Genomic DNA, 47,729 nt, shown 5'->3' with positions numbered 1-47,729 from the left:
GGAAACTAGCACGTACGGTGTGAGGTGGGGGAAAAGGTGGAGATTGCATCAAAGCCTTACCTATCATCATAAGTATTCCACTTTAGGAATCATGCTTTTAGGCATTCAAAAGGTGTAGAATTAATCAATTTAGGTATGAATTTAACACACATAATGAAATGGTTTGCACATGCCTCTCCAGAAATGACGTTGACATATGCAAAGTTAGCTGATGATACTTTAAGAAAAGAATGGGAAAAAACGCTTGAAAAAAAAGGACCACTTTTAAAAGTAAATATTAGCCAAGGAACTGTACAAGAGATTAAATTAGATGATGACCTAATTCATTGGGAGTATATTAAGAGTAATATAGAGGCAGCAAAAGTTCCATTAGGTTACTGTATGGCTTCAAAAAAAGAGGGATGTCCATTTGTAATCACTCCCTGTCTTGATAATTGCCCAAACTTTTGTACTACTCCAGAACATATTCCAGAATTTGAGAAAGAAATACAAAACGTAAAAGAAGTCATAGAAAGAACTAAAGACATGCCAATATTTAATAAAAAAAATCAAAAACAACTTAAAAATCTTAACAGAATTAGAGACCTATTAAGTAATGGAGCTTCTTTTAATGGTGTAAATGCAAAAAAGGTACTTTTAGATGCTAAGATTTCAAAGGAGAATTTCATTCATGAATCATAAGCGTAATACTGATGGTGTTTTAAAACATGCGATGAAAAAAAGTAAAGAGACATCAACAAGAGTTGAAAATGCCATTAAAAAAGCAATAAAGGAACGAGCAAGAATTAATTTTAATAGCATAGCTACCTCTGCAAATGTTTCAAAATCTTATCTTTATAATAATAAAGATTTTAGAGTGAGAATTGAAACTTTACGCAGGCAACAAAATGAGGTTAAAAATGTAAAATCAATTAAACATAACACAAGTGAAAAAAGTAAGGACACAATTATTGAAGCCTTAAGACATAAAGTTAAAGAGTTAGAAAAAGAAAATAAGAAACTTACTGGTGAAAATAAACTTCTTCTTGGAAAGTTATACGATAAACTTTAAAAAAGAAAAGAACATATTCTCACTAGAAAGATTCGACCCCAACTTCCTGTTGCTTTTAAATAAATTCGCGATAAAATCATAAAAGGAAATTGATTTTTGTTAAAATATTCAAATTCCTTTTATGATTAAATATTTTTATGTAACTTGTTAATTTCCGGAATTAATCGTTCAACATTTCCAACCATAGGAATTCCTTCTTGATTTATTCAACCCCATTTATTGTAGTCTCATTTTGAGAAAACATAACTTTTAAATGCTCTGTTATGACCTTCATGTTACCAATAGCATATCTAATTAGACTCAATATGTCTTTTTCTATATTAAGTCCTTTTTGAAACGTTTCGCCCAAGTTATCAATATGTTCAATATCACTATTTTCAAAATCAAAATTAATTCTTGTAAACGTCATAACATAATCAGCCGTTTCAATATTTTCTATCATTTCTTTCATTAAAGTTTTATGAAATTTTTTTGTCTTTTGAATATCCTCAAATACTATATTTCCACCAAATCCAAATCTTGAAAATTCTTTATGTGTTGTTTCTAGAGGATGAGCAATTATATATGATCTAATCGCTTTGAAATAATCATATTTATCCCTATTTATACTTTTAACACCATAAAACTCGTTTTTGTCGTTCTTTTTTTCATAGACTTTTAATTTTTTCAACAAATATTCTATTGATGTTAATATTTTGTCTGAAACTGATATTAATTCATACACATTAATATCATCATTTTTATTGTTTATATCTTGCAAAGCATAATTTATAACTGCTCTAGCTGACATAATTTTAGTATTCATTTCAAAATGTTTATTTGCGTCTTTTTCAAAGTAATCATTACATACTTGATTAAATTCATCAAATGCTTCTCTATTAATTTTCACTAATAATAAACTCCTTTCATTAATATATCTCTATAATATATATTTGAAATATACAATATTTACTTTTTTAACAAAAATATTTTTGTTAATGTATTGCGCTTACCAAACTTTTACTGAAATTTTGAGTTACGATGGTTTACCCTTTTAATTAAAGAATACTAATTGAATATTAATCAAACATTTTTATAAACAAATGTTTATTTGAATAGAAAAGAATCCATTTTGATTAATCTCCTTTTAAAATGGATTCTTTTTAGTGCTCATTTAATAAGGGGTTTCAAATCATTTCTAATAAAACTTTATTTCAACTCAACACTGGATGCAATATTAAAATTTCATTTACAAATCCATCTATGATAAATCGCTTTCCTTAAAAAATGTTACATCAGCTCTATATACTTTATTACCGAATTTTTCCTTAGTAAGGCGAAGGTCTACTTTTTTATATTTATAGCTGTGTACAATATCACCATCATCATACTTCATACCCTCTTGTTTTATATGTTCAAGAAATACCTTATAATCTGAAAATGTCATATGTATTTCTGAAAAAGAATCTCCCTGTCCGGTCTCAAAAAGAGTGACTTGCAATAATTCACGATCCATTTTCTTACCTCCAATCTGACAATAATTGATTTTTAAATTATAATTAACTTATCCAATTCATTTTTTTCATTATCTTTAAATTTTATACTTGAATTCTAATATGAAAGGTGTAATTACAATGGACTTAACCGATATACAAGAAATGCATACTCTCTCTCAATACATTAAGAACCAGAAAACGTTAAAAAATAGATACTATATTGTCACTTTCATAAAGGAATATCCTCATAAAAATGAATATCGTCATTTAAAATTTGGAAATGAAGAATGTGATATGAATGATCGTATAAACATTTCTATTCATCAGGACAAAATTGAAACACAAGTGAATACTCATAGTGGTATACCAATTCTTACACCGCGAAAACTCTATAAGAATGAGACCGATGAATCGCTTATACTAACTGGCATTCGTAGTTTTATGGATCGCTATGATGGATATGAATAAACTGTCAATTAACAGTAATTTCATTAAATTTAAGACAAATAAAAAGAATCCATTTTGAAAGACAGTTTGTTCAAAATGGATTCTTCTTTTGTTATTTAAGTGTCTAGTTTATAAAAAAGGTTGCTCATTTTTTAACTGTGTTGCTCAACAATCGCGCCTTTCAAATGAACAATTCACCTTTTCGTTTTTGGAACAATTAAAAACATCTGCCTTATTCTTCAATATATACTATCCATCCTCAATGTTTTTATAAGTTGAAAAAGTGGTGGCTGATGAACGGTTATACTGGTTCACTTAACAGGGATATACCTTATAATTTTGAGTTCAACAGAATATCTCCATTAAAAAAACGTATAGATTTGACATCATCTAGATTAAGATAAACCATGTTTTCTTGACAAACCTGCCAATTCACATCTTCTTTTTTTCGATATCTAGGCTTAGCCAAAATGATCTCTTTTGTATTACTTTTATCTAATTCAAAGGAAGAACGATGTAAATAACCTGCATAACTCTCTTCTTCAAAATGAACAATTATTACGGGCGCTTGCTTTTCTAAACTATAAATAAAGACTATTTCATCCCATAAGTTATCAAATGGTGAAGCCGTAAATTTAAAAAATTTAGTAACTTTATATAGTCTTCCTTTGTCACGTATAAAAGCAAGTACTATCGAGACTACAATGGTAAAAATAATTAAACCGCCACTATAAATACCAATCCATTGAATGGCTCCAATACTTATTTGCTTGTCAGTAATTTCATTAATTACTCTATTCATCTGATCAATAAAATAATAAGCAAATATTCCCGTATAGATTGTATGAATTATTAACGTTACTGTTATACTAAGTACTGTAAAATCAAAAGCTTCTCTTTTTTTAGTAGGAGTGAGCTTCGAATAAATTTTAATACACAAAAATCCCGGTACTAATAAAATAATTATTGCATATAATTGAGCAATTGTCGGAATCATCTACTCTCCATCCTTATCTGCTTGATCTTCCTTACCAGCTTCGTCCTCTACCTCTAAAAAAATATCAAACTTTTTTAGTATATCTTCACTCGGTTCATCAAAACGAATAGAGGAACCCCTAATTGCTCTTTTTTCATCTTTTTTTTCCGTCATTTTTCGCTCTCTCCCTCTAGTTTTCTATCTGTACTTCAAATTCAACTTCATTGGCTATTGCTATCTTCGAATATAATTCAATATCTTGATTGATTGCCTCAAAAGATACCGCTAAACTATACGGAACACCAGCCTCAGGATCAGTATTCCATCCTACATGGCCTATAATAGCTATACAGAAACCTTTACTCAATTTATTTGATTCTACAATTGCCCAATCTTTTTGAACAGTACCACTCTTACGATTTACACCTATAATTGCTCCCCAATCATCTCTTTCTCTTATATTCCAGTTAAATAATGGAGCATCATTTCCTGAAGAAGCCTCTTCATTTTCACTTTGCTCAATCATTCTTTTAGCAAATTCCTCGGGGGTTTCATTCTGTTTACTAGTTTGCCAGTCTAGCCATGTAGATAAATATCTTTTCCTATGCCTACGAGTACGCCTAGGTTCTGCTTTATAGGATAAAGTCACATCCAAACGAAATTTATATTCGTCAACTGGTTTACGAAGGTCTTCCGGTATTTTCACTTCGTAAATATGTACTTGTCGTCCTTTAATAATCATCTCTCCACTCGTAACTAAGGTAATCCTATATTCTGAGTTTTCAACAGCCCTTTCTAAATCAGGAATGCCATACCCTAAATGCCTAATAATTGGAGATTTATTAACTGCATTTTCTGCCCAACTTGGCCATCGCGCTGACTGTATAAGTAAAGCTCTGTGTAAGAGTGTTGACTCATTTGGAAATACTTCAGCAATTTTAGCCACAATATGTGTGACTTTTGATGTAGCAAAAGATGTACCTACCTCATCTTTTGCAAATAAACTTCCTCCATATAATGTAGAACGTACTAATTGTGGACATAGCTCTTCCTTCACAACAATGTTTTGCGGATTCCCCATATCCAAAGCAAAGTCCCCACCAAATTCTACCACATCTGGTTTTATCACTCCCCAAATCCCTGGACCTGCACACGAAAATGAGGACGGTTCTGTTGCCTTTGAAAAAGAATTATAAATTCCATTTAATTCTTTAATCCCAACAGATCCTACTGTTATCGCCTGCAAACTTTGGGCTGGATCAGCTATTCTTGAAGAGTCTTCTAGAAGAAACTCTGGATATTTCCTTCCTCTTACTAAGTGGTCTCGTATCCCCAATCTAATTTCAGAATTTGAAGGCCTAGATAAAGGAAGATTTCCAATAGAAACTGTAAATAGGACATCTTTTTCCCAGCATAGCTTATCAATTGTAGCTGCCCAATGGCTCATATGTATTGTTCTACAGGGATATAAACTATTTATTGAATGATTATAAATCCTTGTATGAGTAGAGCTATTATAAAAAGTTTCAACAATTTGCTCTAATACTTCTGATGGTGATATTTCCTTTGGCATAGAATTATCTTTGTCTAACACACGAGCATTTTGTATCCAACATGTTGGTTTTACTTCACCGGAAACAGGAATTCCATTGGGGTATAAAATTGCTCCCGCAACCTTTGTACCATGTCCCCCTGGCTTAACATAATCTGCAACATCTGTCGGGGAAGTTATCCAACTCTTAGATGTTGCAGAATCTATCGCATCTTTTAGTAATAAATGCTTTTCTTGAATTCCACTATCTATTACACATACATAAGGTGCTGATTCTGTAGGTGGCGTTATACTCACTGATATCGGCTCTTCCTTCACTTTATTATTACCATCTATAGGAAAGGAACCTATATCTTGTGCTTCTGTAATATCAAATACAAAAGGATAGTTCAAGACAATGTCTTTTACGCCTCTCCATGCTATTTTGATACGGACATTCACACAATCTGGAAGCTTGGATGACAAGCCAGGCTTCCCTCGATCCATAGTAAGCACCTGTCCTTCATATTGTTTTACTATATGTAAAAAATCTTCAATTCTTTCTCTGGCTATTTTATTCCATTCTTCATATGCTTCATCTCTTTTTCTTGTCCAATTTACTACAGCTTTTTGATATTTTTCTTCTGTATTCAACTGACTTTTTCTTTTTCGAGGATGTTCTGGAACATCTATCGTGCTTAAACAAGCTATTCCAATATCTACAATTAGTAGACTACTATCGCCTATAGAGAACCAATTTTCTTGCAAATAAGGTGATAAAATATTTTGTATTCGCCAATCATTTCCTTGAAAGAAATCCCATACACTTGCAGCTTTTTTTTCTTTTTCATTGATAAACTTGTTTATTTTGTTAGATAACTGATTAAAATGCACATCAGCTGATGCTCCTAAAACAAAGCCATCTTCTAATTCACTTATTACTTCAATACCAAACTTTCTAATATCTTCTATTGGGAGCGCATCAGGATCTACACGCAAATATAAAGGTATAGCTTCTGGCATCATAGGAAGCTCATCTTTATTTCTTCGAGCTTTTTTATCACACCAAGATTTTTGGATAGATCCTAAAGAGGTTAACAATTTCTCACCATGTGCTTTAGGGTTTACCTCATTAGCTATTGTTATTGGATCTTTTTTTGAAGAAAACCCTTTAGGCTTTATTGGTGGTGCATCTTTAATCAACTTCAATGGAATATGTAAAAATTCATTTGTAGCCAAATTATTCACCTCGAGTGTTATTTACTGCTTCTAACAATAGTTCATGAGTTACTATATATTTTCCTTCTAAAATTGAAGTTTTGGCAGCCTCTCGGCTCGCTCTAATAACTTGAGCTGCTGAAAATCCTTTTGTAGCTTTCAAAATAATATCCCAATCGATATACCCTATTTCCATATTGACTAGGCCTTTCATTATTAATTCTCTAATCTCATCTTCACCTGGTTTAGGAATTTCAATAACATCATCAAATCTTCTCCATACAGCCGGATCTAATTGTTGGTCTAAGTTAGTAGCTGCAACTAATAAACCATCTCCATTATACTCATCTAATAACTGTAAAAAACTATTTACAATTCTTTTTATCTCTCCTACTTCATTATTAGATGTACGCGAAATTGCAAAAGAATCAAACTCATCAATAAATAAAAGACAAGGGGATTTTTCAGCTATTTCAAACATAGTGCGCAAGTTTGCAGAAGTTTCTCCTAAATACGCAGATAGAACCGCATCAAAACGAACCTTTACAAAAGGAAGCCCCGTATTATGAGCCAACCTTTGAGCACCTAAAGTTTTACCACACCCTGGTGGACCATATAATAAAATTTTCTTTTTAGGTTGTAAGCCATATAAAGCTAATCTTCCCCTAGCGGCATACTCCTTCTCTATCCTATCCAATCTCTGTTCAACATTAAAAGGTAATACCATTTCATATTCCAGTTTATCTATCTCAATATAAGTTGCTAAAGGAATATCATACCTTCTACTTCGAGGTAAAGAACTCAAATTTTTCTCTTGATAAGGTGTATTTATTGGAGTGTCTTTAATGATTTCTCCCAATTCCTTTGATAACCTTTGATGTCCTCTTTTTTCCTCGTAATCAATAATTAACTTTGCCATTTTCACTATATCTTCTTGATCACCACTTGAAATAGTTCGAAACAACCTTTTTAATAAATCACCATTCATTTAATTCCCCTCCTCTCTACGATATATGAAATAAAACCTTCTCTCTATTTGATTTTCGACATTTAAATAGTTTTTCAATCAAATAAAATGTATTATTTAAATCTCTCTTTACTAAAATTATATATCAAAAAGTTCCCTAATGCAGATAAAAAGAACACATATTCTACAAACTTCTATAGGAACTCAAAATTTCCACTTCTTAAAACTGAAATTTTTATCTTTCCTTTATGAAACTACTCCTTATCACCGAGCACGTTGATTTGTTAAGGTTCAATATCTGTTTTTCAACGTCAGGTGTTTTTTATTTGTCTCATTTTTTATGACAGTGCGAAATTCTACATAGAATACATATAATAAAAGTAAAAAGACTTATGAAATATGTTTTTTTGAAATAAAAGTCTTGATATCACGCGGGTGTACAATTGACATGTTTAAACTTCCAATAAAGATCGTTTGCCTATGTATAACTTGATTTTTTGTATTTAAATATAAACAAAATGCTCTTGTTGTAAAAAACGCATTTCTTCCATCATGTATTTCGCACAATCTTCTGGACTTCGAATACTATATCTATTTTGATATTCTAAACGTACCATTCTTCTGCCTAGTTCAAAGGCTGCCATAAGTTGCGATGCCTTTGAAATCCCAATACCATGTATACTAATTAGCTCCTCTAATGTTGCATCTTTCAACATACGTAAGCCATCAAATTGGTGTAAAATTTTATCTGACAACTTTAAAACTGTTTCTTCTTTAGAACCTGTTCTGAGTAACACTGCGAGAAGCTCTCGATTTGATAAACTTCCAGCACCTTCTAACAATAAACGCTCCCGTGGCTGTTCTTCTCTTACAACATCACGAATACCGTTCATCTCTCCACCCCTTTATTTGTTCTCTCAAAGAAAACCCCATGCAATTTTACGCATGGGTTACATCAATATCAAATTGTTTTAATTCCCGAACGAGGCGTGCGATTGGTAAGCCAACTACACTATAGTAGTCCCCTTGAATATTTTGAACGAAAATAGATCCTTTACCTTGAATCCCATAACTACCGGCTTTATCAAGAGGTTCTTTCGACGCGACGTATGTATCAATTTCCTCTTCTGTTAACTCCCAAAATGTAACTTCTGTACGCTCATAAAAAGTAACCGTTTTTTCTTTTGCTATAATCGCAACACCTGTATACACTTCATGTGTTTTCCCTGATAGTAATTGTAACATCTCTTTCGCCTCATCCTCATTAGAAGGCTTACCAAGAATACGCGACTCATATGTAACAATTGTATCTGCACCTAACACAATGTGATCACTATTATTTTCTGCCACCGCTGATGCTTTTTGCAAGGCAAGCGACATTACAATATCAGAAGGCGATGAATATGCACCAATTGTTTCCTCTACTTCACTTACAACGATTTCAAATGGCACACTAGCTAACTCAAGCAATTCCTTCCTCCGAGGTGATCCTGAAGCTAAAATTATTTTTCTCATATTTTCTCCTTCCTTTCTCACATGAAGCAGAACAATTTATATTAATCGTATCAAAGGAATAGTTTGCCCACAAATGAAAGAAATATTAATTTCTCTAACTAAAATAACACTTCTTTATTGCATACGATTATATTCCCATCATAGAGAAAGCACTTTGCTCTAAATTCAAAAGAAAAGAAAGAAGTACATGTACTTCTTTCTTACTCATTTTATTATCCTATCATTTCACTTTCTACGAAACAATTTTTTCATACGAGAGTAAACCATCAATAATAACTTGATTTAATTTCGCCAAAGATTCCTTATCCATCTTCCCATCTTTTACTGTTTGTACAGCTACCGACGTATACATATACAGTTTCTTTGCTTCTTCTCGTTTCATACTTTCCCCTTCTTTTTCAACCTTTTTCCATTCTTTTTCAATTGCTTCTATATCTTTTGGGCTGCTTTTTCCACCAACTTGTACGCTAGAAGCATATTTTGCTAAATGAGTGTATAATGGCTGCACTTTTGTTAAAAATGTCCCTACTTCTTTATCATCTTTCAGCAATGCTTTATCTGTTATATCCCAGCTCTTTTTTAAAACGGAGACACCATCATTTTTATACTTAGTCATTAATTGATTTATAGACTGTTCATCGCTAGCAATACCAACAACTATTGCATACTTATCACCGCTCGGTCTCAAAGCACCAATGCCCCCATTGCCTTTCCATTCTTCAAGAGCTGCCTGTCCCTTTTCTTCAGAAGAATAAAGCCCCCCTTGAACAAAAAATAATTTCATCGGATCCAATGACGTTCCTGCCTGTGCTTTTTGTTTTTCTTCTTTCGGTGCTGGTGTTTGTTCTGCCGTTCCACCCACCCTTGATTCTCCATTTCCAGTCGGCCTTGAAGCTGTCACTTCACTTCCTCCTGTCGTTCCTTGTCCAGTAAGTAAATGAAGCATCCCCATTCCAAACGCCGTACCGATAATGATTGCAGTTGCAACGATTACAATTAATGTATTACTCCACTTCTTTCGGTATTTTTCCACAGACATTGATTTCGCTTTTTGAAACGGAACAACATTTTTCGGTCGTTCACTTTCTACTACCATCCATTCAAATTCATCTTTCTTTTTTTCCTCATACTTCGCTTCTGTTCCATTCACTTTCACTGAGATCGTTCGTGATTGCTTGTCCATACACTCACACCTCACCTCTTATCGTTGTCCGCATCATATCATATTCATTTCATAAAAAAACGAGATATTTGTCAGAGGAATTCGCCAAATAACCCTATATATTTATCTTATATGTATGCATTTGACTTCATTTGTAGAACAAAAAAACTAGATAGCAAAGACTATCTAGTTTTTCTCGCGAATATATTTTCGTACTTCAGAAATGAAATAAAGAGAACCCGTTATGATAAAAACATCATTTTCTGCTATCATTTCAACTTTTGTATCAATTGCCTCTTTCCAATTTTCAAAAACTAATTTTGATTCTTTCTGTGAATATGATGCAAGCTTATCAGCAGAAATAGCACGATCAAAGGCGAATGTTGTAAAAATAATTTCATCTGCAATGGTTTCTAATTGGCCTACCATGTTATGTAATTGTTTATCACCAAGGGCAGTAAATAACACTATTACATTTTTATCTTTGTAATGCGCTTCTACTGTTTTCACAAGGCTTTCGATACCTTCTGGATTATGAGCACCATCTATAATAATATCCGGGTTACTTTGCAACTTTTCAAAGCGCCCAATCCAATATGCTTCCAGTAATCCCGTTCTTATTTCCTCTTCTTCAATTAAAAATGATAAATATGTTTTTACATACATTACTGCCATAAGTGCTAACGCTGCATTTCCTACTTGATGAATGCCTTTCATTGAGATTTGCAAATCTTCAAATGCGGAAAAAGGACAAGTAAAATCAAACTGTTCCCCATCTTCATTAGACTGTTTATGTAACGCTGTAAAATGCTTGCTAAGTTCGTATAAGTTTGCATGGTTTTCCTTTGCAACATTTTGAATGACTTGCAAAGCTTCTTCATCTTGTACACCAGTAATTACCGGCACGCCAGACTTAATAATCCCCGCCTTTTCATATGCAATTTCCCCTAGTGTATTTCCTAAAATATGCATATGATCGTGACCGATATTCGTAATAATCGTGAGGACAGGGTGTATAACATTGGTAGAGTCAAAACGTCCACCAAGCCCTGTTTCAAATAAAACAACATCACAGAAATTGACTTTACCGAAATAGCAAATCGCCATAACAGTAATAATTTCAAACTCTGTCGCTTCCCCTAAATCCGTTTCATCTAGTTTTTCAACGACTGGTTTTACCATCTTTACAAGTTCAGTAATCTCTTCGTCTGCAATTGGTGTTCCATTCACACTAATGCGTTCATTAAATGATTCGATGTAAGGAGAGGTAAACGTTCCTACCTTATATTTCGCGCCTTCTAACATGTAACGCATATATGTTAACGTTGAACCTTTTCCATTTGTACCAGCAAGATGAACACATTTTATATGACGCTCTGGATTTCCAAGTTCTTCTAACATCCATCTCATTCTTTCTAATCCTGGTTTAATTCCAAATTTCAATCGGCTATGGATCCACCCTATCGCTTCTTCGTATGTATGTATCACGTATGTTTTTCCCCTTTCAATAGACAACTTTCATAGTTCTATTATACGCAAAGAAAAGAGACTCACCAATATAGTGAGTCTCTAAAAACATTTTTACTTTTCAAGATCTGCTAGACGTTGACGAACTGCTTCGCGTTTTTCTAGGTAATCTTGCTCTTTCGCACGCTCTCCTTCAATAACCGCTGCAGGAGCTTTCGCTACGAAACCTTGGTTAGAAAGTTTCTTCTGTACACGTTCTACTTCTTTATCGAACTTCTCAAGTTCTTTCTCAAGACGAGCTCTCTCTTCATCAAGATTGATAAGATCAGCTAACGGTAAGAATAACTCTGCACCTGATACGATTGCAGTCATTGCTTTTTCTGGCGCTTGTAAGTCCGTTTGAATTGTTAATTCGCTTGGGTTACAGAAACGCTCAATGTAAGAGCTGTTTTTCGTAAGTTGAGCAAGTACAGCCTCATCTTTTGCTTTAATTTGCATTTGAACTTTTTTGCTCATTGGCGTATTTACTTCTGCACGGATGTTACGAACAGAGCGAATGATATCAACTAGAAGGTGCATTTCTGCCGCAGCTTCCGTATCTTGTAAATCTTCGCGAACTGTTGGCCACGCAGCTACTGTAATAGACTCGCCTTCATGCGGTAAATGTTGCCAAATTTTCTCTGTTACGAATGGCATGAATGGGTGTAATAGACGCATTGTTTGATCTAATACGTAAGCTAAAATAGAACGAGTTGTTTTCTTAGCTGCTTCATCTTCACCGTATAGTGGAAGTTTCGCCATTTCAATATACCAATCACAGAAATCGTCCCAAATGAAGTTGTATAATGAACGACCAGCTTCACCAAACTCATATTTATCCATGTTACGTGTTACGCTTTCGATTGTTTCGTTTAAGCGCGTTAAAATCCACTTATCTGCTACTGATTTTTCACCAGTTAAATCGATTTCTTCATACTTCATATCATCCATGTTCATTAATACGAAACGTGATGCGTTCCAAATTTTATTAATGAAGTTCCAAGTAGATTCTACTTTTTCCATGCTGAAACGTAAATCTTGACCTGGTGCACTTCCTGTTGATAAGAAGAAACGCATTGCATCTGCACCGTACTTCTCGATAACATCCATTGGGTCAATACCGTTACCAAGAGATTTACTCATCTTACGACCTTGCTCGTCACGAACTAAACCGTGAATTAATACATCTTTAAATGGACGCTCTCCTGTAAACTCTAAACCTTGGAAAATCATACGAGATACCCAGAAGAAGATGATATCATAACCCGTTACTAGTGCATCTGTTGAATAGTAACGTTTGAAATCTGCTGAATCTTCATTTGGCCAACCAAGTGTTGAGAATGGCCATAACGCTGAACTGAACCATGTATCAAGTACGTCGTTATCTTGATTCCAGTTTTCAATATCTGCTGGTGCTTCTGTACCTACGTATACTTCACCAGTTTCTTTATGGTACCAAGCTGGAATACGGTGTCCCCACCATAATTGACGAGAAATACACCAGTCATGAATATTTTCCATCCAGCGTAAATATGTGTTTTCAAAACGCTCTGGTACGAACGTTACTTTTTCTTCTTCTTTTTGTTGAAGCGCTACTGCTTTTTCAGCAAGTGGAGCCATTTTTACGAACCACTGTGTTGATAAATAAGGCTCAACAACTGCACCGCTACGCTCACTATGACCTACTGAATGCATATGTGGCTCGATTTCTACTAATACGCCAGCTTCTTGTAAGTCTTTTACTAATTCTTTACGGCATTCGAAACGATCCATACCGTTATACTTACCAGCTTTTTCGTTCATTGTTCCATCTTCGTTCATTACTAATATGCGTGGTAAGTCATGACGGTTACCTACTTCAAAGTCATTCGGGTCATGAGCTGGTGTAATTTTTACAACGCCCGTTCCGAAATCTTTTTCTACGTACTCATCAGCAATAATCGGAATCTCACGGCCTACGATTGGAAGTGTAACTGTTTTTCCGATTAAATGTTTGTAACGATCGTCTTCTGGATGAACTGCTACTGCTGTATCACCAAGCATCGTTTCTGGGCGAGTTGTCGCAAGACGAATGTGACCAGAACCATCTGTTAACGGATAGTTCATATGGTAGAATGCACCTTGAACTTCTTTATGAATTACTTCAATATCAGAAAGAGCTGTACGTGTTGCTGGATCCCAGTTGATGATATATTCACCACGGTAAATTAAGCCTTTTTCGTATAATTGAACGAATACTTTATTAACCGCATCTGATAAACCTTTGTCTAATGTGAAGCGTTCACGAGAATAGTCTAGTCCTAAACCAACTTTCCCCCATTGTTGACGAATGTGAGAAGCGTACTCTTCTTTCCACTCCCAAGCTTTTTCAAGGAATTTTTCACGGCCAAGATCGTAACGTGAAATACCTTCTTCACGAAGTTTTCCTTCTACTTTCGCTTGTGTTGCAATACCAGCATGGTCCATTCCTGGAAGCCATAGTACATCGTATCCTTGCATACGCTTCGTACGAGTTAAAATATCTTGAAGAGTTGTATCCCAAGCATGACCTAGGTGTAACTTACCAGTTACGTTCGGAGGTGGAATTACAATTGTATACGGTTGTTTCTTCTCGTCTCCTGTTGCTTCAAAATATTTGCCTTCAAGCCACCATTGATAAAGGCCTTCTTCAACGGACATATGATCATATTTAGTTGGTAAATTCTTTTCCGTGTTTGACATTATTTTCCCTCCTTAAAATAAAAAATGTCCCTCATCCAAAAAGGACGAGGGACATCGCGGTACCACCTTTATTTACAAACAAATTCATAATTTGCTTATACTCTTAATTTGATAACGGACAAATCCGTCTTTTCCTAATAAGAACTATTCCGTTCAGAAAAGATGCTCCAGGGCTACCTTCTAACATAACTATCTAGAGAATCTCCCAGCTAATGATTCTCCTCTCTGAAGACGTTTCATGTTATACTCTTCCCCTTCAAGGCATTTATATGATTGTTAATTATTATATACAATAGTGTAAAAAACGAAACCTTATTCGTCAAGATAAATTTAAAACTAAAGCTTTTCGTACAAAAAAAGAAGATAAGTAGAATCCTCTACTTATCTTCTTTCCCTCGCTATTTGCGGGCAGTAAGACCTCCACCTTAAAACTCAGCTGAAGCAAAGAAGTTAGATGGGAGCCCTGGTGCCCGTAAACGCCCAATTGGTGAAGGCTAATCATCAGCGGAGAATGCCTTTACTTTATCCGTTCCCTTGCTGGGCAGCTTGTAATTGCGACAGGAAATATTCTATATTGCTAACGAGCCAATGCGATTGTTGCAAACTCTTTACTCCGCGCAGTTCATTTTCCTCGTTGCGATTATCTCTTCTTTTCTTATAAGACTGGATTTGCCGAATAAATTGCGATGGATACGTCATATACGCAAACATAAGTAGTTGCTCTTCTTTCGTAAAAGGGAAATTTTTTTGATACATTTGAAACCATTCAAACCGATCACTTCTTGCGATTGGATATGTGTTTAAAGACCGTGAATAAAAACCTACTATATCTTGCACAGGCGTTGCAAACTTCGATTTTTCTAAACTAATAAAATAGCCATTCCGCTCATAGTCAAATAAAAAATGATTAAGTGACACATTACCATGCACAAAAGTAATACGCGTTTTCTCTTTTTCTTTCATCGCATCGTTCCACTCATTTAATTGCTTCGTTGCAAATTCACGCGCTCTCATTACATGATGATAGTACGTACAATATTGCAATTCAAACGGGGACATATACCATTTTGATTCAGATTCTACGAGAAACTCTTCTAACATCTCACCATCATTTTCCCAACGATCGGATATACTTGTATAATGTTTTTCTAAATCTTCTTCCGTATACGTTTCTTCCTTCACAGTTTTTTGATGCAACGTTCCAAGTGTCTGAAACATTTTATGGTATTGATCATTGTCCTCACCGTTTCCTTCTGCACGTTCTAACCAAGGCATTAAATAATAATTATACGTCCCGTCACTTAAAATATAACTTCCATCCGTCGCATGATATATAGGTACATAATTTGAAAAACCTTTCTCCTTCAAATATTGAATATGATGCAGAAAGTTATTCCGCTCTAACTTTCTGCCTTCTATTTTCTTGAGTGCATATGGACCTTGATTCGTATAAATTTTCATTACATTTCCGTGCTCTTCCATATGCTGCGTATCCAATCTATATTGCCTCACAATAGGTTCATAGTGATTTCGCAACTCAATATCCATACGAATAACCCTTTCTATTCAAAACATAGCCTCTAAGAAAGGAAGTGAGTGAAAACACTCACTTCCTTATTTCGTCTTTACCCTTGAAACGGGAATATAAATAATTTGCCCCGTATTTAAAAATATATCTTCTGTTTGATTGACACGGTGTAAATTTTGTACAGACGTTTCATAACGGTCTGCAATAGATTCAATTGTATCCCCTTCTTGCACGAAATACATTCTTAACTTTGTAAATTCTTCTTCCGGTTCTTTCGTAAATAGTTTTGTTAAATAAAGCGCATTTTCATCTCGCTGTGAGTACTCTTCTTCTTGTTCTTCCTGCTTTTTCGCTTTTTCTTTCTTGAAATCTTTTCGTCCGAACAGTTCAAATTGTGGCGTTGTTTCTTGCTCCTCTTCACGTTCCACAAATTCATGTTCTTCTATTTTCTCTTCTTCTAATTCCTGCTCTTTTCTTTCCTCTAATTGGAACGGTTCAAATGCGTAATCTTCCCACTCATCTGATTCCTTATATGCTGGTTCTTCTACATGCGGCGCCGGTCTATTTTCATCCTCTTGCGCTGAATCTTCTTCTAACTCAGCATACACCGTTTCTTCCTCTTCAACTTCATCCTCGCTTCTCTCTTCATCACACAAACCGGTAATAGATATATCCGCTAATAATTGTAAGCAACCATTTTCCTTTAATTCATAATCAAATTCCTCGATTGATACATATAGCTCTTCAATTACTTTCACTCGATTTCTCGGAATTGATATTTCAAGTGGAAAGGAATGTACAAGTTCATTAACCCCATCTTCTCTTGTTTCTACATAATCAATTGACTTTGCTGGCGATAGTTCTCTTAATGAATACGCCGAATCATCTTTTCGTGCAACATACTCTCCCGTTAAATCTAATTGTCCTCTCACGATTACTTCATGATCAAGCTCTTCTATCTCAACGTCTGGATCTAACGAAATTGACAAAAGTTCTTCGACTTCCTGTCCTTTTTGGAACCACACAGATTCTTTTAATGAAAATCGTAATGAATGATCTGCAGCCACTTCTTTTCCCCCTCCCAAACTATATGTCATTACAGATTTATGTGCGGAAAGCTTACTTTATGAATAAAAAAAATCGCTCCCCTTATGGAGAGCGATTTTCTCTAATACATTACGCTTTTAATTTTGACATTGCAATTTCAGCTGCTGCAATCGTCGCTTCAATATCTGCATCACTATGTGCTGTCGATAAGAATAAACCTTCGAATTGAGATGGCGGTAAGAATACACCTTGTTCTACCATTTCACGATAGTAAGCCGCAAAGAATTCTAAGTTTGAAGATTTTGCTGCATCGTAATTAATAACGGGTTCATCTGTAAAGAAAATACCAATCATAGAGCCTGCACGGTTAATATAGTGAGGAATGCCATGTTTTTCAGCTGCTTTACGTAATCCAGCTTCTAACATTTCAGCTTTACGCTCAAATTCTACATATGATTCTGGCGTTAACTGTACTAACGTTTCATAACCTGCCGCCATTGCAAGTGGGTTACCTGATAAAGTACCAGCTTGGTAAATCGGTCCGCTTGGCGCAACTTGGCGCATAATTTCCGCTTTACCACCGTATGCTCCTACTGGTAAACCACCACCGATTACTTTACCTAAGCATGTTAAATCAGGCGTTACGCCATAATAACCTTGGCCACAATTATAAGCTACTCGGAACCCTGTCATTACTTCATCAAAAATAAGCAATGCACCGTTTTGTTCTGTTACTTCACGAAGACCTTCTAAAAATCCAGGCTGCGGAGGAACAACCCCCATATTTCCTGCTACTGGTTCTACAATTACACAAGCAATATCATCACCGAATTGTTCAAACGCGTATTTTACACTTTCTAAATCGTTATAAGCTACTGTAATCGTATTTTTCGCTACACCTTCTGGTACACCAGGACTATCTGGTAAACCTAAAGTCGCCACACCAGAACCAGCTTTAATTAATAACGAATCACCATGACCGTGGTAACAACCGATAAATTTCAAGATTTTATTACGACCTGTATAACCACGAGCTAAACGTAGTGCACTCATTGTTGCTTCCGTTCCAGAGTTAACCATACGCACAATCTCAATTGATGGCACGCGCTCAATAACAAGTTTTGCTAATTTATTTTCAATTTCTGTTGGTGCACCGAAGCTTGTACCTCTTTCAGCAACAGATTTTAACGCTTCTACAACACGATCATTTGCATGACCATGAATTAAAGGACCCCATGATAATACGTAGTCGATGTATTCATTCCCATCGATATCATATACTTTAGAGCCTTTTCCACGCTCCATAAACAACGGATTCATCCCAACAGACTTAAAGGCACGAACCGGGCTATTTACGCCACCAGGCATTAAGTCTTGCGCCTCTTCAAACGCTGCAATTGACTTATCAAACTTTTTCATTATTTAGCGCCTCCTTCTTGTAACCATCTTGCTGCATCTTTTGCATGATACGTAATAATTAAATCTGCTCCTGCACGTTTCATACTAATTAATTTTTCAAGAACAACTTCTTTTTCATTAATCCAACCATTTTGCGCTGCCGCTTTAATCATCGAATATTCACCACTTACATTATAAGCGACAACTGGTAAATTAAAGTTATTTTTCACATCACGAACGATATCTAAGTAAGAAAGCGCTGGTTTTACGATTAAGAAGTCTGCACCTTCCATTACATCTGATTCTGCTTCACGGAATGCTTCCATACGGTTTGCCGGATCCATTTGATATGTTTTACGGTCACCAAATTGCGGTGCACCGTGCGCAGCATCACGGAATGGCCCATAAAATGCTGATGAATATTTCACAGCGTACGACATAACTGGCACGTGTCCAAAACCATTTTCGTCTAATGCATGGCGAATTGCTGTTACGAAGCCGTCCATCATGTTTGATGGCGCAATAATGTCCGCTCCTGCTTTCGCTTGACTTACAGCTGTTTTCGCAAGAACTGCAAGAGACTCGTCATTTAAAATAATACCATCTTCAATTACACCGCAATGACCATGGCTTGTAAATTGACATAAACATGTGTCTGCAACTACTACTAGCTCAGGGAAATCACCTTTAATTTGCTGAATAGCACGTTGTACAATTCCATGATCACAATATGCTGATGATCCAACTTCATCTTTTTCAGCAGGTAAACCAAATACAATAACAGAACGAATACCTAAATCAACAACTTCTTGCATTTCAGCTTGCAATAAATCTAAAGACATTTGATATACGCCTGGCATAGAAGGAACTTCATTACGAACATTTTCACCTTCTAATACAAAAATAGGGTAAATAAAATCTTCCGTATGTAAAAACGTTTCACGCACAAGCGCACGCATGCCCCCGCTTTGTCTTAAACGACGATGACGATTAAATTGTAAAGAGTTCATAGATTTCTATCCCCATTCTTTCATTTTATAGATTCACAAACACATTGTAGTAATGCTTCTACAGTGTACTCTTTCGGCACAATAACAGACGGAAAATAAAGACTTGCCTCTTTTTCCGTAATAGGTCCTATACAAGCAATTGTACATTTTTTTGTCCATTCTCTCCAGTTTGTACCCTTAAGTAAACAAACAAAACTAGTAACAGTTGAAGGGCTCGTAAATGTAATAATGTCTACTTTCCCTAACTTCAATGCCGCTATAAGCTCTTGCTTTTTTTCTATATTCACTTTCGTACCGTATACGGTTAGCTCATCTAGAGAAACACCAATTTCCCGTAGGGCAACCGGAATTACCTCTCTTGCTAAATTCCCTTTCGGAAATAAAATACGTTCATTTCCACTTAATTCTTTTAGAAACTCTTCTGCAAATGCTTCTGCAACAAATGAAGTCGGAACAAAATGAACTTGATAGCCCCTTTTTTCTAACTCTAATTTTGTTTTCACACCTACCGCAGCGATTTTAATGGTTAGTGGTAGTTTCTTTTTTAAACTATCTAGAAAAAAAGCTACACCATTTCTGCTCGTAAAAATAACCCAGTCGTATGAATGTAGCTGCTCTTCAATATGTTGAATTTGCCTATGAGACATACCTTCCATACGCAAAAGCGGAATTTCCAATGGAATTCCGCTCTTTTCTTTCACTGCTACACTCATTTGTTTCGCTTGATGCTGGGCACGTGTAATCAATACCGTTTTTCCAGCGAGAGCGTTCATATTTATTGTTGCTCCTTATTTGCAGCAAGAATGAGTTCTTTGGCGCCTTGCTTAATTAAACGGTCCGCGGCCTCTAATCCTACTTCCTCAGGATTAGTACCCACTACTGTCTCTTTTAATAAAACAGAGCCATCCATAGAGCCGACAAGAGCTGTTAATTCGATTGCATCGTTTTCTGTAAGGGTTGCATATCCAGCAATTGGAACTTGGCATCCACCTTCAAGTTTATGAAGAAATACTCGCTCCGCTGCCACTGTTCTTTCTGTTATCGTATCATTAATATGCGCTAACAATTGCAATAAATCCTTATCATCCTCACGACACTCAATCGCTAATGCACCTTGTCCTACAGCAGGTACACATAACGCTTCATCTAAATGTTCTGTAATAACTTCATCATCCCAGCCCATTCTTTGTAATCCAGCTGTCGCTAAAATAATCGCATCGTAATCTTCTTCTTTTAATTTACGTAAACGTGTATCGATATTCCCGCGAATCCACTTAACTTGTAAATCTGGTCTCGCAGCGAGTAGCTGTGCACTACGTCTTAAACTACTCGTACCTAAAATAGCACCTTCCGCTAACTCTTTAAACGATGCTCCATTTTTTGAGATAAAAGCATCACGAGGGTCAACACGCTTTGGTGTACAGCCAATCATTAAACCTTCTGGAAGTACGGCTGGCATATCTTTCATACTATGTACAGCCATATCGATTTCTTTCGTAAGTAGCGCATGTTCAATCTCTTTTACAAACAAGCCTTTGCCGCCTACTTTTGAAAGAGTAACATCTAAAATAACATCACCTTTTGTGACAATTTCTTTCACTTCAAATTCATATGGTAGACCTAGGGCTTTTAACTGATCAATAAACCAGTTTGTTTGCGTTAATGCTAGTTTACTCTTTCGTGATCCTACAATAATTTTGCGCATAATTCTCTCTCCTCATTATAAATACCAAAAGTGGAAATTGGATAAACTGCTTAATAGAAAAATGTTTACTAGCATTACGAGAAACGATCCGATATTCCACTGTACAATTTTCTTACCTTGCAACACATCTGCCGCTCGTAAATATAAACCTGTGCAATACACAAATAGAACGACAAAAGATCCGATTACTTTCGTATCATACCAATGGAAATTATCCAATTTTGTATATCCCCATATACATCCTAATAAAATTGCTAGTAAGAAAAATGGAACAGAAAATAAATTTAATCCGTAAGACATAGATTCTAGCTTCGGTAAATTCCCTAACCTTCTTAATCTCGCATTCCATTTTTTCTTTTTTAATAGGCGATATTGTAATAAGTACATAATAGAAAAAATGAACGATACAGTAAACGTTGCGTAAGAAATAATTGCCATACCGACATGCACGTATACAAGTTCTGAAACTAATTGTTCCGCAAGTACTGGCGACATCTTTCCGAGCGGTGTAAAAATAGAAAAAGCGCTTACGCCAAATGCAACAACATTTGTAAAAAAGACTAAAAAGTCGATTCTCATAAATCGATTAATGACTAACGACATCGTAATCAATAACCAAACATAAAAATAAATCCCTGATAATAAAGTTAAAATAGGATTCGTTTCTGAATCTGTAGCCCTAAGCAACATAAAAATAGACTGCAGGACCCATACAATCGCAAGTAACCAAAAAGCAAATCGGTTCGCCTTTCGGTTACTTTGGAAATAATCTATAAAATATAAACTAATGCTACAAGCATATAAAATAATTGCAATATGATAAATAATACTGTTATTTAAAAAACTCATCCGATCATCCTTCCAAATTATAAAGATGGAACGGATGGTGTCCACACTTTTTTATGTTCTACTTCTTCCGCACAACTCTCTACGTCTTCCGTTTCTAAATCGAAAATCTTCGCAAATAACGCTAATTTTTCGCTCGCTCCCTCTTCAGCAGCTATTTCTTTCGCTACTAAAATTGGGTCTTTTAATAATTGATTAATAATACTTTTCGTATGCTTACTAATGACTTTTTTCTCACGATCACTAAGGTTTGGTATTTTTCGCTCTAGGCTTACCATCGTTTCACTTTGGATTGCAAGTGCCTTATCACGAAGAGCTGATATTAATGGAACAACACCAAGTGTACTTAACCACGTTTTAAATAGAACAATTTCCTCTTCAATCATAAATTGAATTTTCTCTGCTTCTTTCAAACGCTCAGCACGGTTTGCCTCCACTACTCCTTGTAAATCATCAATATCATACAAGAAAGAACCTTCTAGCTCATCAATCGCTGGATCAATATCACGTGGCACTGCAATGTCAACCATAAACAAAGGGCGACCAGAGCGCATTTTCTCTACCTTCGTCATCATCTCTTTCGTAATGACATACTCCGATGCACCAGTTGAACTAATTAAAATATCTGCTTCTAATAATGCACATTGTAATTCGCTTAACGATTTTGCATGTCCCATATATTTCTCAGCCATTACTTCTGCTTTCGAAAGCGTCCTATTCATAACTGTTACTTTACGAGCACCACTTCCATATAAGTTTTGCAGTGCAAGTTCGCCCATTTTACCAGCACCAAGAATAAGCACATGACAATCTGTTAACTCGCCAAATATTTTCTTTCCAAGCTCAACAGCAGCATAACTAACAGACATCGCACTTTCCCCGATTGTTGTTTCTGAGTGGGCACGTTTTGCTAATGTAATGACTTGCTTAAACAATTCATTAAAAATTGTGCCTGTTGCTTTAACTTGTTGCGCTTCTAAAAAGCTATCTTTTATTTGACCTAAAATCTGCGTTTCTCCGACTACCATAGAATCTAAACCGCACGTTACGCGGAATAAATGATCTATTGCACCATCTTGTTCAAAAATAGTTAAATATGGCGCGACTTCTTCTATTTCAAGCTGAAACCAATCAGCTAAAAACTTCTTAATATAATACCGTCCCGTGTGTAATTGATCGACAACAGCATAAATCTCAGTGCGATTACAAGTTGATACAATGACATTCTCTAACACGCTCTTTTGATTTTGTAATGTAGTCATCGCTCGCTCTAGTTCTGCTGCCTGAAATGTGAGTTTCTCACGAAATTCTACAGGGGCTGTTCGATAATTTACACTAACAACAAGAATATGCACGCAGCATGTCCCCCTTCACCCGTTTTATCACTTTATCTACTATCATAATACAACTTTCCTCTTATGAATCTGACAATCGTGTGAACAACCGATTATTTTTTAATTATTCTCCGTATGTAATAAAGGAGATTCAGTAACACTAATAAAAAAACTTCTACTTTATAATGATTATAAATTAATAACTCTATTTGTACGTTACCAAAAAAAGCCCTCATAATCAAGTGATGGAAACTATTCCATATAAATTATAACATCATCTTCCCTATCTTCTTTCATCATGAAGGAAAATATGTATGATTGTTCCAAAATGCAACAAAGACTTTCTCAATACAATGTATTTGACATTGTATTTCTTTTTCGTTATATTGGTTTTACAAAATTAAATTGTGCACAACTTAATTAGAAGGGAGTTATTTATGACAGAGGACTCTTTGCATCTAGATAACCAACTTTGTTTTTCTATTTACGCCTGCTCTAGAGAGGTTACTCGTTTTTATCGACCTTATTTAGAAGAAATGGGTATTACGTATCCCCAGTACATTACTTTACTCGTACTATGGGAGCAAGATGGACTAACAGTAAAAGAAATTGGAGCACGTCTATTTTTAGATTCTGGTACGTTAACACCTATGTTAAAACGCATGGAATCATTAAAACTTGTAAAACGTGTTCGTTCCAAAGAAGACGAGCGAAAAGTTTGTATTGAATTAACAGAACAAGGCAAAGATTTAAAGGAAAAGGCTTGTTCATTACCGACAACGATGGCTACAAACTTAGGAATTACAGAGCAAGAATATCGCTCTTTATTAATTCAACTAAATAAACTAATTGACACAATGAAAACAATTAATGATGGAAAAGGGGAATAAATATGGATAAATTATATACTGCTTCAGTAACAGCAACAGGTGGAAGAAATGGGAAAGTAGTTTCAGATGATGGCATATTAAATCTTGATGTAAAAATGCCGAAAGCACTAGGTGGTGCAGGCGGAGAAGCAACAAATCCAGAACAACTATTTGCAGCTGGTTATGCAGCTTGTTTCGATAGTGCATTACAACTTGTCATTCGTACAAAACGTGTGAAAGTAGAAAGTACAGAAGTAACTGCTCACGTTTCTATCGAAAAAGATACAGATGGTGGTTTCGGTCTATCTGCTGTACTTGATGTACATGTGGCTGGCGTTTCACATAGCGAAGCACAAGAACTTGTAGAAGCGGCTCACGGTGTATGTCCTTACTCGAAAGCAACACGAGGAAATATTGAAGTTACATTAAACGTACGCTAAAAAATTTAGCAAAACAAAAACGCGCGACATTCGTCACGCGTTTTTTGTTTTTGTAAATTTATGAATTGCTTTCCACGCTTCTTCTTTTCCAAGTCCTGTTTCAGAAGAGAATAGAACAATTTCATCGCCAATTTCAACAGCAAGCGTTTCTTTTACAACTTTTAAATGCTTTTGCCATTTCCCTTTCGGAATTTTATCGGCTTTCGTCGCAATAATAATTGTTGGGATTTCATAATGCTTTAAGAAATCATACATCATCACGTCATCACTTGTTGGTTGGTGACGTAAATCAACTACTAATACAGCTGCGTCTAATTGCTCACGGGTTGTAAAGTACGTTTCAATCATTTTCCCCCATGCAGCGCGCTCCGATTTAGATACTTTTGCATATCCATAACCTGGAACGTCAACAAAGTGCATCATCTCATTGATTAAGAAAAAGTTCAGCGTTTGCGTTTTTCCTGGTTTAGAAGAAATACGCACTAACTTTTTACGATTTAAAATTTTATTAATAAAGGAAGACTTCCCCACATTTGAACGACCTGCTAATGCAATTTCTGGTAAATCACTGTCTGGATATTGTTCTGGTTTAACAGCACTAATTACAATATCTGCTTTTGTTACTTTCATTGTTTCACTCCTACTAATGCGTGCTCCAATACTTCATCTAAATGAGATGCAAGCACAAACGTAAGGTTTTCTTTTACGCTCTCTGGAATATCATCTAAATCTTTCTCGTTTTCTGCTGGCAAAATAATTTTTGTTAAGCCTGCGCGGTGAGCACTTAATGTTTTTTCTTTTAAACCACCAATTGGTAATACACGACCACGAAGTGTAATTTCACCTGTCATACCCACCTCTTTACTTACAGGAATACCTGTTAGCGCAGAAATAAGTGCCGTTGCCATCGTAATACCTGCTGACGGTCCGTCTTTTGGAACTGCTCCTTCTGGAACGTGAATATGAATATCATTTTTCTCATGGAAATTCGGATCGATCTGAAGCTCTTCTGCACGAGAACGTATATAACTAAACGCAGCTTGTGCTGATTCTTTCATAACATCCCCAAGTTTCCCTGTTAAAATTAGTTTCCCTTTTCCTGGCGCTACAGAAACTTCAATGGCAAGTGTATCGCCGCCTGCTGCTGTGTAAGCTAGACCTGTTGCCATACCAACTTGGTCTGTTTTTTCAGCTTGCCCATAACGGAATATGTGTTTACCAAGTAAATCAACAATCTTTTTCTCTGTCACAACGATACGTTTACGTTCTGCTGTAACGATAATCTTCGCTACTTTACGGCAAACTTTTGCAATTTGGCGCTCTAGCGTACGAACACCAGCCTCACGTGTATAATAACGAATAATCTCAAGAAGCGCTTCATCACGCACTTGTAAATTACCTTTTCGTAAGCCATGTTCTTTTAATTGTTTCGGCAATAAATGCTCACGAGCAATGTGTACTTTTTCAAGTTCTGTATAGCCAGCAATCGAAATGATTTCCATACGGTCAAGTAATGGACCTGGAATACTTGAAAGTGTATTAGCAGTTGCTACAAACATAACTTTTGATAGATCATATGGTTCTTCAATGTAATGATCACTGAAGTTATGGTTTTGTTCTGGATCTAATACTTCAAGTAATGCCGCTGATGGATCTCCACGGAAATCGTTAGACATTTTATCAATCTCATCTAATAAGAAGACTGGATTAACTGTTTTCGCCTTTTTCATACCTTGAATAATGCGTCCTGGCATTGCTCCAACATATGTACGACGGTGACCACGAATTTCAGATTCATCACGCACACCACCAAGAGATACACGGACGAAGTTACGATTCAATGATGTTGCAATTGAACGCGCTAACGAAGTTTTGCCGACCCCAGGAGGGCCTACTAAACAAAGGATAGGTCCTTTTAATGAATTCGTTAACTTCTGTACAGCTAAATATTCAAGTACACGCTCTTTCACTTTTTCAAGACCGTAATGATCGTTATTTAAAATCTCTTCCGAATGAGCAAGATCAATTATATCTTCTGTTGCCTCTGTCCACGGAAGCGCTAATAACCAATCAATATAATTGCGAATAACACCACTCTCCGCAGAACTTGCTGGTAACTTTTCATAACGATCTAATTCTTTCAGGGCAGCCTTCATTGTTTCTTCCGGCATTCCTGACTGTTCAATTTTCTCACGAAGTTCTTCTACTTCTCCGCCCTTGCCTTCTTTGTCGCCAAGTTCAGTTTGAATCGCCTTCATTTGCTCACGTAAGAAATATTCTTTTTGCGTGCGCTCCATGGAACGTTTCACTTTTTGCCCAATTTTCTTTTCTAGGCTAAGTAACTCTTGTTCATCTTGAATAATTGAAATAAGTGTTTGTAATCGTTCTTTTACAGATACAATCTCTAAAATCTCTTGTTTCTGCTTCGTTTTAATCGGCAAGTGAGAAGCAATTAAATCAGCTAATCTCCCTGGTTCTTCCACATCAGCTACCGTTGCAAAAGTTTCATTTGAAACTTTTTTCGAAACTTTAATATATTGTTCGAAATGCTCCAGTAACGTACGCATAAAAGCTTTCTCTTCTAAATCATCTTCTACTTCTTCAGTTACCGTTTTAATAGACACTTGTACTACATTTTCTTCTTCGATAAACTCTATTACTTCTGCTCTATGTAAACCTTCCACAAGGACACGAAGCGTACCGTTCGGCAATTTTAACATTTGCTTCACTTTCGCCACTGTACCCACACTATATATGTCATCTTCTTTCGGATCATCGATATTCATTTCTTTTTGCATTGCTAAAAAGATGATATTTTCATCCATTGCCGCCTGCTCTAGTGCTTGTATCGATTTATCACGTCCTACATCAAGATGCAAAACCATCGTTGGATATACGAGAACGCCTCTTAATGGTAGGAGGGGCACGATTCTTTCGTTCGTATTCATACTAGACATAGCACCTCCATAATAAATTAAACTCCTGTTCAACTATTTTATATTACAATACACCTAGATGCAATTGCTGAGATTCCGCGCAATTGTAAATAGCTTGTTTTTCTACATCACGAAAAGAAAAAGACTCCGATTAAGCATACAAACTTAAACGAAGTCTGGCAAATTTTATTATTGTTTATTTTTACATAGATTGTGCATCTGTTTCGTCTACGTTAGTATGTACATCTAGCTCTCTATGCATATTTCCTTGCATAAACGTTAACTCAAATACTTCTTTTAACTTACGGACAGGAATAATTTCAATTCCCTTGATCGTATACAAAAATGGTTGCATATTTTCAGCAGGAATAATGACTTTCTTAGCTCCCGCTTTTTTCGCAGCTTTTATTTTTGCGTATACACCACCAATAGGCTTTACTTCTCCGTGTATACTTATTTCACCTGTCATCGCTACTTCATTATTTACATACGTGCGATGCACCGCAGAATATACACCTGTTGCCATAGCGATTCCTGCAGAAGGGCCATCAATTGGGATACCCCCTGGAAAATTAATATGTATATCGTATCCTTCTGGCAACACATCTAAAGAACGAAGTACTGTTAATACATTATCAACAGAGCCTTTCGCCATACTTTTACGACGAATAGATTTCGTTTGACTACCAATACTTTCTTCTTCCACAATTCCGGTAACATTTACCGATCCTTTATCTTTCGCCGGAATTGCTGTTACTTCAATTTCTAATAACGCACCTGTATTTGGTCCGTATACAGCAAGACCATTTACAAGACCAATCCTTGGAATCGGATAAATGCGCTTTTCATATTTCGGTGTAAGCTGACTTGAGTGAACAACCCACTCTATATCTTCATCCTTAATGAAAGAACGTTCTTCATTTATCGCCATACCCGCAGAGATTTGCACGAGATTAATCGCTTCTCGTCCATTCCTTGCATACATCCCAATCATCTCAATACCATTTTCACCTATTTGCATTTCCACTTTTTCCGCGGCATTTTTCGCTACTTTTTGAATTTCTTCCGTATCTAATTCACGGAAAAATACTTCTAAGCAACGTGACCGAATAGCAGGAGGAATTTCCTCTGGCGAACGTGTCGTTGCTCCAACTAAGCGAAAATCTGCCGGTAAGCCTTTTTGGAAAATATCATGTATATATGTTGGGATCATTGTATTTTCTTCACTATAGTACGCACTTTCTAAAAATACTTTTCGATCTTCTAACACCTTTAACATTTTGTTCATTTGAATCGGATGGAGCTCGCCAATCTCATCAATAAACAAAATACCACCATGTGCATCTGTTACAGCACCTTTTTTCGGTTGCGGAATACCTGCTTGCCCCATCGCCCCAGCACCTTGATAAATCGGATCATGCACCGAACCAATTAAAGGGTCTGCGATACCACGTTCATCAAACCGAGCTGTTGTCGCATCAAGTTCAATAAATGTTGCATTCGTACGAAATGGAGATTTAGGATTTCGTTTCGCTTCTTCTAATACAAGACGTGCTGCCGCTGTTTTCCCAACACCTGGTGGGCCATATATGATTACATGTTGCGGATTCGGACCACAAAGAGCCGCTTTTAACGACTTAATCCCGTCCTCTTGCCCTACAATATCTAAAAAGGTTGTAGGACGCACCTTTTCTGCTAGCGGCTCTGTTAAAGAAATCTCACGCATTTTACGAAGTTGTTCTAATTCTTTTTTCGATTCTCGATCAATTGAAACTTTTTGTGTTCGTTGATTTCGAAGTAAATGCCAGAAATACAATCCGACAATTACACCAAAAACAAGTTGAACAACTAAAAATATATTTGTCCAGCTCATTATTTATTTCCTCCCGCAATATTTTATCTCTTAGTATTTCCGCGGAGGAACGTAGCTAAACATAAAGAAAAACAGCAATTATAAAAATTGCTGTTTCCCTTTCGCATTATGCAGATGTTTTTGTATCAAGTACAGTACCGTCTTGTAACACCAATTTTGGCGGCTCATTATCAGCTACTGTTTCTTTTGTAAGAATACACTTCTCGATATCTTTACGAGATGGAAGTTCGAACATTACATCAAGCATTAAGCCTTCAATAATAGAACGAAGTCCACGAGCACCCGTTTTACGTTCAATTGCTTTTTTCGCAATTTCGATTAGTGCACCTTCTTCAAACTCTAACTCAACATCGTCAAGCTCCAATAGTTTTTGAAATTGCTTAACAAGTGCATTTTTCGGTTTCGTTAAAATATCAACAAGAGCATCTTCATCAAGTGGCTCTAGGTTCGCAATAACTGGAAGACGACCGATAAACTCTGGAATTAAACCAAATCTTAAAAGATCCTCTGGTAATACGTGAGATAAAACATGCTTCTCATTTACATCAGCATTTTTCTTCTCAGAACCAAATCCAATTACTTTTTCACCAAGGCGACGTTTAATAATCGGCTCAATGCCATCAAACGCTCCACCACAAATGAATAAGATGTTCGTTGTATCAATTTGAATAAACTCTTGGTGCGGATGCTTACGACCACCTTGAGGTGGAACGCTTGCTACAGTACCTTCTAAAATTTTCAGAAGTGCTTGCTGCACACCTTCACCAGATACATCACGTGTAATTGATGGATTTTCGGACTTACGTGCCACTTTATCAATCTCATCAATATAAATGATTCCTTTTTCCGCTTTCTCTACATCATAATCAGCTGCTTGAATTAATTTTAGTAAGATATTTTCTACATCTTCTCCAACATATCCAGCTTCTGTTAAAGATGTTGCGTCCGCGATTGCAAATGGAACATTTAGAATACGCGCTAACGTTTGTGCGAGTAATGTTTTACCACTACCTGTTGGCCCGATAAGTGCGATATTACTCTTCGCTAATTCTACATCATCAATTTTGCTGTTAGAATTAATGCGTTTGTAATGGTTATATACCGCTACCGCTAGTGCTTTTTTCGCGCTATCTTGCCCGATGACATACTCATCTAAGATTTCACGAATTTCTACCGGTTTCGGTACATCTTTGAATTCTACTTCTTCGTCCTTCGCAAGCTCCTCTTGTACAATTTCAGTACAAAGTTCGATACACTCGTCACAAATGTAAACACCTGGACCTGCCACTAACTTTCGAACTTGCGTTTGTGTTTTACCACAGAAAGAACATTTTAATTGCCCTTTTTCATCATTAAATTTAAACATATTTTCACACCCCTTACAAAGTGCTAACCTCTTGCCTTCGTATGTACACGATAAATGTATCGTATGTAAATACATATTATGTCACTACGTGGCGAGAAATACAAATAATATGACTAGTTATGTACAAATAAAAAATTTTTAAAACTTTTGAAATATGTATATTCGACTTGTAAAGGAACTTTTCCTTCTCCATCGAAAAGTTTTATAAATATATTTCTATATTTATAAAACAAGGCACGATTTTAATCGTGCCTTGTTATTTTATTATGCAGCGTTTTCTACTAAGAAGTCTACAGCTTTACGCACTTTAAGATCTTCAGCTAAAGCGTCTACGCTTCCAAGAGCTTGCTTGATAGCGTCTACTGGCATACCGTACATTTCAGCCATTTTTTCAACTTCTGCAGTTACTTCTTCTTCAGTAACTTCGATGTTTTCAGCTTCAATGATAGCTTCAAGAACAAGATTGATTCTTACACGTTTTTGTGCATCTTCTTTCATTTGCTCTTTTAATTTGTCAGCATCAGTACCTGTGAATTGGTAGTAAAGCTCAAGGTTCATACCTTGTTGGCTTAAACGTTGCTCGAATTCACGAACCATACGATCTAACTCAGTGTTGATCATAGCTTCTGGAATTTCGATTTCAGCGTTAGCAGCAGCTAATTCTACTACTTCGTCACGTACTTTGTGCTCAGCTTCGTGCTTTTTGCCTTCTTCTAAGTTTGTGCGAAGTTTTGCTTTTAATTCATCAAGAGTTGCAACCGCTTCGTCTGCTTCTTTAGCGAACTCGTCGTTTAACTCAGGAAGTTCTTTTGTTTTGATTTCGTGAATTGTTACTTTGAATGTTGCTGGTTTGCCAGCTAATTCAGCAGCATGGTACTCTTCTGGGAATGATACTTCAACGTCTTTAGACTCACCAGATTTAAGACCGATTACTTGCTCTTCGAAACCTGGGATGAATGTACCAGAACCGATTGCTAGAGAGTAGTTTTCGCCTTTTCCACCTTCAAATGCTTCGCCATCAACGAAACCTTCGAAGTCGATTACAGCTGTATCACCGTTTTCAACAGTTCCTTCTTCTTTAACAACTAGTTCAGCTTGACGCTCTTGTAAAGATTTTAATTCGTTCTCTACATCTTCGTCAGTTACAGTTGTTTCAACTTTTTCTACTGCTAAACCTTTGTACTCACCTAATTTAACTTCAGGTTTTACTGTAACTTTTGCAGTGAAGATAAGGTTAGCATTTTTTTCGAACTTCTCGATGTCGATTTCAGGATGATCAACTGGGAAGATACCAGCTTCTTCAATCGCTTCACCGTATGCTTTTGGTAAAATGATATCTAAAGCATCTTGGTATAAAGATTCAATACCAAAGCGTTGTTCGAATAATGGACGAGGCATTTTTCCTTTACGGAAACCTGGTACGTTAATTGTTTTTACTACTTTTTTGAACGCAGCGTCGATAGAGTTGTTTACTTCTTTAGCATCAACTTCGATTGTTAAAACGCCAACGTTACCTTCTAATTTTTCCCATTTTGTAGACATTTATTCTTTCCCTCCAACTATAATAATGTATGCACATACCTCTATAGATTAAGATCTTCATTATCTCTTTTTTGAAATAACAAATACACAAATAATCCTCTAGCAAAAGCTTTCAGATATAATGTTCCAATCTACTAATTGCCCAGAAGACAACTACGGTATATTTTGTTCGAGAATAATATGAAACATATTAAGTAAGAGAATTACACTTCTCTTCTCTTACAAACAGGCAGTTTTCTGCCTTTTGCAACCCTTACATTATAACATAGAATATGCTCGTTTCAAGAACTGAACGATTCTTTTTCATAATTATACGGGCAAATATCCTTCTCTTTCAACACGTAATAACCATTGATAGGCAATATGAAACTCTTCCAATTCGATATTGTATGCTGCCATAAGCTCTTCTTCATCAATAGCCAATCCGAAACGCTTTCTTCCAATTCTCTCTAAAACAGCTGACCAAATCTCTTCTTTATCCATTAATAGAGCGAATGGGAAAACGCTAATTTGCAATTCTTTCCAATATGTAACCATCGCTTCAAATATATCGGGATATTTTTGCTCTAATCGACTTGATAATTTATGTATAATGTTATTGGATTGCTCCTCATTATGACCTGTAAATGCTGGAATTACCTTAATCGTATTCCCAAACTTTTCTACCTCTATTTCCTCTTCTACCTGACTTTCTATCATTTTATACAAAATAGAAGTTTTCAAATAGGGGTGTTGCTCTTCGTCTATTAAAAATTTCTTTAAAACAGGTAATGCAAGATCTAAGTCTTTTAATGAAAGTCGCTGAATCGCTCTTAGCTTCTGTCCAAAGTTTTCTCCAAAAATTTCTTTAGTAAACTCATCCAACTCAAAATTTGAATCCACTAGCGATGCGTCTCCCTCATTTAGCATACCTTCTGCAAATAAAGCAAGCTGCGCTAATTTTTCCTTTTGATCAGGCATTATATCTTTCGTTTGTAAAACCTTTTCAACAGTTTCAATAACACCTTCATAATCATTTGTTTGAACTAAAATAGTCACGTACGTTTCAAGAATATCACCAAATAAGACAACTCCTGTTTTAAGCAACTGTTCACATTTGTCTTTCGCTTCTTCCATACGTTTTAATTCGAGTAAACAAATAACTGAAGCTAATTCCGTTTGTTCCGTTTCCGCATTATACTGACGTAATATTTCAAAGCAGCGCAATGCATCTTCGAACTTCCGCTCTTTCAGCGCTAAAAAACCTTCATCAATATAGCGCTCTGATAGTTGTGGAAACAATACGACCGTATTTTCTTTTTTATCCATACGTCCGCCTCTTTTTCTTGATTTTAATTATGTTCAAAGTAAATATATCAAATGCGTAATGAGAACACAACATCCCAAAACTATTTGTTTGAAATATGAAAATATTTAATTTTTACATTCCAATACAAATAAATCTCTACTAAAAATTAAAATTGTACAAGTAAAAATCCCCAGCAACAAACGCAGAGGATTCATCATTAATGGAAAGCTTTTATAATTGTGGGGTATATTACAAGGGTAATAATTTGGAGAACAATAATTGCCATAACAATCATGCTAAAATAGAAGATTGGTTTACTTCGCTTCATTAAAAACATAATAATAAGCATCGTACAAGCAAACAAACTTAAGAAGAACAAACTTGTTGTCGAACTAAGTATACCACTTGGGACAAAGAACAATAACACTACACTACAAGTACCTATAATTCCAAATAACCATTCCATTCATTCACTCATTCCCTTTCCCTCTCATGGCTGTTTTCTCTAAGCAATCAAATGTTTCACAACATCAACTACATACGTTAATTTCTCATACGCTACAAATCCAAAAGCAACCGTCAAGCCCGTTACAACTAATCCTTTCATCATTTCTGCCTCCTCGTTTTATCGTTGTTATCTTCATTATAAAAGATTAGCAATTTCTTACCATCGAACTACCTTACAGTTACCTTACAGAATTGTAAGATTTCAAAAAGAGATTGAAAAACACCTCATATCGCTTGAGGTGCTTTCACGGAATTTATTTATAATCACTTGCAAAATTAACTTTTTTCTCTTGGTTATTTTTCGGAGAATCCACTCTTAAACTAATAGATTTACTAAATAATTTAGGATCAAAATAATTATTCATTACTTTTCTTAACTTACCTTCAGATATTTTCGTATTACAAGAAAACAAAGGATGAAGATCATGTTAATATATTTTTGTACAATTAAGACTTTAATTTACAAGGGGGATTATATATGTTTAAAAAAATGGCCGCAGATGTATTAGGACTAAGCGATGTAGGTTCTGTTATTACACCTAAAGACTATGATAAGGTCGATGCCGATGATTATGTAATGCATGAAGATGGGGAGAAAATTTACTTTCTAATTAAATCGAAATCAGATGAATATTGCTTCACAAACAAAGGGTTAATTCACTTAGACGGTACAAGCGCAACAAGTAAAAAACGTACACTACGCCGCTTTAGCTATAGTAAATATCAAATTAAAAACGTAGCGCTTGAAACTGCGGGAACGATTGATTTAGATGTAGAAATTAAGTTTCAAATGGGCGATGAGCATTACTCAATTGATGTTCATAAAAAACATATTGAAGAATTAAAAGATTTATATAAGGCTTTACTTAAAATTGAAGAAATTTCATACGACAACGATATTACATTACAATATGCACACAAAAGTTTAGATATGGCATCTAACGCTTTCAGCCGTATTTCAAACGCACAAGTAAACTTAGCAGAGCAATTTAAAGAGATGAACGAGATTGCCTTTAACTGGCTCGTTGATACGAAGAAACAATATAATGTGAAAGATTATGGTTTTGTCTTTGACAAGTTTATTAACAACTAATTTAAAACAAACAAAAAACCTTGTTATCAAAAGATAACAAGGTTTTCTTGGCGCCCCAGGAGAGATTCGAACTCCCGCTCCGCCCATTTCCGTACTATTTTATATATTTTGATCGCAGTCTTAATATATCTTCTCCTTCGCGAATGCCTGCCGATCCCTTTCTCACATTTTTTACGACAGTCCAATTCGGGTTAGTTTCATCACCGATGTTCTGTACTGTAAAATTGCCATCACCATATTTCCGGTGACCTTCTGCCAATTTCTCCGTTAAATCATTCTCATTTGATCTCGCCATCTTTGCGCCATCTCCCTTTTTTATACGACCTTCTTAAACCATCTAACCAATCACAGGTCCAGTCAATTGGAGATTCTCGTTTTCCGCTTCTATTAATTGTAACACACTACCGGGAATAAGTTCCGATAACTGCTGCTCAATCGTACTAGAATGGTAAAGAGTTTTATAATATTGTAAGTAAACAATTAAGAGAATCTGGATATGGATTTGAGTTCCATCATAAACCTATTGATTCTTTAAATTAAATAAGAGGAATAGGGCGCATAAATGGCGCTCTTTTTATTTAAGAAAAGAAGTACATATGCAACTGCTTAATATCAAAGGAAAGGTCGCAAATATCAAGAATGAACTACACCTATAACCCAAACATCAAATTTTAGACAAACAAAAAACCTTGTTATCAAAAGATAACAAGGTTTTTTTAGCGTCCCAGGAGAGATTCGAACTCCCGACCGTACGCTTAGAAGGCGTATGCTCTATCCGGCTGAGCTACTGGGACATGGAGCGGGTGAAGAGAATCGAACTCTCGACCAGAGCTTGGAAGGCTCTTGTTTTACCACTAAACTACACCCGCATATGTTATTTTCTTTTCTTCGTTAGCGCCGTTGCCCTATCGACAATATTTATTATATGTATAACCACACATAAAGTCAACACCTTTTTTAAAAGAGGATAAATTTTCTTATCCTCTTTTAAAAACTGCTTGTTCAACTAGTTGTCCGTCTAACGTTTCAAAACGAACTTCCATTTGATTTTCATCCATTTCTAATAAAGCAAATGTCTTTTCTACACGCTGACGTGGTAATAAAATACTGCCTGGATTAATAAATAAAACGCCCTCGATTAATTCCGCCCCTAATACGTGAGAATGTCCAAAGCATGCAACTTGCGCTCCCACTTCTTCAGCATGGTACGCTAGCGTTTGTAATGTCATTTTCACATTATGGCGATGTCCATGCACAACTAAGAAGCGAATTCCATCTACATCAGTTACAATTTCATCTTGAAAGTTAGCATAATCACAGTTTCCTTTTACAACACGGAAACCTTGCAGTTCTTCATGAGCAGGCGTTAGCTCTGAATCACCGCAATGAATCATGATATCTACTTTCCCTTCATATTTCTCTTTCAACTGCTGTAATTCCTTCACAGAGCTATGACTATCACTTACGATTAAAGCTTTCATCATTCTCTCTCCCTTATTCTCCTAAAAACCATTCCGGGATTTTTTCTTCTAATTTACGAAGAGCACGGCCACGATGGCTAATAGCATTTTTCTCATCTGAACTTAGTTCCGCCATCGCTTTTTTATATTCTTCCACATAAAAAATCGGATCATATCCAAAGCCGTTTTCCCCGCGGCGTTGTTCTAAAATAAATCCTTCACATGTCCCGTTTACAATGACAGGCTTTTTATCACCTTCAGGGAAAGCAACTGCTAATGCACAATAGAAACGAGCTTTACGCTTTTCAAACGCTACTTCATTTAATTCTTGTAACACTTTATCAATATTCGCTTGATCATCTTTCGGCTCTCCAGCAAAACGAGCTGAATACACGCCTGGTTTCCCGTTTAACGCATCTACAATAAGACCTGAATCATCCGCAATTACAATTGCATTCAACTGTCTACTCAAACTATCTGCTTTTAAGATCGCATTTTCTTCAAATGTTTCACCAGTTTCTTCGACTTCTTCAATATGAGGAAAATCGTGTAATGATTTCACTTCTAAATCAAATCGCTCAAATAACTCAGCAAACTCACGTACTTTCCCCATATTTTTTGTCGCTACAACAACTTGTTTCATACTTTCCACCTCTACTCTATATGAGATACGATGTCACCTAAAGCTTCTTTTTGCATATCAATCAGTTGGAAAATGCCTTGTTCTGCTGCATCAAGTAGTTCATTTAACTGCGCTCTACTAAACGTCGCTTCTTCTCCAGTTCCTTGCACTTCAACAAACTGGCCTTTTCCAGTCATAATCACGTTCATATCAACGTCTGCTTTAGAATCTTCTGCATAGTTTAAATCTAAAACAACACCTTGTTCTTCAACAACCCCTACTGACGTTGCTGCTAAATAATCTTTTACTGGAATTTTAGATACTTTTTCTGCTTGTAATAACTTCTCAAACGCTAATACCATCGCTACATATGCACCTGTAATAGAAGCTGTTCTCGTTCCACCATCCGCTTGAATAACATCACAATCAATCCAAACCGTTCTCTCGCCAAGCGCTTCTAAGTCAACTACCGCACGTAATGCTCGTCCAATTAAGCGCTGGATTTCCATTGTACGTCCTGTTACTTTCCCTTTACTTGACTCCCTAATTGTACGTTGTTCTGTCGCACGTGGAATCATCGCATATTCAGCTGTTACCCAGCCCTTTCCTTCTCCACGCATAAATGGCGGGACACGCTCTTCAATTGTCGCTGAGCAAATCACCTTTGTATCCCCAACCTCAATTAATACTGATCCTTCTGGATGTTTTAAATAATTCGTATGAATATGTATATGGCGTAATTCTGTTTTCTCTCTACCATCTACTCGCATAAAAATAACCTCCTCATAACTACTTGTTAGTATAGCCAAATTTAAATGTATGATATGTATACAATAAAAGAAGAGGAACCCAAAAAGCAATTCCTCTTTCTTACTTAAGTATATCAAATTATTGACGATTAAAAACTACCTGTATTCACGTTTTCTGGACGATCTACAGGTTTTATTAACTTTCCGCCCTTTTCATCTATAAGATTTGCTTTTCCATTTACTTCAATAGAAATATTTTTCACACCTTTCTTTTCTGTTAAAGATAAAACTAACGACTTCAATACGTAATTTGAAATCATATTTTTATCTGGGTTTACAAATATATTTTCATTAAAGTTTAATGTAAGGTTTCCGTCTTGTAATTTCGGATTCGTAATAAGCTTAACGCCTGGATTAAAATCATTCAGGAGCGATTGATGGATCGGACCTTTTACAAGTTCATCTATAATTGCTGCATAGTCATTTTCTTTACCTTCTGCAACGCGGCGTGTGACTGGTACGTAGTATTGCTGTTTATTATTATTTTGCGCCATAAAATACAGTGTGACTGGTTTTGTATTTGTTACATCTGCTACTTGTTCATCATCGAAGTTAATACCATTTGCACGGCTCACTCCTTCACCAAGCGGTGTACCACCAACCGGCATCTTTGCCAATTTCTCACCATTTATTTGGAACTGCACTTGTTTTATCTCTGTAAATTGCGTCAACGTCCAAGCTATAGATTCAACGATTTGACGCTCTTCTTCTTTCGCATAGTTTTTCATTTCTTTAGAGAAATCAATAACTGCCGTTCCGTCCTTTTTCAAATCTAAGGTCATCGTTGTATTCGCCGGAATGACTGCACGAAACCCATTCGGTAATAAATTCGTTACCGGTCCATCTTTCACAAGGTATTCTAACGTTTGCTTCACAGTCTCATTTGCTTTCGGAGTAGGTATAGCTAACGTTTGTGGTACAACATAACCATTTTTATCAACAAGGTATAGTTCTCTATTTACCATTTGCCCTTGCTTATCTTTTTTAGCTACTTCTTTCTTCCCACCCTCTGTATACGTAACTTGTTTTGGCGGATCAATTTGTTCAGTTGCTTTCTCTTGATTTATAAAGCCACACCCTGTTAGTAAAACAGCGCTCACAGTAGCACCAACAACCCATTTAAAAGTGGATTTAGGCATGCCATTCCCCCCTAAAATCTAAGTTTGTACTATTATGTATACGAGCTGTTTCACGTTTTAGAACAAGCTGTGCCTCTTATAAATTGAAACTTTAATCAGCAGGGGTCTTACTACCCAGCAAATAGCAAGATAAAACAAAAACTCCTGATTTCTCAGGAGCTCACTTATATAAATTCTACTATTATTCTTTTTCTAAATGAATATGCTTCACATTTTCAATCGGTTGACCGAACCATTTGGATGCAATTTCTTTAAACAAGCCTATTTTTCCTGTTGTTAAGAAGAGATGATCGCTTTGTTCTTCTCCTTCATTCAACATTTTACTATGATATAAGATTGTACTTACTTCACGTGCTGTTTCATCACCAGAACTAATTAGTTGCACTTTATCTCCCATTACTTTTTTAATAACAGGTCCTAAAATCGGATAATGTGTACACCCTAATATAAGTGTATCAATATCGGTACTTTTCAGTGGTTGCAGCGTTTCTCTTACAACTTCATACGCCATTTCACTTTCGAAATTCCCACTCTCTACAAGTTCAACGAAAGGTGGACAAGCTAAACTTTCTACCATAACACGGTTATTAATAGACTTTAACGCCTCTTCGTATGCACCACTTTTCACCGTTCCAATCGTTCCAATAATCCCAACGTGATACGTGTTTGTCACTTTTAAAGCTGTACGTGATCCTGGGTGAATAACTCCTACTACTGGAATTGGTAATTGTTTTTGCATCTCTTCTAATACAACTGCAGTTGCTGTATTACACGCAATAACTAACATTTTAATATTTAAATCTAGTAAATGCTCCGTCATTTCCCACGTAAATTGACGTACTTCTTCTCGAGAACGTGGACCATAAGGACAACGTGCTGTATCTCCTAAATATATGATACGCTCTTTCGGCAACTGACGAATTAATTCCTTTGCTACTGTTAAACCGCCAACTCCTGAATCGATAACACCGATTGCTCTATTCAACTTCATCACCCGTTTTCTCATTCATCATCTTTTATGCTTATCATTATATTTTACACACTTTAAGTTCGCTCACTTCAAATGCTTCTGTATGAAAATTTTCATTTTCCCATGTATAGACTAGGACCTTTTTTATTTTGCTCCTTTTTTTCGTAATTTGCAAGATAGAAAAATAACCGACCTTCTATAAGAAAGTCGGTTTCTTCTATATAAAGTGCATATTCATTGCTCCATCTTTTTTTGAAAAGAAGACATTCCCATTAATAAGAAGAAATGAGCAGAAATTAAAATGACGATAATTTATTTACAGCCCTTTTTATAGCCTTACCTATTTCCACGCTAGACTGTGGATTTTGTCCTGTAATTAAATGACCATCTACTACTACATGCGGCGTAAAATTGGGGGCTACATAAAACAAAGCTCCTTCTTCTTTCAACTTACTTTCTAGCAAAAACGGAACGCGCTTTTCTAAATGTACAGCTCTTTCTTCATCGTTTGTATAACCTGTTATACGCTTACCCGCAACAAAAAACGAACCATCCTGATTTTTCACACCGACTAAGGAGCTTACTCCGTGACAAACAGCCGCTACAATCCGGTTATTGTTATACATATTCTCAATCAAATTTACTACATATGGATTACCTGGAAAATCTACAATCGCCCCGTGCCCACCACCAAATAAAACCGCATCATAATCCGAAAAATGAACATTTGAAATCGGCCTCGTATTTTGCAATAAAGAAGCTACATGCTTGAATTCGCGAGGTATACCATTCGGAATAGACACTCTATCTATAGGTACTCTCCCACCTTTTATTGACACAATATCAACATCAAACTTAGCCTTTTTAAATACATGATAAGGAGCTGCGAGCTCTTCCAGCCACAAACCAGTCGGGTGTCCATTCATATCATGAGCACTTGTTGAAACTAACAGTATCCTTTTCAGCATATCCCCTCCTTATTACCTATTTATGTATGGAGTGTTCTTATCATTCATATAGCAAGTGAAGCAAACAAAAAATAGCCGACTTTTATATAAAAGTCGGCTGCTTTCTTATAATTCGAGCTCTCCCATACGAAGAAGCTCCACAACTGCTTGTGAACGTCCTTTAACCCCTAGCTTTTGCATTGCGTTTGAGATATGGTTGCGAACTGTCTTTTCACTTATAAAAAGTTCACCTGCAATTTCCTTCGTTGTTTTATCTTGAACCAGCAATTCAAATACTTCTCTCTCTCTCTTTGTGAGTAAAGGTTTAGATTGATACGCTTTTTCCTTCAACTGGTATAACCCTCCTTGCTTAAGCCAGAGCTGTGTATGTGTAAGTTGGGTGTTTATTTAGTCAAGATATTGTATGAACGAAATGTGCAGGTGGTGAATAAAAATGGGCTTTATTTCCTATGTTATTTTAGACTTTTATACAGTGCGTACACTCTTTTTATCCACTTACTTTCCAACGCGCCATATTTGTTCTAGCAATATACTTACAACCGTACCTACAAATAAACCATTACCGAATATATATTGCATAATAGACGGCAAGGATTGGAGTGCTCCAGACGGTAAAAACATTACGCCGCTGCCAAATAATACTGCAACGCCTAAGATCGTTACATTCCTTTCACTCATCGGCACTTGTTTTATATTATTAAATCCAATTCCAATTAACTGTACGAACGAAGCCATTAAAACAGCCGATGCAACAGCTGATGGCAAAGATGCTAAGTAACGAATAATACTTGGAAAAAGAGACATTACGACTAGTAACGCACATGCCATTAAGAACGATCGTATATACTTTTGTTTTGTTAAACGTATAAATCCTGCCGTTGCTGGTAACGGAACGACACCTACAGTTGAAAATACAGAAGAGATGAGATGTGAAATCCCCCCAACCCATGTTCCATCTTTCAACTGTTTTTGTTCAATAGTCGCTTTATGAATAGTTGCTTGATTAATTGCTATAATAGCTGCCACCGTATTCGAAACTAAAATACATACCATAACGAAACTTGATACAGCCATACCTGTATTCCATTTTGGAAGTCCCCAAGCAAATATATGTGGAAGTTGCACAAAATGAGTTACTTGAGATGGGATTGTCACTTTTCCTGCAATGAGAAAAATAATCCACCCACTAATTAATCCTATTAAAACTGCATAACTTTTGACAAAGCCTTTTCCAAAATTAGATAGTATAATAACGAACAGAAATATACTAAACGCGATCATTGCTGTAAATCCGTCGATTTGAGAAATAGTAGCTGTAATTCCTAACATTCCTTTTAAAAATACACCACTTAATTGTAAACATAATAAAAGTAAAAACGTCCCTGTCACAAGCGGCGTAAATAAAAATAAAATACGTCCTATAAAACCAGTTACTCCTAATCCTATTAAAATAACACCGGAGATTATCATTCCTAATTCTAAAATTTGCAGTGTACTATGTAATTGATCCTGTCCGGCCGTTGCATAAGCAAGTACGGTAAATACACCAACCCAAGATCCAGCCGGCCCATCCGCAATTGGCAGTCTATGCCCAAGCCACCCTTGTAAAAAAGAAGATATACCAACTACAAAAAACGTACGCTGCATTAAATAAAATATTTCTTCCGTCGTAAGATGAAATAATCCGCCAACGACAATTGGTAGTGCGATTGAATTTGCTAATAAAAATATAAACCATTGCAAAGTTCCCATAATATGATTTTGGTTATGTTGATTGTCCAATTTTTTCATCCCTTCTAGCTTTCCTATAAAAATATATTGTAAGAATAAAAAAGAAGAGTTCTATACTCACCATTAGAACCCTCCTAAAAATATTTAAACGATTCTTCTACACAAGATTATTTAATTCCACCTCATTTAAACTTCCAACAACAATATTTCCTTTATACACGACTAAACGTTTTTCTGTTTGACGCGCTACTGCTTCAGCAGCGCATGTCGCATTCGTCAAAACAAAGCTCGCTTCATCCCCTACATTCGGCCATACTCGCTTCCCTTCATTATTTAACGTTTCTTTTCCTCCTGTAATAAAGCGGAGTGCTTTTCCTAAAGACCTTTCGTCACTCCACCCAAAACGCTCTGCTAATCGATTCGCCTTTTGAAGCATATCACCTGTTCCAAACGGTGACCAATGATCTGTAATGCTATCATTGCCTAATGCAACCTTAACACCTTTTTTATCTAATAACGGAATTGGGATTACTTGTTTACCAATTGGCACTGTTGAAGTAATATCAATATTTACATTTGCGAGTCTTTCTGCCACTTCTTCAGCCTCTTTATCAGTAACACCACCAAGTCCAAGTGCATGACTAATCGTTACACGGCCTTGCCATCCTGCTTCTTCTGTTAAACTTGCCAATCTCTTCATCGTAAACGTTCCAAGATTATTCGCATCGTGCAAATGAATATCAACATCCGCATTAAATTCTACTGCGATATCCATAATTGTATGTAATGACTTTTCAATGTCATTATCTACTGTAGCTGGATCTACTCCTCCGACTAGATGAGCACCCATACGCATCGCATCTTTCACGAGTTGCACAGAATCACTGCGCAATAATCCATGTTGCGGAAACGCAACAATTCTACTAGACACTCGATTTTTATATGTTTCTAATGCCGCTAACGTCGCCTCCAGATTACCAAGCCCAATAATCGGATCGACATTACAATGCGTTCTAATATTCGTTGCACCATTTTGCAGTAGTAACTCTAGCATATTTTCCGCTCTATTTTGGGCAGTCGCTAATTGCTTTGGTAAAATTTTTTCTTCTTCATTAAAACGTGTAAAAATACTTTCTGCTGGCATACAAGCTTTCCATGGGCCACTATAATATGTTTTATCAATGTGAATGTGCATCTCTTTGAAAGCTGGCAACATTAATAAGTTCTTAGCATCAAAAGTTACTATATCTTCCTCTTGAACAATCCCTTTTATAATTTTTTTAATTCGACCATCTTCAATAAGTAAACTGCATAATTCTGTTTCTGTTTGTGAAATTCTCTCTTCTTCATATGTATATCCTGATTCAAGCATTACGTTAGTCAACCAATATACTGTCATCTCTATTTCCCCACCCTTTATTAAAAATCACCTCATAACTACAAGTTTAATATCCACTGAAAATTAAGACAATTAATACGATCACTTCTCACAAAAAAATGTAATACAATCCCATAGTCTTCTCATAAATTTCCATATAGAATAAAAGTATGCAGTTTGATATAAAAAGGAGTTGATTGGAATATGTCAAAAAAGTTATGTAAATCCGAAACTGATAAAATGCTATTTGGTATATGTGGTGGTTTAGGAGAATATTTTGATATTAGCTCTACTCTTATTCGTATCATTTGGGTTATTGCTGTTTTATGTTTTGGGACAGGATTTTTAGTTTATTTCATTTGTTTATTACTTATGCCACGTTCGTACTAACGGCATTATTTCACATACTTAAGAAGAGCAAATCACCTATAGAATCCTATAGGTGATTTTTTCATGAAGAATATTTCATCGTTAAATGTAATACCGCTACTTCTTCTTCTTCATTTTTATAAATATGCTTCTTATTCGCTTCAAATTGAATGGAATCAAACTCATTTAATTCGTATACATCATTCTCCACTTGAATAGACGCTTTCCCTTTCATTACCGTTACAAGCTCAATCGCACCTTCATGATGAGCTTCTGGCTCATATATACTATTTGATCGTAAACAAGCACGGTGCATTTCCATCCCTGTTTCTTTCGTATAACGGAACATCGTTTCTAAATGCCACGCTTGTCCTTCATCTACTGCAAATCCTTCTCCACAGCGCGCAACAGCTACAGGTTCTCCAACAACCATTAATCTGGATAAAGGAATTGATAACCCTTTCGTTATTTTCCAAATGACAGCTAGTGTCGGATTTGTTTCCCCTCTTTCGATCTTTCCTAATGTTAATTTACTAACTCCTGTTTTATGAGCTAATTCTTCTAAACTTAATTTCTGTTCATTTCGAATTTGTCTCAATAACTGTCCAACTTGTTGAATGACTTCTTTCGTTTGCATATCTTCATTTTCTTTCATATATAAAACCACCTTAAAGTATAAAATAGTTTACTTTTAATAATTAAAAGTATATCATACTATACATAATTATTTATTTTCGAAAGGAGTGTTATACTTCATGCGCGCAATTTTATTAGGTCTTTTATCATCGGCCTTTTTTTCTGCAACCTTTATTATTAATAGAGCAATGAATGTATCTGGAACGAGCTGGGCTTGGACAGCTTCCTTCCGTTTTTTATTTGCTCTTCCTATTTTATTCCTTATCGTTTTATTTCGCAAAAACTTTAGGGGATTATGGGAAGAGTTAAAAAAACATCCATTGGCATGGATCGGATGGGGTTCTGTTGCCGGTATTGGTTTTTATTCTTTATTAAGTTTCGCAGCTGTCTTTTCTCCAGCTTGGCTCGTTGCTGGAACTTGGCAAGTTACGATTTTAGCTGGTTTACTACTATCACCACTATTTTTCGTGAAAATAGAAACAAAATCAGGTACGAAACTTGTACGTGGAAAAATTCCACTTCGTAGCTTATATGTTGCATTATTTATTTTACTTGGTGTAATTTGTATGCAAGCAACTGCCGCAGGCCATATTACAATGACTCAGTTCATTTCAGGTTTTTTACCTGTAGTATTAGCCGCTTTCTTATATCCGTTCGGTAACCGAAAAATGATGGAGCTTGTTGGTGGACGCCTTGATACGTTCCAACGTGTATTAGGAATGGCAATTGGAAGTCTTCCTATAACAATCTTGCTTGGTATATACGGATTTTCTACTACTGGCATTCCAACATCCAACCAAATACTCCAAGGATTTTTGTTAGCATTATGTTCCGGCGTTATTGCAACGATGACATTTTTCTTTGCTACTGACTTAGCAAAAGATAACCTCGCTCTACTTGGAGCTGTTGAAGCAACACAAGCTGGAACGATGGTCTTTACCGTACTTGGAGAAATCATTTTCTTAAATGGTTCACTCCCTGGAGGACTTTCTCTCATCGGAATGATTATTATCATATTAGGAATGGTTGCAAATAGTATTTTAAACCGTTCTGTTCCAGTCGTTAAACAGAAAAAATCAGCATAAAAAAAGGGTATGGTTCTATAGAGATGAACCATACTCTTTTTTATTGTCCCCCTATTTCGCCTTATCAGAATAGTATTTCATTGGCTGCTTATACTAAAACTTATGTTATAATACGTTTCATGCGCATTAATAGGAGGTAAATTATGTTAAAAAAAGCAATCGCTGAATTTATTGGTACATTTGTACTTGTATTATTCGGAACTGGAGTGGCTGTCACTGGCGGCGGAATTGAAGGAATTGGAACATTAGGAATCGCTATGGCTTTCGGTCTATCTATTGTGGCTATGGCATATAGCATCGGAACAATTTCTGGATGTCACATTAACCCAGCAGTATCAGTAGCTATGTTCATCAACAAACGAATGAACGCTATGGAACTTTGTTATTATGTATTAGCTCAAATTTTAGGTGGTTTATTAGGAACTGCAACGTTAGTAACAATTTTAAAATCTGCTAAAACACCTTTAGATAATTTAGGACAAAATGGTTTCGGAACTCTTGGTTTATCTGGAGCATTTTTAGTTGAGTTCATTTTAACTTTCGTATTTATTTTAGTTATCGTTGCTGTAACAGGTAAAAAAGGAAGTTCTTCTTTAGCTGGACTAGTAATTGGTTTCACATTAGTTTTAATTCACTTATTAGGAATTCCGTTAACTGGAACATCTGTTAACCCAGCTCGTAGTATCGCACCAGCTTTATTTGTTGGTGGAGAAGCACTTTCTCAACTATGGGTATTCATCGTAGCACCAATTCTTGGTGGTATCTTCGCAGCTATCGTAGGTAAATTCATTTTAAATACTGAAAAATAGAATTTTCAATATTTCTGAATAAAAAAAGGCGAGCCCTCATTATGAGGAAGCTCGCTTTTTTTTATTCTTTCATTTTAGACTTTAAATTTGTAACTAATTGATCTACCGTTACATTTGCAAGTACGTTTTCCATCGCTTCTTGCGCTTGCATTAAAATAATTTCTAATACTGATTGAATATTAGCTCCTACTGGACATTCAATGTTGGGATTTTCATGGAAGGAAAATAGCTGTCCTTCTTCTACAACTTCCACTGCTTTATATACATCAAGTAATGTAATTTCTTCTAAATCTCGAGCAAGTGTCGTACCACCTTTACCAGCTTGTACATCAACAAGTCCTGCTCTCTTCAACATTCCTGTAATGCGACGAATCACAACTGGATTTGTATTCACACTACCGG

At 35.9% G+C, this 47,729-nt stretch carries 45 protein-coding genes, 2 tRNA genes, 3 pseudogenes and 1 other annotated feature (1 of these 51 only partly in view); of the genes and pseudogenes, 10 read left to right on the top strand and 40 right to left on the bottom strand.

Annotated elements, in window-relative coordinates; genetic code table 11:
* Window positions 1-90: 90 nt before the first annotated feature.
* Window positions 91-681, top strand: a pseudogene (locus QO049_RS07445) (tyrosine-type recombinase/integrase); the annotation flags it as partial.
* On the top strand, window positions 671-1,051 hold the full coding sequence (locus QO049_RS07440) for a DUF6262 family protein (protein ID WP_284489251.1): 381 nt from the start codon (window positions 671-673) through the stop codon (window positions 1,049-1,051). The pseudogene QO049_RS07445 and the gene QO049_RS07440, both read left to right, overlap by 11 nt.
* A gap of 202 nt (window positions 1,052-1,253) precedes the next feature.
* Here QO049_RS07440 and QO049_RS07435 read toward each other — a convergent pair whose 3' ends face one another.
* On the bottom strand, window positions 1,254-1,940 hold the full coding sequence (locus QO049_RS07435; protein WP_284489250.1) for a hypothetical protein: 687 nt from the start codon (window positions 1,938-1,940) through the stop codon (window positions 1,254-1,256).
* Between the two features lie 351 nt (window positions 1,941-2,291).
* Window positions 2,292-2,546, bottom strand: coding sequence for a hypothetical protein (locus QO049_RS07430; RefSeq protein WP_284489249.1), 255 nt, complete (start codon window positions 2,544-2,546; stop codon window positions 2,292-2,294).
* A 118-nt stretch (window positions 2,547-2,664) separates the two neighbouring features.
* Between QO049_RS07430 and QO049_RS07425 the strand changes: the two genes are divergently transcribed.
* Window positions 2,665-2,994, top strand: a complete 330-nt coding sequence (locus tag QO049_RS07425; RefSeq protein WP_284489248.1) for a hypothetical protein — start codon at window positions 2,665-2,667, stop codon at window positions 2,992-2,994.
* A gap of 310 nt (window positions 2,995-3,304) precedes the next feature.
* On the opposite strand, the gene QO049_RS07420 is transcribed toward QO049_RS07425, so the two are convergent.
* The 17 genes and pseudogenes from QO049_RS07420 to hemA all read right to left on the bottom strand — a co-directional run bounded on the left by QO049_RS07420 (window position 3,305) and on the right by hemA (window position 23,458).
* Entirely contained in the window at window positions 3,305-3,970 is a 666-nt protein-coding gene (locus tag QO049_RS07420; RefSeq protein ID WP_284489247.1) for a DUF6338 family protein, read from the bottom strand.
* Window positions 3,971-4,123, bottom strand: a complete 153-nt coding sequence (locus QO049_RS07415; protein WP_284489246.1) for a hypothetical protein — start codon at window positions 4,121-4,123, stop codon at window positions 3,971-3,973. It lies immediately after the preceding gene.
* Between the two features lie 16 nt (window positions 4,124-4,139).
* Window positions 4,140-6,719 (bottom strand): S8 family peptidase, encoded by a 2,580-nt coding sequence (locus QO049_RS07410; protein ID WP_284489245.1) that lies wholly within the window; start codon window positions 6,717-6,719, stop codon window positions 4,140-4,142.
* Window position 6,720: 1 nt separating this feature from the next.
* On the bottom strand, window positions 6,721-7,686 hold the full coding sequence (locus tag QO049_RS07405; RefSeq protein ID WP_284489244.1) for an AAA family ATPase: 966 nt from the start codon (window positions 7,684-7,686) through the stop codon (window positions 6,721-6,723).
* A gap of 402 nt (window positions 7,687-8,088) precedes the next feature.
* A pseudogene (gene radC, locus QO049_RS07400) lies at window positions 8,089-8,558 on the bottom strand (RadC family protein); the annotation flags it as partial.
* 46 nt (window positions 8,559-8,604) lie between these two features.
* Window positions 8,605-9,180 (bottom strand): Maf family protein, encoded by a 576-nt coding sequence (locus QO049_RS07395; protein WP_001226291.1) that lies wholly within the window; start codon window positions 9,178-9,180, stop codon window positions 8,605-8,607.
* 232 nt (window positions 9,181-9,412) lie between these two features.
* Window positions 9,413-10,363 carry a hypothetical protein gene (locus QO049_RS07390; RefSeq protein ID WP_000361014.1) on the bottom strand — a complete coding sequence of 317 codons (951 nt, stop codon included), beginning with the start codon at window positions 10,361-10,363 and terminating at the stop codon, window positions 9,413-9,415.
* 165 nt (window positions 10,364-10,528) lie between these two features.
* A complete protein-coding gene (locus QO049_RS07385) occupies window positions 10,529-11,830 on the bottom strand; it encodes a bifunctional folylpolyglutamate synthase/dihydrofolate synthase (RefSeq protein WP_000582068.1) in 1,302 nt (433 codons plus the stop codon).
* 93 nt (window positions 11,831-11,923) lie between these two features.
* Entirely contained in the window at window positions 11,924-14,569 is a 2,646-nt protein-coding gene (locus tag QO049_RS07380; RefSeq protein ID WP_000072250.1) for a valine--tRNA ligase, read from the bottom strand.
* Between the two features lie 37 nt (window positions 14,570-14,606).
* Window positions 14,607-14,838 (bottom strand) — a binding site (T-box leader).
* Between the two features lie 253 nt (window positions 14,839-15,091).
* Window positions 15,092-16,117 carry a spore coat protein YsxE gene (gene ysxE, locus QO049_RS07375; protein WP_000350658.1) on the bottom strand — a complete coding sequence of 342 codons (1,026 nt, stop codon included), beginning with the start codon at window positions 16,115-16,117 and terminating at the stop codon, window positions 15,092-15,094.
* A gap of 66 nt (window positions 16,118-16,183) precedes the next feature.
* A complete protein-coding gene (gene spoVID, locus QO049_RS07370; protein ID WP_003285397.1) occupies window positions 16,184-17,194 on the bottom strand; it encodes a stage VI sporulation protein D in 1,011 nt (336 codons plus the stop codon).
* Window positions 17,195-17,273: 79 nt separating this feature from the next.
* Window positions 17,274-18,563 (bottom strand): glutamate-1-semialdehyde 2,1-aminomutase, encoded by a 1,290-nt coding sequence (hemL, locus tag QO049_RS07365; RefSeq protein WP_284489243.1) that lies wholly within the window; start codon window positions 18,561-18,563, stop codon window positions 17,274-17,276.
* Window positions 18,563-19,552 (bottom strand): porphobilinogen synthase, encoded by a 990-nt coding sequence (hemB, locus tag QO049_RS07360; RefSeq protein WP_001087065.1) that lies wholly within the window; start codon window positions 19,550-19,552, stop codon window positions 18,563-18,565. The genes hemL and hemB overlap by 1 nt, the downstream gene beginning before the upstream one ends.
* A 20-nt stretch (window positions 19,553-19,572) precedes the next feature.
* Window positions 19,573-20,325 (bottom strand): uroporphyrinogen-III synthase, encoded by a 753-nt coding sequence (hemD, locus tag QO049_RS07355; RefSeq protein WP_284489242.1) that lies wholly within the window; start codon window positions 20,323-20,325, stop codon window positions 19,573-19,575.
* A gap of 2 nt (window positions 20,326-20,327) precedes the next feature.
* Window positions 20,328-21,257, bottom strand: a complete 930-nt coding sequence (hemC, locus tag QO049_RS07350; protein ID WP_001226396.1) for a hydroxymethylbilane synthase — start codon at window positions 21,255-21,257, stop codon at window positions 20,328-20,330.
* A 15-nt stretch (window positions 21,258-21,272) separates the two neighbouring features.
* Complete coding sequence (locus tag QO049_RS07345) at window positions 21,273-22,106, bottom strand: cytochrome c biogenesis protein (protein ID WP_000008991.1); 834 nt, start codon at window positions 22,104-22,106, stop codon at window positions 21,273-21,275.
* Window positions 22,107-22,123: 17 nt separating this feature from the next.
* The gene (gene hemA, locus QO049_RS07340) at window positions 22,124-23,458 is read right to left on the bottom strand and encodes a glutamyl-tRNA reductase (RefSeq protein ID WP_000547867.1); all 1,335 of its coding nucleotides are present in this window, start codon (window positions 23,456-23,458) and stop codon (window positions 22,124-22,126) included.
* Window positions 23,459-23,874: 416 nt separating this feature from the next.
* On the opposite strand from hemA, the gene QO049_RS07335 reads away from it, so the two are divergent.
* Both QO049_RS07335 and QO049_RS07330 read left to right on the top strand, forming a co-directional pair.
* A complete protein-coding gene (locus tag QO049_RS07335; RefSeq protein WP_284489241.1) occupies window positions 23,875-24,327 on the top strand; it encodes a MarR family winged helix-turn-helix transcriptional regulator in 453 nt (150 codons plus the stop codon).
* A gap of 2 nt (window positions 24,328-24,329) precedes the next feature.
* The gene (locus QO049_RS07330; protein WP_284489240.1) at window positions 24,330-24,746 is read left to right on the top strand and encodes an organic hydroperoxide resistance protein; all 417 of its coding nucleotides are present in this window, start codon (window positions 24,330-24,332) and stop codon (window positions 24,744-24,746) included.
* Window positions 24,747-24,779: 33 nt separating this feature from the next.
* On the opposite strand, the gene ysxC is transcribed toward QO049_RS07330, so the two are convergent.
* From ysxC to QO049_RS07295, 7 genes are all read right to left on the bottom strand, one after another.
* On the bottom strand, window positions 24,780-25,376 hold the full coding sequence (gene ysxC, locus QO049_RS07325; protein ID WP_000869116.1) for a ribosome biogenesis GTP-binding protein YsxC: 597 nt from the start codon (window positions 25,374-25,376) through the stop codon (window positions 24,780-24,782).
* Complete coding sequence (lon, locus tag QO049_RS07320) at window positions 25,373-27,703, bottom strand: endopeptidase La (protein ID WP_000097285.1); 2,331 nt, start codon at window positions 27,701-27,703, stop codon at window positions 25,373-25,375. The genes ysxC and lon overlap by 4 nt, the downstream gene beginning before the upstream one ends.
* Before the next feature lie 181 nt (window positions 27,704-27,884).
* Window positions 27,885-29,555, bottom strand: a complete 1,671-nt coding sequence (gene lonB, locus QO049_RS07315; RefSeq protein WP_000119180.1) for an ATP-dependent protease LonB — start codon at window positions 29,553-29,555, stop codon at window positions 27,885-27,887.
* 106 nt (window positions 29,556-29,661) lie between these two features.
* A complete protein-coding gene (gene clpX, locus QO049_RS07310; RefSeq protein ID WP_000472289.1) occupies window positions 29,662-30,921 on the bottom strand; it encodes an ATP-dependent protease ATP-binding subunit ClpX in 1,260 nt (419 codons plus the stop codon).
* 264 nt (window positions 30,922-31,185) lie between these two features.
* Entirely contained in the window at window positions 31,186-32,463 is a 1,278-nt protein-coding gene (gene tig, locus QO049_RS07305; RefSeq protein ID WP_000105215.1) for a trigger factor, read from the bottom strand.
* Between the two features lie 309 nt (window positions 32,464-32,772).
* A complete protein-coding gene (locus tag QO049_RS07300; RefSeq protein WP_000358271.1) occupies window positions 32,773-33,771 on the bottom strand; it encodes a hypothetical protein in 999 nt (332 codons plus the stop codon).
* Between the two features lie 197 nt (window positions 33,772-33,968).
* The gene (locus QO049_RS07295; RefSeq protein WP_001983650.1) at window positions 33,969-34,217 is read right to left on the bottom strand and encodes a hypothetical protein; all 249 of its coding nucleotides are present in this window, start codon (window positions 34,215-34,217) and stop codon (window positions 33,969-33,971) included.
* Window positions 34,218-34,736: 519 nt separating this feature from the next.
* On the opposite strand from QO049_RS07295, the gene QO049_RS07290 reads away from it, so the two are divergent.
* Window positions 34,737-35,351, top strand: coding sequence for a PH domain-containing protein (locus tag QO049_RS07290; protein ID WP_000473868.1), 615 nt, complete (start codon window positions 34,737-34,739; stop codon window positions 35,349-35,351).
* A gap of 94 nt (window positions 35,352-35,445) precedes the next feature.
* Here QO049_RS07290 and QO049_RS07285 read toward each other — a convergent pair whose 3' ends face one another.
* Complete coding sequence (locus QO049_RS07285; protein ID WP_000124460.1) at window positions 35,446-35,646, bottom strand: hypothetical protein; 201 nt, start codon at window positions 35,644-35,646, stop codon at window positions 35,446-35,448.
* Between the two features lie 152 nt (window positions 35,647-35,798).
* Here QO049_RS07285 and QO049_RS30925 point away from each other — a divergent pair.
* Window positions 35,799-35,891 (top strand): annotated as a pseudogene (locus tag QO049_RS30925) (DUF6572 domain-containing protein); the annotation flags it as partial.
* A gap of 180 nt (window positions 35,892-36,071) precedes the next feature.
* Here the strand turns inward: QO049_RS30925 and QO049_RS07280 are convergent.
* The 11 genes from QO049_RS07280 to QO049_RS07230 all read right to left on the bottom strand — a co-directional run bounded on the left by QO049_RS07280 (window position 36,072) and on the right by QO049_RS07230 (window position 44,449).
* Window positions 36,072-36,145, bottom strand: a tRNA-Arg gene (locus tag QO049_RS07280).
* Window position 36,146: 1 nt separating this feature from the next.
* Window positions 36,147-36,220, bottom strand: a tRNA-Gly gene (locus QO049_RS07275).
* Window positions 36,221-36,328: 108 nt separating this feature from the next.
* Window positions 36,329-36,832, bottom strand: a complete 504-nt coding sequence (locus tag QO049_RS07270; protein WP_000645505.1) for a metallophosphoesterase — start codon at window positions 36,830-36,832, stop codon at window positions 36,329-36,331.
* 13 nt (window positions 36,833-36,845) lie between these two features.
* Entirely contained in the window at window positions 36,846-37,454 is a 609-nt protein-coding gene (locus tag QO049_RS07265) for an XTP/dITP diphosphatase (RefSeq protein ID WP_000815943.1), read from the bottom strand.
* Window positions 37,455-37,465: 11 nt separating this feature from the next.
* Window positions 37,466-38,203 (bottom strand): ribonuclease PH, encoded by a 738-nt coding sequence (rph, locus tag QO049_RS07260; protein WP_098587175.1) that lies wholly within the window; start codon window positions 38,201-38,203, stop codon window positions 37,466-37,468.
* A 128-nt stretch (window positions 38,204-38,331) separates the two neighbouring features.
* Window positions 38,332-39,381, bottom strand: coding sequence for a spore germination protein GerM (gerM, locus tag QO049_RS07255; protein ID WP_001126746.1), 1,050 nt, complete (start codon window positions 39,379-39,381; stop codon window positions 38,332-38,334).
* A 181-nt stretch (window positions 39,382-39,562) separates the two neighbouring features.
* On the bottom strand, window positions 39,563-40,372 hold the full coding sequence (racE, locus tag QO049_RS07250) for a glutamate racemase (protein WP_000774005.1): 810 nt from the start codon (window positions 40,370-40,372) through the stop codon (window positions 39,563-39,565).
* 275 nt (window positions 40,373-40,647) lie between these two features.
* Entirely contained in the window at window positions 40,648-41,319 is a 672-nt protein-coding gene (locus QO049_RS07245; protein ID WP_000919606.1) for a type 1 glutamine amidotransferase domain-containing protein, read from the bottom strand.
* Between the two features lie 105 nt (window positions 41,320-41,424).
* A complete protein-coding gene (gene gerE, locus QO049_RS07240; protein WP_000659484.1) occupies window positions 41,425-41,649 on the bottom strand; it encodes a spore germination transcription factor GerE in 225 nt (74 codons plus the stop codon).
* 165 nt (window positions 41,650-41,814) lie between these two features.
* On the bottom strand, window positions 41,815-43,110 hold the full coding sequence (locus QO049_RS07235) for a purine/pyrimidine permease (RefSeq protein ID WP_002062437.1): 1,296 nt from the start codon (window positions 43,108-43,110) through the stop codon (window positions 41,815-41,817).
* A gap of 97 nt (window positions 43,111-43,207) precedes the next feature.
* A complete protein-coding gene (locus QO049_RS07230) occupies window positions 43,208-44,449 on the bottom strand; it encodes an amidohydrolase family protein (RefSeq protein WP_000219559.1) in 1,242 nt (413 codons plus the stop codon).
* A 183-nt stretch (window positions 44,450-44,632) separates the two neighbouring features.
* On the opposite strand from QO049_RS07230, the gene QO049_RS07225 reads away from it, so the two are divergent.
* Window positions 44,633-44,818, top strand: coding sequence for a PspC domain-containing protein (locus tag QO049_RS07225; protein WP_000038411.1), 186 nt, complete (start codon window positions 44,633-44,635; stop codon window positions 44,816-44,818).
* 61 nt (window positions 44,819-44,879) lie between these two features.
* On the opposite strand, the gene QO049_RS07220 is transcribed toward QO049_RS07225, so the two are convergent.
* Window positions 44,880-45,452, bottom strand: coding sequence for a helix-turn-helix domain-containing protein (locus QO049_RS07220; protein ID WP_284489239.1), 573 nt, complete (start codon window positions 45,450-45,452; stop codon window positions 44,880-44,882).
* 100 nt (window positions 45,453-45,552) lie between these two features.
* Here QO049_RS07220 and QO049_RS07215 point away from each other — a divergent pair, with 100 nt between their 5' ends.
* Together QO049_RS07215 and QO049_RS07210 are read left to right on the top strand one after the other, a co-directional pair.
* Window positions 45,553-46,518, top strand: a complete 966-nt coding sequence (locus QO049_RS07215; protein ID WP_001201627.1) for a DMT family transporter — start codon at window positions 45,553-45,555, stop codon at window positions 46,516-46,518.
* Window positions 46,519-46,661: 143 nt separating this feature from the next.
* Window positions 46,662-47,327 carry an aquaporin gene (locus QO049_RS07210; RefSeq protein WP_000913213.1) on the top strand — a complete coding sequence of 222 codons (666 nt, stop codon included), beginning with the start codon at window positions 46,662-46,664 and terminating at the stop codon, window positions 47,325-47,327.
* Between the two features lie 61 nt (window positions 47,328-47,388).
* Here QO049_RS07210 and QO049_RS07205 read toward each other — a convergent pair whose 3' ends face one another.
* Window positions 47,389-47,729, bottom strand: partial view of an Rrf2 family transcriptional regulator gene (locus QO049_RS07205; protein ID WP_000512998.1) — the 3' portion only. 91 nt of this gene lie beyond the right edge of the window; the window shows 341 of its 432 coding nt (coding positions 92-432); the start codon falls outside the window, past its right edge; the stop codon is at window positions 47,389-47,391.

It is taken from the genome of Bacillus sp. RB3, from assembly GCF_030164735.1.
GTDB classification, from domain to species: domain Bacteria; phylum Bacillota; class Bacilli; order Bacillales; family Bacillaceae_G; genus Bacillus_A; species Bacillus_A cereus.
This window is presented reverse-complemented; position numbering and strand designations above follow the sequence as displayed.

Coding starts and splice junctions, on each gene's coding strand:
- QO049_RS07440 (WP_284489251.1), top strand. CDS start 671: ATGAATCATAAGCGTAATACTGATGGTGTTTTAAAACATGCGATGAAA.
- QO049_RS07430 (WP_284489249.1), bottom strand. CDS start 2,546: ATGGATCGTGAATTATTGCAAGTCACTCTTTTTGAGACCGGACAGGGA.
- QO049_RS07425 (WP_284489248.1), top strand. CDS start 2,665: ATGGACTTAACCGATATACAAGAAATGCATACTCTCTCTCAATACATT.
- QO049_RS07420 (WP_284489247.1), bottom strand. CDS start 3,970: ATGATTCCGACAATTGCTCAATTATATGCAATAATTATTTTATTAGTA.
- QO049_RS07415 (WP_284489246.1), bottom strand. CDS start 4,123: ATGACGGAAAAAAAAGATGAAAAAAGAGCAATTAGGGGTTCCTCTATT.
- QO049_RS07405 (WP_284489244.1), bottom strand. CDS start 7,686: ATGAATGGTGATTTATTAAAAAGGTTGTTTCGAACTATTTCAAGTGGT.
- QO049_RS07395 (WP_001226291.1), bottom strand. CDS start 9,180: ATGAGAAAAATAATTTTAGCTTCAGGATCACCTCGGAGGAAGGAATTG.
- QO049_RS07390 (WP_000361014.1), bottom strand. CDS start 10,363: ATGGACAAGCAATCACGAACGATCTCAGTGAAAGTGAATGGAACAGAA.
- QO049_RS07380 (WP_000072250.1), bottom strand. CDS start 14,569: ATGTCAAACACGGAAAAGAATTTACCAACTAAATATGATCATATGTCC.
- ysxE (WP_000350658.1), bottom strand. CDS start 16,117: ATGGATATTGAGTTGCGAAATCACTATGAACCTATTGTGAGGCAATAT.
- spoVID (WP_003285397.1), bottom strand. CDS start 17,194: ATGACATATAGTTTGGGAGGGGGAAAAGAAGTGGCTGCAGATCATTCA.
- hemL (WP_284489243.1), bottom strand. CDS start 18,563: ATGAAAAAGTTTGATAAGTCAATTGCAGCGTTTGAAGAGGCGCAAGAC.
- hemB (WP_001087065.1), bottom strand. CDS start 19,552: ATGAACTCTTTACAATTTAATCGTCATCGTCGTTTAAGACAAAGCGGG.
- hemD (WP_284489242.1), bottom strand. CDS start 20,325: ATGAACGCTCTCGCTGGAAAAACGGTATTGATTACACGTGCCCAGCAT.
- hemC (WP_001226396.1), bottom strand. CDS start 21,257: ATGCGCAAAATTATTGTAGGATCACGAAAGAGTAAACTAGCATTAACG.
- QO049_RS07345 (WP_000008991.1), bottom strand. CDS start 22,106: ATGAGTTTTTTAAATAACAGTATTATTTATCATATTGCAATTATTTTA.
- QO049_RS07335 (WP_284489241.1), top strand. CDS start 23,875: ATGACAGAGGACTCTTTGCATCTAGATAACCAACTTTGTTTTTCTATT.
- QO049_RS07330 (WP_284489240.1), top strand. CDS start 24,330: ATGGATAAATTATATACTGCTTCAGTAACAGCAACAGGTGGAAGAAAT.
- ysxC (WP_000869116.1), bottom strand. CDS start 25,376: ATGAAAGTAACAAAAGCAGATATTGTAATTAGTGCTGTTAAACCAGAA.
- lon (WP_000097285.1), bottom strand. CDS start 27,703: ATGTCTAGTATGAATACGAACGAAAGAATCGTGCCCCTCCTACCATTA.
- lonB (WP_000119180.1), bottom strand. CDS start 29,555: ATGAGCTGGACAAATATATTTTTAGTTGTTCAACTTGTTTTTGGTGTA.
- clpX (WP_000472289.1), bottom strand. CDS start 30,921: ATGTTTAAATTTAATGATGAAAAAGGGCAATTAAAATGTTCTTTCTGT.
- tig (WP_000105215.1), bottom strand. CDS start 32,463: ATGTCTACAAAATGGGAAAAATTAGAAGGTAACGTTGGCGTTTTAACA.
- QO049_RS07300 (WP_000358271.1), bottom strand. CDS start 33,771: ATGGATAAAAAAGAAAATACGGTCGTATTGTTTCCACAACTATCAGAG.
- QO049_RS07295 (WP_001983650.1), bottom strand. CDS start 34,217: ATGGAATGGTTATTTGGAATTATAGGTACTTGTAGTGTAGTGTTATTG.
- QO049_RS07290 (WP_000473868.1), top strand. CDS start 34,737: ATGTTTAAAAAAATGGCCGCAGATGTATTAGGACTAAGCGATGTAGGT.
- QO049_RS07285 (WP_000124460.1), bottom strand. CDS start 35,646: ATGGCGAGATCAAATGAGAATGATTTAACGGAGAAATTGGCAGAAGGT.
- QO049_RS07270 (WP_000645505.1), bottom strand. CDS start 36,832: ATGAAAGCTTTAATCGTAAGTGATAGTCATAGCTCTGTGAAGGAATTA.
- QO049_RS07265 (WP_000815943.1), bottom strand. CDS start 37,454: ATGAAACAAGTTGTTGTAGCGACAAAAAATATGGGGAAAGTACGTGAG.
- rph (WP_098587175.1), bottom strand. CDS start 38,203: ATGCGAGTAGATGGTAGAGAGAAAACAGAATTACGCCATATACATATT.
- gerM (WP_001126746.1), bottom strand. CDS start 39,381: ATGCCTAAATCCACTTTTAAATGGGTTGTTGGTGCTACTGTGAGCGCT.
- racE (WP_000774005.1), bottom strand. CDS start 40,372: ATGAAGTTGAATAGAGCAATCGGTGTTATCGATTCAGGAGTTGGCGGT.
- QO049_RS07245 (WP_000919606.1), bottom strand. CDS start 41,319: ATGCTGAAAAGGATACTGTTAGTTTCAACAAGTGCTCATGATATGAAT.
- QO049_RS07235 (WP_002062437.1), bottom strand. CDS start 43,110: ATGAAAAAATTGGACAATCAACATAACCAAAATCATATTATGGGAACT.
- QO049_RS07230 (WP_000219559.1), bottom strand. CDS start 44,449: ATGACAGTATATTGGTTGACTAACGTAATGCTTGAATCAGGATATACA.
- QO049_RS07225 (WP_000038411.1), top strand. CDS start 44,633: ATGTCAAAAAAGTTATGTAAATCCGAAACTGATAAAATGCTATTTGGT.
- QO049_RS07220 (WP_284489239.1), bottom strand. CDS start 45,452: ATGAAAGAAAATGAAGATATGCAAACGAAAGAAGTCATTCAACAAGTT.
- QO049_RS07215 (WP_001201627.1), top strand. CDS start 45,553: ATGCGCGCAATTTTATTAGGTCTTTTATCATCGGCCTTTTTTTCTGCA.
- QO049_RS07210 (WP_000913213.1), top strand. CDS start 46,662: ATGTTAAAAAAAGCAATCGCTGAATTTATTGGTACATTTGTACTTGTA.